At 66.2% G+C, this 54,949-nt stretch carries 46 protein-coding genes, 1 tRNA gene and 2 rRNA genes (2 of these 49 running past the window's edge); 36 read left to right on the top strand and 13 right to left on the bottom strand.

Translation table 11 applies throughout. The features are described from left to right. The 5 genes from U1738_RS15580 to U1738_RS15560 all read left to right on the top strand — a co-directional run. Positions 1–2,623 (top strand): 23S ribosomal RNA (locus tag U1738_RS15580) (it extends 169 nt beyond the left edge of the window). A 154-nt stretch (positions 2,624–2,777) separates the two neighbouring features. Then, positions 2,778–2,892: ribosomal RNA gene (gene rrf / locus U1738_RS15575) — 5S ribosomal RNA — on the top strand. 79 nt (positions 2,893–2,971) lie between these two features. After that, positions 2,972–3,048, top strand: a tRNA-Met gene (locus tag U1738_RS15570). A gap of 287 nt (positions 3,049–3,335) precedes the next feature. Further along, positions 3,336–4,493: an aminotransferase gene (locus U1738_RS15565; RefSeq protein WP_332789966.1), complete on the top strand. Its 1,158-nt coding sequence runs from the start codon at positions 3,336–3,338 to the stop codon at positions 4,491–4,493. Positions 4,494–4,655: 162 nt separating this feature from the next. After that, entirely contained in the window at positions 4,656–5,435 is a 780-nt protein-coding gene (locus U1738_RS15560) for a sulfite exporter TauE/SafE family protein (RefSeq protein WP_332789965.1), read from the top strand. 48 nt (positions 5,436–5,483) lie between these two features. On the opposite strand, the gene U1738_RS15555 is transcribed toward U1738_RS15560, so the two are convergent. Then, positions 5,484–8,492 carry a TonB-dependent receptor plug domain-containing protein gene (locus U1738_RS15555; protein WP_332789964.1) on the bottom strand — a complete coding sequence of 1,003 codons (3,009 nt, stop codon included), beginning with the start codon at positions 8,490–8,492 and terminating at the stop codon, positions 5,484–5,486. 327 nt (positions 8,493–8,819) lie between these two features. On the opposite strand from U1738_RS15555, the gene U1738_RS15550 reads away from it, so the two are divergent. From U1738_RS15550 to dacB, 7 genes are all read left to right on the top strand, one after another. Further along, positions 8,820–11,210 carry a penicillin acylase family protein gene (locus U1738_RS15550; protein WP_332789963.1) on the top strand — a complete coding sequence of 797 codons (2,391 nt, stop codon included), beginning with the start codon at positions 8,820–8,822 and terminating at the stop codon, positions 11,208–11,210. Beyond that, positions 11,207–12,811 carry an N-acyl-D-amino-acid deacylase family protein gene (locus tag U1738_RS15545; RefSeq protein ID WP_332789962.1) on the top strand — a complete coding sequence of 535 codons (1,605 nt, stop codon included), beginning with the start codon at positions 11,207–11,209 and terminating at the stop codon, positions 12,809–12,811. Before U1738_RS15550 ends, U1738_RS15545 begins: the two co-directional genes overlap by 4 nt. Positions 12,812–12,905: 94 nt before the next feature. Next, positions 12,906–13,943 carry an N-acetyltransferase DgcN gene (gene dgcN, locus U1738_RS15540; protein WP_332789961.1) on the top strand — a complete coding sequence of 346 codons (1,038 nt, stop codon included), beginning with the start codon at positions 12,906–12,908 and terminating at the stop codon, positions 13,941–13,943. Beyond that, complete coding sequence (gene dgcA / locus U1738_RS15535; RefSeq protein ID WP_332789960.1) at positions 13,901–14,893, top strand: N-acetyl-D-Glu racemase DgcA; 993 nt, start codon at positions 13,901–13,903, stop codon at positions 14,891–14,893. Before dgcN ends, dgcA begins: the two co-directional genes overlap by 43 nt. After that, positions 14,890–16,137, top strand: coding sequence for a dicarboxylate/amino acid:cation symporter (locus U1738_RS15530; protein ID WP_332789959.1), 1,248 nt, complete (start codon positions 14,890–14,892; stop codon positions 16,135–16,137). Before dgcA ends, U1738_RS15530 begins: the two co-directional genes overlap by 4 nt. Next, on the top strand, positions 16,134–17,018 hold the full coding sequence (locus U1738_RS15525) for a LysR family transcriptional regulator (protein WP_332789958.1): 885 nt from the start codon (positions 16,134–16,136) through the stop codon (positions 17,016–17,018). The genes U1738_RS15530 and U1738_RS15525 overlap by 4 nt, the downstream gene beginning before the upstream one ends. After that, positions 17,018–18,448 carry a D-alanyl-D-alanine carboxypeptidase/D-alanyl-D-alanine endopeptidase gene (dacB, locus tag U1738_RS15520; protein ID WP_332789957.1) on the top strand — a complete coding sequence of 477 codons (1,431 nt, stop codon included), beginning with the start codon at positions 17,018–17,020 and terminating at the stop codon, positions 18,446–18,448. The genes U1738_RS15525 and dacB overlap by 1 nt, the downstream gene beginning before the upstream one ends. A 24-nt stretch (positions 18,449–18,472) precedes the next feature. Here dacB and U1738_RS15515 read toward each other — a convergent pair whose 3' ends face one another. Further along, the gene (locus U1738_RS15515; RefSeq protein WP_332789956.1) at positions 18,473–19,498 is read right to left on the bottom strand and encodes a serine hydrolase domain-containing protein; all 1,026 of its coding nucleotides are present in this window, start codon (positions 19,496–19,498) and stop codon (positions 18,473–18,475) included. Then, positions 19,495–21,024, bottom strand: a complete 1,530-nt coding sequence (locus U1738_RS15510; protein WP_332789955.1) for an MFS transporter — start codon at positions 21,022–21,024, stop codon at positions 19,495–19,497. The genes U1738_RS15515 and U1738_RS15510 overlap by 4 nt, the downstream gene beginning before the upstream one ends. A gap of 172 nt (positions 21,025–21,196) precedes the next feature. Here U1738_RS15510 and U1738_RS15505 point away from each other — a divergent pair, with 172 nt between their 5' ends. From U1738_RS15505 to U1738_RS15495, 3 genes are read left to right on the top strand one after another with little or no spacing between them, the layout of a single operon-like run. After that, a complete protein-coding gene (locus U1738_RS15505; protein ID WP_332789954.1) occupies positions 21,197–22,060 on the top strand; it encodes a glucosamine kinase nucleotide-binding domain-containing protein in 864 nt (287 codons plus the stop codon). Between the two features lie 23 nt (positions 22,061–22,083). Beyond that, positions 22,084–22,878 carry a protein phosphatase 2C domain-containing protein gene (locus U1738_RS15500; protein WP_332789953.1) on the top strand — a complete coding sequence of 265 codons (795 nt, stop codon included), beginning with the start codon at positions 22,084–22,086 and terminating at the stop codon, positions 22,876–22,878. Positions 22,879–22,892: 14 nt separating this feature from the next. After that, on the top strand, positions 22,893–23,777 hold the full coding sequence (locus tag U1738_RS15495; protein WP_332789952.1) for an N-acetylmuramic acid 6-phosphate etherase: 885 nt from the start codon (positions 22,893–22,895) through the stop codon (positions 23,775–23,777). On the opposite strand, the gene mltA is transcribed toward U1738_RS15495, so the two are convergent. From mltA to U1738_RS15465, 6 genes are all read right to left on the bottom strand, one after another. Beyond that, positions 23,757–25,103: a murein transglycosylase A gene (gene mltA, locus U1738_RS15490; RefSeq protein ID WP_503643683.1), complete on the bottom strand. Its 1,347-nt coding sequence runs from the start codon at positions 25,101–25,103 to the stop codon at positions 23,757–23,759. The genes U1738_RS15495 and mltA overlap by 21 nt on opposite strands. A gap of 62 nt (positions 25,104–25,165) precedes the next feature. Then, positions 25,166–27,724, bottom strand: a complete 2,559-nt coding sequence (gene mprF, locus U1738_RS15485; protein ID WP_332789950.1) for a bifunctional lysylphosphatidylglycerol flippase/synthetase MprF — start codon at positions 27,722–27,724, stop codon at positions 25,166–25,168. A 4-nt stretch (positions 27,725–27,728) separates the two neighbouring features. Next, positions 27,729–28,145: a DUF2147 domain-containing protein gene (locus U1738_RS15480; RefSeq protein ID WP_332789949.1), complete on the bottom strand. Its 417-nt coding sequence runs from the start codon at positions 28,143–28,145 to the stop codon at positions 27,729–27,731. Continuing rightward, on the bottom strand, positions 28,142–28,912 hold the full coding sequence (locus tag U1738_RS15475) for an AcvB/VirJ family lysyl-phosphatidylglycerol hydrolase (protein WP_332789948.1): 771 nt from the start codon (positions 28,910–28,912) through the stop codon (positions 28,142–28,144). Before U1738_RS15475 ends, U1738_RS15480 begins: the two co-directional genes overlap by 4 nt. 75 nt (positions 28,913–28,987) lie before the next feature. Beyond that, positions 28,988–32,344: a trifunctional glycoside hydrolase family 18/polysaccharide deacetylase/glycosyltransferase family 2 protein gene (locus U1738_RS15470; RefSeq protein ID WP_332789947.1), complete on the bottom strand. Its 3,357-nt coding sequence runs from the start codon at positions 32,342–32,344 to the stop codon at positions 28,988–28,990. Positions 32,345–32,502: 158 nt separating this feature from the next. Beyond that, positions 32,503–33,765 (bottom strand): NupC/NupG family nucleoside CNT transporter, encoded by a 1,263-nt coding sequence (locus U1738_RS15465; protein WP_332789946.1) that lies wholly within the window; start codon positions 33,763–33,765, stop codon positions 32,503–32,505. 146 nt (positions 33,766–33,911) lie between these two features. On the opposite strand from U1738_RS15465, the gene U1738_RS15460 reads away from it, so the two are divergent. From U1738_RS15460 to U1738_RS15435, 6 genes are all read left to right on the top strand, one after another. Further along, entirely contained in the window at positions 33,912–34,586 is a 675-nt protein-coding gene (locus tag U1738_RS15460; RefSeq protein WP_332789945.1) for a queuosine precursor transporter, read from the top strand. A 251-nt stretch (positions 34,587–34,837) separates the two neighbouring features. Further along, positions 34,838–35,737, top strand: a complete 900-nt coding sequence (argB, locus tag U1738_RS15455) for an acetylglutamate kinase (protein WP_332789944.1) — start codon at positions 34,838–34,840, stop codon at positions 35,735–35,737. Positions 35,738–35,937: 200 nt separating this feature from the next. After that, positions 35,938–36,291 (top strand): energy transducer TonB family protein, encoded by a 354-nt coding sequence (locus tag U1738_RS15450; RefSeq protein WP_332789943.1) that lies wholly within the window; start codon positions 35,938–35,940, stop codon positions 36,289–36,291. A 118-nt stretch (positions 36,292–36,409) separates the two neighbouring features. Then, a complete protein-coding gene (locus U1738_RS15445; protein WP_332789942.1) occupies positions 36,410–36,715 on the top strand; it encodes a YggT family protein in 306 nt (101 codons plus the stop codon). A 39-nt stretch (positions 36,716–36,754) separates the two neighbouring features. Further along, the gene (gene folD / locus U1738_RS15440; RefSeq protein WP_332789941.1) at positions 36,755–37,630 is read left to right on the top strand and encodes a bifunctional methylenetetrahydrofolate dehydrogenase/methenyltetrahydrofolate cyclohydrolase FolD; all 876 of its coding nucleotides are present in this window, start codon (positions 36,755–36,757) and stop codon (positions 37,628–37,630) included. A 10-nt stretch (positions 37,631–37,640) separates the two neighbouring features. Next, positions 37,641–38,261 carry a MarC family protein gene (locus U1738_RS15435; RefSeq protein ID WP_332789940.1) on the top strand — a complete coding sequence of 207 codons (621 nt, stop codon included), beginning with the start codon at positions 37,641–37,643 and terminating at the stop codon, positions 38,259–38,261. Positions 38,262–38,422: 161 nt separating this feature from the next. Here the strand turns inward: U1738_RS15435 and U1738_RS15430 are convergent, their stop codons facing one another. Then, positions 38,423–40,174, bottom strand: a complete 1,752-nt coding sequence (locus tag U1738_RS15430; protein WP_332789985.1) for an AcrB/AcrD/AcrF family protein — start codon at positions 40,172–40,174, stop codon at positions 38,423–38,425. A 185-nt stretch (positions 40,175–40,359) separates the two neighbouring features. Between U1738_RS15430 and U1738_RS15425 the strand changes: the two genes are divergently transcribed. Both U1738_RS15425 and U1738_RS15420 read left to right on the top strand, forming a co-directional pair. After that, entirely contained in the window at positions 40,360–40,743 is a 384-nt protein-coding gene (locus U1738_RS15425) for a GtrA family protein (RefSeq protein WP_332789984.1), read from the top strand. Between the two features lies 1 nt (position 40,744). Then, on the top strand, positions 40,745–41,476 hold the full coding sequence (locus tag U1738_RS15420) for a class I SAM-dependent methyltransferase (protein WP_332789939.1): 732 nt from the start codon (positions 40,745–40,747) through the stop codon (positions 41,474–41,476). Between the two features lie 116 nt (positions 41,477–41,592). On the opposite strand, the gene U1738_RS15415 is transcribed toward U1738_RS15420, so the two are convergent. After that, positions 41,593–42,648 (bottom strand): glycosyltransferase family 2 protein, encoded by a 1,056-nt coding sequence (locus U1738_RS15415; protein WP_332789938.1) that lies wholly within the window; start codon positions 42,646–42,648, stop codon positions 41,593–41,595. Positions 42,649–42,742: 94 nt separating this feature from the next. Here U1738_RS15415 and U1738_RS15410 point away from each other — a divergent pair, with 94 nt between their 5' ends. Together U1738_RS15410 and U1738_RS15405 are read left to right on the top strand one after the other, a co-directional pair. Further along, complete coding sequence (locus tag U1738_RS15410; RefSeq protein ID WP_332789937.1) at positions 42,743–42,982, top strand: type II toxin-antitoxin system Phd/YefM family antitoxin; 240 nt, start codon at positions 42,743–42,745, stop codon at positions 42,980–42,982. Then, on the top strand, positions 42,979–43,368 hold the full coding sequence (locus tag U1738_RS15405) for a type II toxin-antitoxin system VapC family toxin (RefSeq protein WP_332789936.1): 390 nt from the start codon (positions 42,979–42,981) through the stop codon (positions 43,366–43,368). The genes U1738_RS15410 and U1738_RS15405 overlap by 4 nt, the downstream gene beginning before the upstream one ends. On the opposite strand, the gene U1738_RS15400 is transcribed toward U1738_RS15405, so the two are convergent. Continuing rightward, positions 43,330–44,595 carry a dicarboxylate/amino acid:cation symporter gene (locus U1738_RS15400; RefSeq protein WP_332789935.1) on the bottom strand — a complete coding sequence of 422 codons (1,266 nt, stop codon included), beginning with the start codon at positions 44,593–44,595 and terminating at the stop codon, positions 43,330–43,332. The genes U1738_RS15405 and U1738_RS15400 overlap by 39 nt on opposite strands. Positions 44,596–44,671: 76 nt before the next feature. On the opposite strand from U1738_RS15400, the gene glmM reads away from it, so the two are divergent. The 7 genes from glmM to U1738_RS15365 all read left to right on the top strand — a co-directional run bounded on the left by glmM (position 44,672) and on the right by U1738_RS15365 (position 51,368). Continuing rightward, entirely contained in the window at positions 44,672–46,012 is a 1,341-nt protein-coding gene (glmM, locus tag U1738_RS15395; RefSeq protein ID WP_332789934.1) for a phosphoglucosamine mutase, read from the top strand. A 146-nt stretch (positions 46,013–46,158) separates the two neighbouring features. Next, positions 46,159–46,383: a DUF1272 domain-containing protein gene (locus U1738_RS15390; RefSeq protein ID WP_332789933.1), complete on the top strand. Its 225-nt coding sequence runs from the start codon at positions 46,159–46,161 to the stop codon at positions 46,381–46,383. A 5-nt stretch (positions 46,384–46,388) separates the two neighbouring features. Beyond that, positions 46,389–47,243 carry a bifunctional hydroxymethylpyrimidine kinase/phosphomethylpyrimidine kinase gene (thiD, locus tag U1738_RS15385; RefSeq protein ID WP_332789932.1) on the top strand — a complete coding sequence of 285 codons (855 nt, stop codon included), beginning with the start codon at positions 46,389–46,391 and terminating at the stop codon, positions 47,241–47,243. Then, the gene (rnhB, locus tag U1738_RS15380; protein ID WP_332789931.1) at positions 47,240–47,887 is read left to right on the top strand and encodes a ribonuclease HII; all 648 of its coding nucleotides are present in this window, start codon (positions 47,240–47,242) and stop codon (positions 47,885–47,887) included. The genes thiD and rnhB overlap by 4 nt, the downstream gene beginning before the upstream one ends. Before the next feature lie 201 nt (positions 47,888–48,088). After that, complete coding sequence (locus tag U1738_RS15375; protein ID WP_332789930.1) at positions 48,089–49,231, top strand: site-specific DNA-methyltransferase; 1,143 nt, start codon at positions 48,089–48,091, stop codon at positions 49,229–49,231. A gap of 105 nt (positions 49,232–49,336) precedes the next feature. Beyond that, on the top strand, positions 49,337–50,407 hold the full coding sequence (folP, locus tag U1738_RS15370) for a dihydropteroate synthase (protein ID WP_332789929.1): 1,071 nt from the start codon (positions 49,337–49,339) through the stop codon (positions 50,405–50,407). A 76-nt stretch (positions 50,408–50,483) separates the two neighbouring features. Further along, positions 50,484–51,368 carry a bestrophin family protein gene (locus tag U1738_RS15365; RefSeq protein ID WP_332789928.1) on the top strand — a complete coding sequence of 295 codons (885 nt, stop codon included), beginning with the start codon at positions 50,484–50,486 and terminating at the stop codon, positions 51,366–51,368. 7 nt (positions 51,369–51,375) lie between these two features. On the opposite strand, the gene U1738_RS15360 is transcribed toward U1738_RS15365, so the two are convergent. Then, positions 51,376–52,797 (bottom strand): sigma-54-dependent transcriptional regulator, encoded by a 1,422-nt coding sequence (locus U1738_RS15360; protein WP_332789927.1) that lies wholly within the window; start codon positions 52,795–52,797, stop codon positions 51,376–51,378. 157 nt (positions 52,798–52,954) lie between these two features. Between U1738_RS15360 and U1738_RS15355 the strand changes: the two genes are divergently transcribed. From U1738_RS15355 to U1738_RS15340, 4 genes are all read left to right on the top strand, one after another. Continuing rightward, positions 52,955–53,080: an aa3-type cytochrome c oxidase subunit IV gene (locus U1738_RS15355; protein WP_332789926.1), complete on the top strand. Its 126-nt coding sequence runs from the start codon at positions 52,955–52,957 to the stop codon at positions 53,078–53,080. Between the two features lie 11 nt (positions 53,081–53,091). Then, the gene (locus tag U1738_RS15350; protein WP_332789925.1) at positions 53,092–54,213 is read left to right on the top strand and encodes an NAD(P) transhydrogenase subunit alpha; all 1,122 of its coding nucleotides are present in this window, start codon (positions 53,092–53,094) and stop codon (positions 54,211–54,213) included. A 2-nt stretch (positions 54,214–54,215) separates the two neighbouring features. Then, on the top strand, positions 54,216–54,575 hold the full coding sequence (locus U1738_RS15345; protein WP_332789924.1) for a PH domain-containing protein: 360 nt from the start codon (positions 54,216–54,218) through the stop codon (positions 54,573–54,575). Positions 54,576–54,703: 128 nt separating this feature from the next. Then, positions 54,704–54,949, top strand: the 5' portion of a protein-coding gene (locus U1738_RS15340; RefSeq protein WP_332789923.1) for a proton-translocating transhydrogenase family protein. Its footprint extends 60 nt past the window's final position; only the first 246 of its 306 coding nucleotides appear in the window; the start codon lies at positions 54,704–54,706; its stop codon lies off the right edge, out of view.

Genomic DNA, 54,949 nt, shown 5'->3' with positions numbered 1-54,949 from the left:
AAACTAATTGGGGCAAGGTATCACTTAGCTGAATACATAGGCTTCGTGAAGCGAACCCGGCGAACTGAAACATCTCAGTAGCTGGAGGAAAAGACATCAACCGAGATTCCGTTAGTAGTGGCGAGCGAACGCGGACCAGGCCAGTGCCTGGAGTTCAACTAGCAGAAGTGTTTGGAAAGACACGCCATAGCGGGTGACAGCCCCGTATGCGAAAGTGAGACTTCAGGACTCGAGTAGGGCGGAACACGTGTAATTCTGTCTGAACATAGGGGGACCACCCTCTAAGCCTAAATACTCGTATGCGACCGATAGTGAACTAGTACCGTGAGGGAAAGGTGAAAAGCACCCCGATGAGGGGAGTGAAACAGTACCTGAAACGGATTGCCTACAAGCAGTAGGAGGGCTCATGTGGCCTGACTGCGTACCTTTTGTATAATGGGTCTGTGACTTAATGTATCAAGCAAGCTTAAGCCGTTAGGTGTAGGCGCAGCGAAAGCGAGTCTGAATAGGGCGCCAGAGTTTGATGTATTAGACCCGAAACCCGGCGATCTAGGCATGACCAGGATGAAGGTGCAGTAACATGCACTGGAGGTCCGAACCGATTAACGTTGAAAAGTTACCGGATGAGTTGTGTTTAGGGGTGAAAGGCCAATCAAGCCGGGAAATAGCTGGTTCTCCGCGAAAACTATTTAGGTAGTGCCTCGGATGGACACCGCAGGGGGTAGAGCACTGGATGGATGCGGGGGTCGCGAGACCTACCAACTCTAACCAAACTCCGAATACCTGCGAGTGATATCCGGGAGACAGACGGCGGGTGCTAAGGTCCGTCGTCGAAAGGGAAACAGCCCTGACCTACAGCTAAGGTCCCCAAGTCATCACTAAGTGGGAAAGCATGTGGAACTTCCAAAACAACCAGGAGGTTGGCTTAGAAGCAGCCATCCTTTAAAGAAAGCGTAACAGCTCACTGGTCTAAACAAGAGGTTCTGCGGCGAAGATGTAACGGGGCTAAAGTGATGCACCGAAGCTTAGGGTGTGCAGCAATGCACGCGGTAGCGGAGCGTTCCGTAAGCCTGTGAAGCGATCTGGTAATGGGTCGTGGAGGTATCGGAAGTGCGAATGCAGACATGAGTAGCGATAAAGAGGGTGAGATGCCCTCTCGCCGAAAGACCAAGGGTTCCTGCGCAAGGCTAATCCGCGCAGGGTGAGCCGGCCCCTAAGACGAGCCCGAAGGGGGTAGTCGATGGGAACCACGTTAATATTCGTGGGCCTGGTGGTGTGTGACGGATCTCGTGTGTTGTTCTCCCTTATTGGATTGGGAGGGCTTCGAAGAGGTTCCAGGAAATAGCCCCACCGTATAGACCGTACCCGAAACCGACACAGGTGGTCAGGTAGAGTATACCAAGGCGCTTGAGAGAAGTGTCCTGAAGGAACTCGGCAAATTGCCTCCGTACCTTCGGAAGAAGGAGGCCCTCACTGAGCGCAAGCTTTTTGAGGGGGCACAGGCCAGGGGGTAGCGACTGTTTAGCAAAAACACAGGGCTCTGCTAAGTCGGCTTCAAGACGACGTATAGGGCCTGACGCCTGCCCGGTGCCTGAAGGTTAAGTGGAGTGGTGCAAGCTGCGAAATGAAGCCCAGGTAAACGGCGGCCGTAACTATAACGGTCCTAAGGTAGCGAAATTCCTTGTCGGGTAAGTTCCGACCTGCACGAATGGCGTAACGACTTCCCCACTGTCTCCAGGACATGCTCAGCGAAATTGAATTCTCCGTGAAGATGCGGAGTACCCGCGGTTAGACGGAAAGACCCCGTGCACCTTTACTGCAGCTTCAGAGTGGCATTAGGAAAGAACTGTGTAGCATAGGTGGGAGGCTTTGAAGCGTTGGCGCCAGCTGACGTGGAGCCATAGGTGAAATACCACCCTGTTGTTTTCTGATGTCTAACCCAGATCCATGAAACTGGATCGGGGACCCTCTGTGGCGGGTAGTTTGACTGGGGCGGTCGCCTCCTAAAGAGTAACGGAGGCGCGCGATGGTGGGCTCAGGACGGTTGGAAACCGTCTGTTAGAGTGCAATGGCATAAGCCCGCCTGACTGCGAGACTGACAAGTCGAGCAGAGACGAAAGTCGGTCATAGTGATCCGGTGGTCCCTCGTGGAAGGGCCATCGCTCAACGGATAAAAGGTACGCCGGGGATAACAGGCTGATAACCCCCAAGAGCTCATATCGACGGGGTTGTTTGGCACCTCGATGTCGGCTCATCACATCCTGGGGCTGGAGCAGGTCCCAAGGGTTTGGCTGTTCGCCAATTAAAGTGGTACGTGAGCTGGGTTCAGAACGTCGCGAGACAGTTTGGTCCCTATCTGCCGTGGGCGTCGAAATTTGAGAGGAGTTGACCCTAGTACGAGAGGACCGGGTTGAACATACCTCTGGTGTACCTGTCGTTCTGCCAAGAGCGCAGCAGGGTAGCTATGTATGGACGGGATAACCGCTGAAAGCATCTAAGCGGGAAGCCTCCCTCGAGATAAGATTTCATAGAGCCGTCGGAGACCACGACGTTGATAGATCGGATGTAGAAGTGCGGTAACGCATGGAGCTAACCGATACTAATTGCTCTATTTGCGCTTGAGAGTCCCACCATCAACGACAGCACTGGGTGACCAGCGTGCATCGGACGATGGCTGCGGATGATTAAGCTCACGCCTAATAAACAACTACCATGCCTTCACTGCATAAACGTGCATCGATTTTACAAGAACATCTTGCCGCTCACCGGCTTCATTGCTTGGTGGCTATAGCGTCAGTGCCCCACCCGATCCCATCCCGAACTCGGCCGTGAAACCTGACTGCGCCGATGGTACTATCGCTCAAGCGATGGAAGAGTAGGTCGTCGCCAGGCATTGTAGCCGGTGAGCAGCAAAGATCACTTCAAAGAACCCATTCACATGTCACCTACCCTCGTTCCAACTCGGAACCGTCGCGGGGTGGAGCAGCCCGGTAGCTCGTCAGGCTCATAACCTGAAGGTCACAGGTTCAAATCCTGTCCCCGCAACCAATAACCGATCATCCACACCACGCCCCGTAGCGAAAGCTCCGGGGCTGTTCGCGTTCCGGCACGCCGACGACGCGCTACAAGCCAAGGGCGCGGCATCGTCGAGGGCGACAGCAATCCCGAGACGTTCCTGCCCTGAACACCTCAGGCGCGGGCTGGACGCGGCCGTCTCCGGCATCGTATCGACGGGGACGCGCGGACCATTCCGTCGCGGATATGAGGGTGCAGACCTTGCGCGAACATCCCGGCCCGCCGCGCCTGGCCCGGCGCATCCTGCCCGAGGGGCGCGGATGAACCCGCTCTATGCGAATATGCCGACGAGCATCTTCGAGGAAATGTCGCTGCTCGCGCGCCGGCACGATGCGATCAATCTCGGCCAGGGGTTCCCCGACGACCCCGGCCCCGCCGACCTGCGGCAAGCCGCCGCCGAGGCGGTGTTGCACGGCCCCAACCAATATCCGCCGATGATGGGGCTGGACGTGCTGCGCCGGGCGGCGGCGGAGCATTACCGGCGTTTTCAGGCGCTCGATATCGACGCGGCGAACATATTGGTCACCTCCGGCGCGACCGAGGCGCTGGCGGCGGTCTTGCTTGCTTTGATCACGCCGGGCGACGAGGTGATCGTGATCCAGCCGGCCTATGACGCCTATGTGCCGCTCATCCTGCGCGCCGGCGGCGTGCCGCGATTCGTCTCCGTCGCGCCGCCGGACTGGCGGCTGCCGATCGCCGACATCGCGGCGGCGATCGGCCCGGCCACCCGCCTGATCCTGTTCAACAATCCGATGAACCCGGTGGCGCGCGTGTTCGACGCGGGCGAAGTGGATGCGCTGGCTCAACTCTGCGTGCGCCACGATCTGATCGCGATCTGCGACGAGGTGTGGGAGCATGTCCTGTTCGATGCCCGCACCCACCAGCCGTTGATCGCACGGCCGGGTATGGTGGGGCGTGCCGTGAAGATCGGCTCGGCCGGCAAGATCTTCTCACTGACCGGATGGAAGGTCGGGCTGGTCGTCGCCGATCCCGTCTTGCTGGGGCCGATCGCCCGCGCGCACCAGTTCCTGACCTTCGCGACGCCGCCCAATCTGCAGGTCGCGGTGGCTTACGGCCTGGGCAAGGACGATGCCTATTTCCAGCAGATGCGCGCAGGATACCAGCGTGCGCGGGACCGACTCGCGGCCTTGCTCTCAAGCGCCGGCTATGCCGTGCTGTCGAGCGAGGGCACATACTTCCTGTGCGTCGATCTCGCCGCCTCCGGCATCGCGTGGGACGATCGCCGCTTCTGCCGCGATCTCGTCGCCGCCGCCGGCGTCGCGGCGATCCCGCTCTCCGCGTTCCACGCCACCACCCCGGACGATCACGTCATCCGCCTGTGCTTCGCCAAGCAGGATGCGGTGATCGACGAGGCCGGCGCACGCCTCGCGGCCTATCGGCGGTCGCTCGTCGATTAGCTGGGCCTCGCCCGGTGGCAGAAAATCTACCTCGCGCCACGATCGCGCTTCCGTCACGCTCGGTGAACGATTCGACCGCGAGCGAGGAGGGCGTATGAACGACAAGGCTTCGATCCTCCGCACGCTGGTGAGTGCGACCTCCCCTGATGTACCTCCATCGGCATGATCGGCGTGGATCTGCTCTATTCGCTGGCCGGGCTCGCCGTCGGCATTCTGGTCGGGATGACCGGGGTGGGCGGCGGATCGCTGATGACGCCATTGCTCGTCTTGCTGTTCGGCTTCCACCCGGTGACCGCGGTCGGCACCGATCTGCTCTATGCTTCGGCGACCAAAAGCGTCGGCACCGTCGTTCATGGCCTCGGCGGCTCGATCGACTGGAAGATCGTGCGCCGCATGGCGCTGGGCAGCGTGCCGGCCACGCTCGTCACGTTGGTGTCGCTGCGTTTTGCCGGCACGCATTTCGAGGGCACCGAACGGCTGATCACGATCACGCTCGGCCTCGCGCTCATCGCTACCGCGATCGCGATGCTGTTCCGCAATCGCATCGTCGCCCGGTTCGGCCATTCGCTGGATATGGTTTCGGATCGCCGCATCGCGCGGCTGACCGTATTGCTCGGCGCGGCGCTCGGCGTGCTCGTGTCGCTGTCGTCGGTCGGTGCCGGCGCGCTCGGCATGACCGCATTGCTGATCCTCTATCCGCGCCTGCCGACCGTGCGTCTCGTCGGATCGGACATCGCGCATGCCGTGCCGCTGACGTTCATCGCCGGGGCCGGGCATTGGGCGATGGGCTCGGTCGATCCGGCGCTGCTCGTCTCGTTGTTGATCGGTTCGGTGCCGGGGATCATCCTCGGCAGTCTGGTGTCGACGCGGATCCCAGAGCGGATCCTGCGCACCGTGCTCGCCGCGACGCTCGCGGTAGTCGGCGGCAAGCTTATCGTCTGACCTGACCCGTTCGCTCGAAACGAACGGGTCAGCGCAGGTCATCGCGCCCTAGCGGGTCTGGAAGCGGACACCGATGCGGAACTGGCGGCCGAGCAGGTCCGAATAGGTCGAATTCGCGGCCAGACCGGTTTCGGGCACCAGCAATGGCCAGCGATCGAACAGGTTGGTCACGTTGAAGAACAGCTGCGCATCGGCCCCGCCGGTACGGATCTTCGTCGTCAGGTTGAGATCGGCGTAGAACAGGCCGGAGACGTGGTTGCTTTCATAGGTCGGGAACTGGGTGGTCGAAAGCGGGCAGCCGGTCTGGCATTCGATGCCGTTGGCGACATATTTGCCCGCACTGACGCCGCGACCGGTCGCCGTGATCGAGAAATGGTCCGTGTCGTAGGTGGCGTTGACGCGGTAGATCCACTTGGGCGTCGAACCCTGTCCACCATTCACGCCGACCGTGTTGAGCACCACCGTGTTCGGGATGCCGCTGTTGAACAAATTCTCGATATAGCGCGTGGCCACGCCGCGCAGCGTGAAATTGCCCCCGGCCTTCGCGAAGATCGCATCCAGCGGGAAGCGATAGGACGCATCGATATCCACGCCGCGCGTCAGCTGGCTGGCGGCGTTGAACGGCTGGTTGCGGAACAGCAGATAAGGCTGGCCTGGCGCGGAGCGGGCCGGATCCTGGGTGTAGGCGGCGCAATAGGTCTGGTCGCCCTGATAGCACAGATTGAGGATGGTCTGCGCATCGAGCGTGCTGATCCCGCTCTTCAAATTGATGCGGTAATAATCGACCGACAGGTTGAAGCCGCGCAGGAAGCGTGGCGACAGCACCGCGCCGATATTCCACTGATCCGCCTTTTCCGGCAGCAAATTCAGATTGCCGGTGACCGTGGCAGAATAGCCGAAGGTCGCCGGGCCGTTCAGGCCGTCGCTGGTATAAGCGGGGTTGCGCACCGAATCGCTGTTCGCCGATCCCGCCTGATACAGCTCGTTCAAATTGGGTGCCCGGATGTCACGCGATCGCGTCACGCGGAAGCGGATGTCGGGGATCGGCTGCCAGGTCGCACCGGCCTTCCAGGTCGTGACGTACCCTGCGGTCGAATACCAGGTTGCACGCCCCGCGCCGTTGAGCTCGATGCCGAGACCCAGCGGCACGACGGTCTCGAGATAGGCTTCCTTCACATTGTATTGCCCGTTGGTCGGCAGGTAATTGCCGACCGACCAGCGGTTCGTCGTCGCCGTCGTCGTCACGGTCGGCTGGAACTCGGTGGGCACGAAGCCGCGGATCTTTTCCTTGCGATACTCGCCCCCGAAGGCGACGCTGACATCGCCGGCCCAGGTGGAGAAGGGGGTGATCGAAAGGTTGGCGGCGGCGTTGTACTGCTCGGTCACTTCGTCGCGGTACGGATTGCCCAGCACATAGGCGATCGCCGCCGGATTGGCGACGCCGATGCCCAGGCGGTTGAGCGGCACGCAGGCGGCGTCATCGTTGGTCGTATTGGCGTCCACGTTGACGCGGCACTGGATCGTTCCGGCCGCAAAGCCACCCGGATTGCCGGCGGCGGCGAACACCGCATCGGTGGCGTTGTTCATGCGCGTGATGTTCATCACGTTGCGCAACTGCTCGCGCAGGTCCGCGCGGCCATATTGGCCGTAAATGTTCCAGGTCGCGCGCTTGCCGAACAGCTCGGTGCTCCCCTCCGCACCGATCGAGTAACGCTGCACCTTGCGCCGGTTATCGATCGCGCGGAACGGCAGGTCGGCGGCGGTCGTCGCCACCGTCACGGTGTTGATGCCGGTCAGCCGGCTCGCGCCCAGCGCGTTGATGAGAAAGGCGTTATCGCGCTGATAGACGATGCCGGTCGACAGATTGGGACCGGCATTGAAGAAGATCTTCTGCTGGTTGTACGCGCCCTCCGCGAAAATCTCGATGCCGTCGGCGATCTCGTAGCTCAGCCGGCCGAACACGCCGTAGCGATCGTCCTTCGGATCGAGGCCGATGCGCCGGCCGGAATCGTTTACCTGCCACGATCCGCCCTGCGTCAGCGTCGGGGCCGCCGTGCCGGTGGGCGAGGGGAAGGTCAGCGCGCCATATTGGAACTGGTTCAGCCCGCCATTCTGCCCGAAATAGATGCCGCGCAGATTGTTCGCCGTCAGGCCGCTGCCGGCGAGGACGCTGTTGCCCGTGATCAGGCCGCCCGGTGTCGAGTTCGCCGCGCCGACCTGACGACGGATCAGGAATTGCGGCGTGGTGCTGCTTGCCGTCCAGGTCGGATCCTGGATGCGGACATAGCCGGTCGCGTTCCAGTCGCGATCGACCTGGAAGATGCCGTCGCGGTGCGCGACTTCGCCGGACAGTAGGATATGCCCGCGATTCTCGCTGCCGAAGGAAAGGCCACCGGCCACGCTGACCGAGTAATTGCGGCCATCGCCCTTGTCGGTGATGCCGCTGTCGATCGCGCCCTTCAGCCCGGTATATTTCTTGTCGAGCACGAAATTGACGACGCCCGCCACCGCGTCCGATCCGTAGGCGGCGGAGGCACCGCCGGTGACGACCTCGATGCTCTTCACGAGCTGCTGGGGAATGGTATTGACGTCGACCAGCCCGGTGATCGTCGATCCGACCGAGCGGCGCCCGTCGAGCAGGATGAGCGTGCGGTTGTCGCCCAGATTGCGCAGGTTGATCGTGTTGATGCCGGCCTGCCCGCTCGACAGATTGAGGCGCGAGTTGGCGGGGCGGGTCGATCCGGCGACCGATGGCAGCTGATTGACGAAATCGGCGATGTTGTTCGATGGCGACGAGTTCAGGATCTCCTCGCGCGTCACCACGGTCAGCGGGGTCGGCGACTGGAACCCGTCGCGCACCACGCGCGTGCCGGTGACGGTTATGTCATCCGCGCTGAGCGGTTCCGTGGTTTCGGCGGCCGGTTTGTCCGCGGTCACCTTGTCTGCGGTCTGCGCGGTGACCGGGGCAGCGATGCCGGCCGCGACGATCAGCGTCGCCAGGCTCGAAAAGCTCGCGAGCATCGAACGGTGCCGCCGGAATTGACCTGATTTCGTCATATAAGCCCCCTAATATTCACTCATGCCCCCGCCGGCTTGTCGCCGGTCGAAGTCCCGATGCCTCCCGCGGCAGTCCGTCGATCCTGCCGCCCGGCCCCCGCATCGGGGCCGCGACGCAGATCGTGTCGGAACGGCGAACCTGCGCGTGAGCAGCGGCGAGCGTCAAGGCCCGATCGCCATTCCTCGCGTGATAGACCTATAGCGTTGGATTATGGGCACACCTTCCATAAACATCGCTTATGGTCTTCGCAGTGCTTGTCATACGTCGGAAGCGATGGCGTAAGACTAGCCTGCGACCTTAGACTTCACGATAGCGGAACCATGCCGATGATCGACCGTCGAGTGTTCCTGCACGGATCCGCCGCTACGCTGGCATTGACCTGGGGCTTCTCCGCCAGCGCCTGCGCGCCCGGCCCCGATAGCTCGCGGGATACACCGGCCATGCCCCAGAATGGATTGCACGGATTGCACGCCCCGATCGAGATCGTCGACGATGTCTACGGTGTGCCGCACATCCGCGCCGGCTCCATCCCCGATGCGTTCTTCGGCCAGGGCTATGTCGTCGCGCGCGATCGGCTGTTCCAGATCGATTTCGCCCATCGCCGTGAAATGGGGCTGATGTCGGATGCGTTCGGTGCCGATTTCGCGAAGTTCGATGCCACCGCGCGGCTGTTCCACTACCGCGGCGATCTCGCCGCCGAATTGCGTCGCGTTCCCGCCGACGTGCTGGCCTGCGCGCGCGCTTATGTCGCCGGCATCAATGCTCGCATTGACGAACTCGCCGCCGATCGCACGCTCCTGCCGCTCGAATATACCATCCTCGGCGTCTCACCGCTGAAATGGAATGTCCGCGATCTCGTCCTCGCGCGCGGCGGATCGATCGGCAATGTCGATGACGAGATTCGTCGGGCGCAACTCGCCGCGCTCGGCCTGCTCGATCTCGATGCGGTCGTGGCACCGCTCAGCCCACCTTGGCCGATGGCCGTCCCGCCCGGGCTGGATGCCGCCAAGGTCTCGGAAGCCGATTTCGGCGTGATGCGCCTGGGCGGCCTGCCGTTCGGCCCCGGCACCCCGACGGTCGATCCCGCCGACAGCGCCACCGAACGCGCCAATGCCGGCAGCAACGCCTGGACGATCGCGCCCGCGCGCAGCGCCACCGGTCGGCCGATCCTCGCCAACGATCCGCATCTCGGCATCGGCGGGTTCGGCCCGCGCCACGTCGCGCATCTCTCGGCCCCCGGCCTCGACGTGATCGGCGGCGGCGCGCCCGGCCTGCCCGGCATAATGCAGGGTCATACCGACCGTTTCGCCTTCGGCCGCACCAATTTCCATATCGATCAGGAGGATCTGTTCGTCCTCACGCTCCACCCCGACGATCCCGAACTTTATGCGCATGACGGCGGATGGAAGACGTTCAAAAGCGTGACGGTGGACATTCCGGTCAAGAATGCCCCGCCGCACCGCGCGACCTTGCGCTATTCGGTGCATGGCCCGGTCATCTCGCACGATCCGGCGGGGCGCCGCGCCACCGTGCTCGGTTCGGTCGCTATGCAGCCGGGCGGGGCGGGCGCGTTCGCGATGATCGCGATCAACCTTGCGCACGACTGGGCGTCGCTCCGCACCGCCTTCCGCCTGCATCCGTCGCCGACCAATTTTCATTACGCCGATGCGGACGGCAATACCGGCTGGCAGGTGATCGGCTTCGCGCCGGTGCGCAAGACGGGCGAGGGCCTGCTGCCGGTGCCGGGCGACGGCCGCTACGACTGGACCGGCATGCGCGATTTCGCCTCGCTGCCGAGCGAATACAACCCGGCCAAGGGCTGGTTCGCCTCCGCCAACCAGAACAATCTGCCGGCCGGCTGGCCGCGCGACCGCATCCCCGCTTTCTCGTTCCGCGATCCGTACCGCTACAACCGCATCGTCGATGTCCTGAAGACGCAGGACAAGCACACGCTGACCGACAGCGTAGCGTTGCAGCACGATACGCTCTCCACGCCCGCGCGCCAGTTGCTCGCGTTGCTGCCCAAAAGCCGCTCGAATGCCGCCGATCTGCTGCGCGATTGGGACGGGCGGATCGACGGCGACAGCGCGCCGGCCGCCTTGTTTGAGATCCTGTGGCGCGATCTCGGCAAGCGCCTGCTCGCCGCGATCGTGCCGGAACGCGCCAAGCCGCTCGTCACCGAGATCGCGCCGGCGGTGCTGCTCGGCCTGCTCGCGCGTCCCGATGCGCGCCTCGGCCCGGACCCGGTCGCCGCGCGAGATGCATTGTTCGATGCCGCTTTGGCCTCGGCCTGGGTCTCGGCGCGCGACCTGCTCGGCCCCGATCCCGCCGCCTGGCGCTGGAGCACGCTGCATCAGGTCCGCATCGTGCATCCGCTGGCCAGCATCCCCGCCATCGCCGCGGCCTTCCCGCCGATCCAGGGCGAGGGCACCGGCGGCGATTCCTACACTGTCATGGCGCGCTGGCTGAACAACGGGCCGGGCTGGCGCGCGGGCGGGGGTGCCAGCTACATCCAGGTGATCGATGTCGGCGAATGGGACAATTCGCTGATGCTCAACCTGCCCGGCCAGTCGAACGATCCGCGCTCGCCGCATTACCGCGATCTCTACGCGCCGTGGATCGCCGGCCGGATGCAGCCGATGCTGTTCGGCCGCGCCGCCGTCGATGCGCATGTCGCCGCACGCCGGACGCTGAAACCACGAAAGGCCCGCCGATGACCCCGCCGATCAAGCGTCTTACCCTTTCCGTCATGGTCGTCGCCTGTGCCGGCCCCGCACTCGCCGCGCCGCGCGTGGATACCGTCATTCGCGGCGGCACGATCTACATCGGCTCCGATACCGCGCCGATCACCGGAGATGTCGAGATTGCCGGCGACCGCATCGTCTATGTCGGCCCCGGCCGCCGCACCGCCGCCGCGCGGATCGTGGATGCGAAAGGCAAGATCGTCGCGCCCGGCTTCATCGACGCGCACACCCATCCCGACACCTATATCCGCTCGCCGGACGCGAAGCAGCGGCTCAACCTGCCCTGGCTGGCGCAGGGCGTGTCGACGATCGTCACCGGCGTGGACGGCGGCGGTACGCCGGACGTGGCGCAGGACGCCCGCAAGCTCACCGCCGCCGGCATCGGCACCAATCTCCTGCCGTTCGTAGGATTCGGCACGATCCGTGGCCGCGTGCTGGGGCAGGACGATCGCGCGCCCACTGCGGCCGAACTCGCGCGCGAACAGGCGCTGGCGGCGAAGGGAATGTGCGAGGGAGCTTACGGCCTGTCGACCGGCCTGTTCTACGCCCCGCAAAGCTTCGCCAAGACGGACGAGGTGATCGCCGTCGCGCGCGAGGCGGGTAGTCGCGGCGGGATCTACGATACGCATCAGCGCGACGAATCCAACTACACGATCGGCCTGATCGCCAGTACGAAGGAGGCGATCGAGATCGGGCGGCAGGCGAAGATGCCGGTCCATTTCGCGCATCTGAAGGCGCTGGGCGTCGATCTTCAGGGGCAGGCGCCCTTGCTGATCGCGACGATCGCCGCCGCCCGCGCCGCCGGGCAGGATGTCACCGCCGATCAATATCCCTGGCTCGCCTCGGGCTCCGGCGTCGATGCGGCGCTCGTTCCACGCTGGGCCAATGACGGTGGCTACAAGAAGCTGATCGCGCGCTTCGACGATCCCGCCACGCTGGCGAAACTCAAGATCGAGATGGCCGAGAATCTGCGCCGTCGCGGCGGCAAGGACTCGATCCTGCTCACCAGCGCCGGCCAGAACTGGACCGGCAAGACGCTCGGCCAGATGGCGACTTTGTGGAAGCTCGATCCCGTCGATGCCGCGATCCGCATCCTGCGCGTGCCCAACGCCGCCGGCACCGAACCGGCCGGCGTCGGCATCGCCAGCTTCAACATGGCCGATCGCGACGTCGATCTGCTGATGAAGCAGCCATGGATCGTCACCAGTTCGGATGGGTCGGACGGCCATCCGCGCCAATACGCCACCTTCCCGCGCAAATATCAGGTCTATGTGCGCCAGCGGAAGGTGATCACATTGCGCGATTTCATCCGCCGCTCCACCGGGGCGACCGCCGATATCTACAAGCTCGATCGGCGCGGTTATCTCCGCGCGGGCTATTTCGCCGATATCGTCGTGTTCGATCCCGTCCGCTACGCGCCGCGCGCCGATTACGTGCACCCCCGCGTGCCGAGTGCCGGCGTGACGGCGCTGTTCGTCAACGGCAAACTCGCGCTCGCGAATGGCACGACCACCGGCGCCGCGCCGGGCCGCGTGCTGCTGCGCCCCAAACCGACGAGCTGCCCCGCGTCATAGCCACCGGTTATAGGCCGCAGCCCGAGCATGATTGGCGCGCCACCAACCCCGCATCCTATCCCCGGATCCTCCTTTCCCTAGACGCAGGTATGCGATGATCCCTGGCCCCTTCCTGCTCTATCTCGGCCATTCCGCCGATGAGGTCGGCATCAAGACCTCGCGCGGGCTCGCCGTGTTCCGGCCCGGGGATTGCGTCGGCGAATGGCGGCACGACGATAGCCCGCTGACGCTCGGCCTGCCGCGCATGGGCGTCGCCGAAGCGCGCGCGGCGGGCGCGCGCACGTTGGTCTTGGGCATCGCCAATGCCGGCGGTCAGATGGAACCGGCCTTGGTCGAGGATGCGCTGGCGGCGATCGCGGCGGGCATGAACGTCGCTTCGGGCCTGCACCACCGCCTGCGCGACGTGCCCGCTCTGGTCCGCGCCGCCGCCGATGCCGGCGTTACCCTGTTCGATGTGCGCGATCCGCCTGCGCATTTGCCGGTCGGAACCGGCAAGCACCGCGCCGGCAACCGCCTGTTGACGGTCGGCACCGATTGTTCGGTCGGCAAGATGTACGCCACGCTCGCGCTGCGCGATGCGATGCATCTGCGCGGCATAGCCGCCGATTTCCGCGCGACCGGGCAGACCGGCATCCTGATCGCGGGCGACGGCGTGCCACTGGACGCGGTGGTGGCCGATTTCATCTCCGGCGCGATCGAAGCGATCACCCCGGCGCGTGACGACGACGGCTGGGATCTGATCGAGGGGCAGGGGTCGCTGTTCCACCCCTCCTTCGCTGGCGTCTCCACCGGCCTGCTGCACGGCGCGCAGCCCAAGGCGATCGTATTGTGCCACGATCCGTCGCGCCCGCACATGCGCGGCCTGCCGCACTACCAATTGCCCGATCTCGCCACCTGCCTCGCCGCCAATCTGTCGGTCGCGCGGCTGACCAGCCCGGACGTGCAGGCGGTCGGCGTCGCGCTCAACACGATCAAGCTCGGCGAGGACGAAGCACTCCGGCTCTGCGCGGAAACGGCGGATCTGCTCGATCTGCCGTGCACCGATCCCTATCGCTTCGGGGCCGATCCGATCATCGACAGGATGCAGACATGCTTCGACATCTCGACGCCCGCCATGACCGTTTCGGCCTGAACGCGCCGTTCCGCATTTCGCGCGGGGTCAAGACCGAAGCCGATGTCGTCACCGTGACGATCCGGCAGGGCGACGCGATCGGGCGGGGGGAAGGCGTGCCCTATCCCCGCTACGGCGAGACGATCAAGGACGCGATCGACGCGATCGGCGGGATCGCGTCGCTGGTCGAGGCGGGCCTGTCGCGCGACGATCTCGCGCGCCGCATGCCGCCCGGCGCGGCGCGCAATGCGATCGACAATGCGCTGTGGGATCTGGAGGCGAAACTGACCGGCATCAGCGTCGCCGCGCTGGCGGGTTTGCCGGACCCCGCGCCGGTGGAGTCGGCGATCACGATCGCGATCGACGCCCCCGATGCCATGGCAAAGGTCGCCGCCCGCGTCGCGACCGTGCCGCTGCTCAAGGTCAAGGTGAACCGCGACGATGCCGCGGCGCAGATCGCCGCCGTCCGTGCCGCCGCGCCCGATCCGCGCATGATCGTCGATCCCAACGAAAGCTGGTCGATCGATCAGGTCGCCGGGTTGCAGGACTTCCTCGTCGCGCACCGTGTCGATCTGCTCGAACAGCCGCTGCCGGCGGGCGAGGACGGCGCGCTGGCCGGATTCGCCTCGCATGTGCCGATCTGCGCCGATGAATCGCTCCACACCGCCGCCGATCTCGATACGCTCGCCGGCCGCTACGCCTTCGTCAACGTGAAGCTCGACAAGACCGGCGGCTTGACCGAAGCCCTTGCGCTGGTCGATGCAGCACGGGGCAAGGGGTTCGGGCTGATGATAGGGTGCATGGTCTGTTCGTCGCTCGGGATCGCACCCGCGATGCTGCTCGCGGGCCAGGCCACGTTCGTGGATCTCGATGGCCCGCTGTGGCTGTCCCAAGACCGGCCCGGTGGCGTGATCGACCATAGCGGCATGCTCTCGCCGCCCGCGCCCGGCTTCTGGGGCACGCCGGCTTGACGGTGCTGCGGGCCTGGTTCGCGATCCCGTTATGGAAGCGGGTCGTCGGCGGGCTCGTCATCGGTGCATTGCTCGGCGCGCTGTGGCCGGAGGGTGCGCTGTCGATCAAGCTGATCGGCGATCTGTTCGTCCGGCTGATCAAGATGCTCGTCGTGCCCGTCGTGCTCGTCACGATCGCCGCCGGCATCGCCTCGCTCGGCGACCCGCGCCGGCTTGGCTCGATCGGCGGCCGCACCGTCGCCCTGTTCGCGCTGACCACGTTGATCGCGGTGTCGATCGGCATGGCGTTCGGCCTGCTGATCCGCCCCGGCGAAGGCATCGCGCTCGCCGGCATCGGCCCGCATGCGCTCGGCCCTGCGATATCGCCGGCGGATCAGCTGCTCGGCATCGTCCCCGCCAACATCTTCGAGGCGCTGGCCAAGGGCGACATGCTCGCGATCATCTTCGTCGCGATCCTGCTCGGCATCGGCAGCGTCGTCTCGGGCGAGGCGGGCAAGCCAGTCGTCGCTATGCTCCAGTCCGGCGCGGCGGTGCTGCTCCAGATCGTGCGCATCGTGATGGAGGCGACGCCCTTCGGCGTCCTCGCGTTGATCGCCGGTGCCGTGGCGAGCAATGGCATGGCGGTGTTCGTCAATGTCGGCTGGCTCGCTCTGTGCGTCGTGCTCGCCTCCCTGGTGCAGATGCTGGTCCATGCCGGGCTGATCGCGTTCGTCGCGCGCCTGCCGGTCGCGCGCTTCTTTCGCGGCATCGTCGATGCGCTCGCGGTCGCCTTCTCCACCGCCTCCTCGTCCGCGACGCTGCCGGTCGCCCTGCGTGTCGCGCAGGACGATCTCGGCATCGCGCGTCCGATCGCCTCCACCGTCCTTCCGCTGGGCGCGAGCATCGGGAAGGACGGCACGGCGATGTATGTCGGCCTGCTCGGCCAGTTCGCGCTGCAGGCGCTCGGCATTGTGCCCGATGCGTGGATGCTCGGCGTGATGCTGCTGACCGGCGCGCTCGCCGCATTCGGCACCGCGCCGGTCCCCTCCGCCTCCCTGTTCATGCTCGCCGCGATGCTCTCCGCGGTCGGCGTGGGCGCGGAACAGACCGCACTTGTCGTCGGTCTCGTCCTGCCGTTCGATCGCCTGCTCGACATGACGCGCACCGTCCCTTCCGCCTCCGCCAACCTCACCGTCGCCACGCTCGTCGCCCGCGCCGAAGGCGGCCTGGATGAAGCGCGCTTCCGTGGGGGCACCCTCAGATGAACCTGCGTCACATCGAGATTTTCCACGCCGTCTACGTCAACGGCTCGGTCAGCGCCGCCGCCCGCGCGCTGAACATCTCGCAGCCCTCGGTTTCCAAGACGTTGCGCCATGCCGAGACGATGCTCGGCTTCGAACTGTTCCGGCGCACCAACGGCCGGCTCGTCCCGACCGAGGACGCGCATGCCCTGTTCGGCGACGTCGCCGACATCCAGGAACGCGTGCGCGCGCTGCGCGAGGCGGGGCGCAATCTGCGCGCCGGGGCCGGCGCCACATTGCGCATCTCAGCATTGCCCAGCCTCGCGCTCGGCGCGCTGCCGGTCGCCGTGTCGCGCTTCCTGAAGACGCATCCGGACGTCCGGTTCGATCTGCAGACGGTCCATCACGACGATCTGCTTCGCAAGCTCTACGAACGCGAGACCGATATCGCGATCGCCGCCGAGGTGCCGCGCGGCGCACCGCTCGGCCAGATCTGGCTCGGCGAGGGCGAACTGGTCGTGCTCTATCGCGAGGAGGACATGGCGGACGCCCCGCCGCGCGTCGAACTCACGCAGCTTGCCGGCCATCCCTTCATCACGCTCGCCGCCAGCGGCCCGATCGGGCAATTATTTTCGACCGAACTCGAACGCCTGGCGCTCGATCTGAATGAGGTCGTCTCGGCGCGCACCTTCTACATCGCCGCCGCTCTGGTCCGTGCCGGTGTCGGCCTGACGGTGGTCGACAGCTTCACCGCCGAGGCGTGGCGGTCGCCGGGGCTGGCGATGCGCTCGCTGAAACCCCCTTTGGCGTTCGACGTGCACGCGATCCACCTGCTGGATCGCCCGCCGAGCGCGCTCGCCAGCGAATTCCTTGCTGTGCTCGGCGACGTGATCGAGGCCCCGTGATGCGCATCCTGCTCGCTCCCCTATTCGCTGTCGTCCTCGCCGCCGCCGGCCCGGCCGACCCGGCGGTCGAGGCCGCATTGGCCACCGCCGGTCCCGGCACGCGGATCGGGCTGGTCGTGGCCGACGATCAGGGCAAGGAGATCGTAGCGATCCGGCCCGACGACCGCTTCGTGCCCGCATCGAACACCAAGATGTTCACCACCGCCGCCGCCTTCGCCTCGCTCGATGCCGCCGCACCTGATGGCGGCGGCGGCGCGACCGTGCGGCTGGAGGGGCGCGACGTCGTGCTGGCCGGACACGGCGACGCCCGCCTGTCGAGTGCCGCCGATTGCGCCACCGATTGCTTGTCAGACCTCGCCCGCGCGGTCGCGGCGCGGACCCGCTCAATCCATGACGTGGTCGGGGACGACAGCGCCTTTCCCGACGAACGCTGGCCTGCCGGCATGAGCTGGAACAACATGGCCGGGCGCTACGGTACCGCGATCTCGGCGCTGACGATCGACGACAATGTCGCGACCGTCACGGTAACGCCGGGCGCGCCCGGCGCGGCACCCACGATGACAGGCGACGGCTATTACCGCATCGACAATCGCGCCACGACCGGTGGAATGAAGGTGGCACTGAGCCTGACGCGCGAACCCGGCAGCGATTTGTTGCGCGTGTCCGGCACGATCCCGCCGGGGAAGGCCGTGACGCTGCTGCCCGGCGTGGACGATCCCGCCTACCGTGCCGCCTGGCGGCTGGCCGCGCAACTCCGTGGCTTGGGCGTGCGCGTCACCGGCCGAATCCTTGTCCGCCATCGCCCCGTCTCGCCCTCGGACGATCCGGCCCAACGCGGCACCACCCCCGCGCCCCGCCCGCCCGAGCAGACGGTTCTTGCTCGCCTCGCACCGCCGCCGCTCGCCGACGATCTGCGCCTCACCAACAAGGTCAGCCAGAATCTGCACGCCGAACTGTTGCTCCGCCGCGTCGGCGCGGTCGCCGTGTCGGGCTCGGGCTCGGGCTCGGGCTCGGTCGCGGACGGGCAGGCGGTCGTGCGCGCGATACTCGATCGCGCCGGGGTCGATCGCTGGAGCTACGATTTCGCCGATGGATCGGGCATGTCCAACTACAACCGCCTCACCCCGCGCGCTGCGGTGCGTTTCCTGCGCTGGACGCAGGTTCAGCCCTGGGGTGCGGCATGGCGCGCGACGCTGCCGGTCGGCGGCGTGGACGGTACGCTGGCGGGTCGCTTCCGCGGCACCGCGCTCGATGGCAAGCTGTTCGCCAAGACCGGTACGCTCAACGCCAGCAACGCAGTCTCCGGCTTCCTGATCGCCGCCAGCGGCCGCACGCTCACCTTCTCCGCGCTCGCCAACGACATGCCGGAGGATGCCTCGGCGACGGCTGCGGTGGACAAGGCGTTGCTCGCGATCGCGGCGGCGAATTGATTTAACGCGAAGGCGCGAGAACCTTCAACCCGCAGAAGACACATCCCAAGCCCCGATCAGCGCATCCCCAGTCGCCGGCCGCATATCGAAGATCCCGCTGTCGAAATGCCGCGTCGGATGCACCCGATTGGTCAGCAACGTCCACGCCAATCCGCGATCGAAATCGACCCACAGCCCGGTGCCGGTGAACCCGGTATGCCCGATCGTGCCGGGCGAACACGCCTGCCCGCCCGACCAGCCGGGAAAGCGGATCTCCCATCCCGCCGTGCGATGTCCCTCCACCGGCGTGCGGATCGCCTCCAGCATCGCCGCCGACGCGCCGCTCCCGTCGAGCAATCCCCGCGCGAAGCCCAGCACGCCGTCCACCGTGCCGAACAGCCCGGCATGGCCGGTCCGCCCGCCCATCGCCGCGCAATTCTCGTCATGCACTTCGCCCTTCAGCACGCGCCCGCGCCACTGGCAGAATTCGGTCGCCACCGCCGGCCCCGGCGGCGGGCCGAAGCTCAGGCCCGGTCCCAGCGGCAGCGCATCGAGTCCGGCCCCGGTCAGCCGCTCCACCGCAATCCCCAGCAGGATGAAGTTGATGTCGGAATAGACCGCCGGCCCGTGCGTCCAGGCGCGTTGCAGCACGAAGGCGCGCAGCCGCGCGGGATCGTCGCCATAGGTGTAGATCGGCTCGACCGCCGGCAGGAAGGTGCGATGCACCAGGCAATCGCGGAACGTCAGCCGCCGCTCCGGCGCGCCCGCCACGTCATACTGGCGCAGATCGGGGATCGCATCGGTCAACGGCCGGTCGAGATCGATCCGTCCCTCTTCGGCCAGCCGCAGCACGAAGCTGGTCGTCGCGATCACCTTGCTGACCGAGGCGAGGTCGAACCAATGTTCCGTCGTCAGCGCCTCGGGCTCCGGCACCGTCTGCGCCAGCCCCGCGACGCGCAGCGCCTGCGTGCCATCGGCGGTGACGATGCCCAGCACGGCGCCCGGAATGCGCCCCTGCGCGACATAACCGGCGGCCGGCCGAAAGGCGGCGTCTGCGATGCGTTCGATCATGCCCCGTCCTTCAGCTCACCGTCCGTCCGCGCGCGCACCCGCGACAAGGCCGGCACGAACGGGATCGCCGCCAGGCTTGCCACCCCGGAGATCAGGAAGAAATTGTCGTAACCGATCACCCCGACGATCGCGCCGCCCGCCCCCGCCAGCAGGCGCGGCAACAGGAACGCGAACCCGGTCAGAAAGGCAAATTGCGCCCCGGCATAGCGCGGATTCACCAGCAGCGAGAGGTAGACGACAAACACCGCGGCCGCAAAGCCGTTGCCGAACTGGTCGCAGGCGGTGGCGACATACAGCATGGATTCGGCGACCGGCTGATGCGCCAGCCAGACGAAGCCGAAATTGCCGATTCCCGCCACCACTGCGCCGATCACCAGCATCCAGCGCATCGGCCAGCGCGTGACCAGCCAGCCGCCCAGCCCGACCCCGACGATGCTGGACACCAAAGCGACGATGCCGTCAGCGCGCCCGATCTGGCTCAGCGAATAACCCAGAGCCTTGATCATCGGCTTCGACAGGTTGAGCGCCAGCACGTCGCCCATGCGATAGATCGAGACGAACGCCATCAGCAGGATCGCGGCGAACCCGTAGCGCCAGAAGAAATCGACGTACGGCCCGAGTGCGGCGGAGGTGCGGATCGGCGCGTCGGCGGGCGCGCGGCGGATGCGCGGCAAGGCGGCGGCCATCGCCACGAACGGCAGCATGCACAGCCCCAGCACCCAGGGGGTCACGTTGCTCTTCGCATCGATTCCCGCATGCGCCGCCAGGCTCAGCGCGACCCAGCCGATTGCCGCGGTCGCCACCGCCACGATGCCGAGGATCACGAGGCTTGCGATCACGCCGGTCGTCAGCGCCACGCCGCGCCCGCCGCCTCGCTGGCCGTCACCGGAGCGGTCCGGGCGCATCGCCACCAGGATCGGGAAGGGCAGGAACGCCGCCACGGCGATGCCCAGATAGGCGAAGGCCCATCCGCCGCTATCCGCGATCAGCAATGCGCCGCTGCCCGCCGCGACCATCGCGCTGCGATAGCCCCACAGGTTCGCGGCGACGATCGGCCCCTGTTCGTCCTGCGTCGGATACAGCTCGATCCGCCAGGCGTCGGCGGCGATCTCCAGCGTCGTGGTCCAGAATGCCAGCAGCACCGCGAACAAGGCCGTTACGCCCAGGCTCGCGTCGCTCGACGTCCACGCCATCATTACCATCGCGCTGAAGATGCCGAGCTGCGCCAGCATGATCCACCCGCGCCTTTTGCCCCAGAAGCGCCCGAACCCCGGAATATCGTAGCGATCGAGCAACGGTGCCCACAGGAATTTCAGCGTCGGCAGCAACTGCACCCAGGCGAAGAATCCGAGCACCGTCAGCGCTACGCCATGCGCCTGCAGCCGCAGCACCAGCACGGTCGAGAACATATAGAAGGGCAGGCCGGCGGCGAAACCGAGCAACCCGTACAACAACATGCCCCGGCGATCGGTGGCATGCGGCACGTCCGGCAAGGGCGGAACCGCGATGGCGGCGTCGTCTGGCATAGTCTCTCCCTGAACGGACGAAGCGTCCGTCGATCGCGTCCGCCAGTCAACCATTCGATCACCCCCGGTTATGGCTGGCGGTCGATTCGGTATGGCATACTGTCATCACGCGGTGGCTTGAATCCGCTAGGCTATGCCGGTGCGGGCCATGGTCCCGCGCAGGAGGCACCGGATGGATTATTATCTCGGCATCGATGCGGGCGGCAGCCATTGTCGCGCCCGCCTCGTCGATGCGGCGGGCCGGGTGATCGGCACCGGTGCGACCGGCCCCGCCAATGCCCGGATCGGCGTCGATGCGTTGCGCGCGGTGCTCGATGTCGCGATCGGCGCGGCGGTCGATGCCGCCGGGCTGGACGAATCCGCGCTGGGGCAGGTGCATGTCGGTATCGGTATCGCCGGCATATCGCGGCCCGGCGTGCGCGATGCGCTGGCCGATCTCTCGTTTCCGTTCGCCTCGGTCGCCTGGGCCACCGATGCCGAGATCGCCAATCTCGGAGCGCATCGCGGGGCCGATGGCGCCATCCTGATCCTCGGCACCGGCAGCATCGCGCAACTGCGCGTCGGCGGCGCGAATTTCGCGATCGGCGGGTATGGCTTTCCGATCTCGGACGAGGGCAGCGGCGCGGCTTTGGGCCTGTCGGCGATGCGGCATGCCCTGCGTGGGCTCGATGGCCGGTCGGAGCGCACCCCGCTCAGCATCGCGATCGCCGACCGGTTCGAACACGCGATTCCGCGCGCGATCGCGTGGATGGATGCCACCACCCCGCGCGATTATGCCGCGCTCGCCCCGATCGTGATGGACCACGCCGAAGCCGGCGACACGCTCGCACGCTCGATCGTCGAAGACGCCGCCCAACACGTCGAACGCTTCATCGAAACTATCTTCGAACGTGGCGCCCCCGCCTGCGCCCTGACCGGCGGCCTCGCGCCCCGGCTCAGCCCGTGGTTGCGCCAGCGCACCACCGCGCGTCTGGTCGCGCCGCAGGGCGATGCGCTGGATGGCGCGTTGCAACTCGCCGGCCTGCGCCCGGCCTGACCCGCGAACGAGAAAGGGAGCCGATGCATTTCGATCTGATCCAGACGCTGAGCGTGGCGGGCGACCCAGCCACGCCGAACGACGATCGGTGCGGGTCCACCGCCCGGCTCGCCTGGATGATCGACGGCGCGACCGATCTGGGCGAGGCCGGCCTGATGGGCGCGCAGGGCGGTGCGGCGTGGCTGTCCGATGCCGCCGCACGCGCCTTCGCCTCGGCCGATGCCGCACCGCTTGGTACGATCGTCGCAGAGGTGTTCGCCCGGCTGGCATCGCTCTATCGGGCGGAGCGGGCGCGCGAGCCGCTGGGCGCGTGGGAGCATCCCAGCGCCGCCTTTCTGGCGGTGGCGATCGAAGGCGCGGCGCTGCATCTCGCCTGGCTAGCGGACTGTGCGTGCCTGCTGATTCGCGACGGCGATGTCATCCGGCTCGGCCCGCAGCCGACCATGGCCGAAACCGAACAGGTCCGCGCGCTGGCCGGGCCGCGCGATGCGGTGGCGGCGGGATTGCGCCACCACCGCGCACGTCCCGAGCGCCGCGTTCTCGGTATCGATCCCGCGCATGCCGATGATGTCCATCATGCCAGCGCGACGATCGGTGCCGGCGACGAGATCGTGTTGATGACGGACGGCATGGCCGCCTTGTTCGACGATTACGACATGCCGTTGGCGGCTTTCGTTTCGCATCTGCGCGACGACGGCCTCCCCGAACTGGCCGTCCGCCTGCGCGCGATCGAGCGGGACGACGCGGTGTGCTTGCGATACCCGCGCTTCAAGCGCAGCGACGACGCGACGGCGTTGTGGCTGCGGGTCGCTGGCTGAGCCCAGAGGAAAAGATGTCCACGGAAACCACCGACCCCCGCTTCGTCGATATCGCCGCCTGGCCCACCACCGCCGCCGTGGAGGCCATGCTGGAAGGTCAGCTTTCCGCCATCGCGGCGCTGCGATCGCAGGTCGCTGCCATCGCTGCGGCGAGTGATGCGGCGGCGGCCCGGCTGAAGGGGGGTGGGCGGCTCAGCTATGCCGGGGCGGGAACCTCGGGCCGCATCGCCGTGCAGGACGGCGTCGAATTGCGGCCGACGTTCAACTGGCCGATGGACCGGCTCGTCTTCCTGCTCGCGGGCGGCACGAATGCGCTGACCGAAAGCGCCGAAGGTGCGGAAGACGATGGCGATGCTGCCCGGAACCAGGTCGCGACAGAGGCGATCGGCGCGAAAGACGTGCTGATCGGCGTCGCGGCGAGCGGCACGACGCCCTTTACGCTCGCCGCGATCACGGCAGCGCGGACGGCGGGCGCGTTGACCATCGCCGTGGCGAACAATCCCGGCGCGCCGCTGCTCGCCGCGGCCGACCACGCGATCCTCGCCGAGACGGGGAGCGAGATCGTCGCCGGCTCCACCCGCATGAAGGCCGGTACCGCGCAGAAGGCGGCGCTCAACATGATCTCCACCGCGATCATGCTCCGCCTGGGCTTCGTGCATCGCGGGTTGATGGTGAACATGCGGATGTCCAACGCGAAACTGCGCCGGCGCGGGGCGGCGATCGTTGCCGAGATCGCCGGCGTCCCGATCACTGAGGCGGACGCGGCGATCGAAGCCGCCCAGCGCGACCTCCCCCGTGCCATCCTGATCGCGCTTGGGGAAACGCCGGATCGGGCACGGCACCTGCTCGACCGCTACGGCGGCAATCTCGCCCAGGCCTTAGCTGCCCGGCAGGGCTGACCGCGCCGCATCCAGCCGCGCCAGCGTGCCGACCGGCAGCAGCACGAACGCTGTGCCGCGTCCGGACATGCCGCCCGCGGTCGATTCCGCCGCCGCGCCCGCGCCCCAATAGGTGTCGATGCGGTTGCTGCCCTTGATCGCGCCGCCGATATCCTGCGCGATCCACAGCCCGGACGCGTCCTGCCGGTCGAGCGACAGGAACACCGGTGCGCCGAGCGGCACGAACTTGGCATCCGCCGCCGCGCTCACCTGCCCCGTCACCGGATAGCCCATCGCCCCAGTCGGCGCGCCGATCTCGCGGAAGAACACGAAGCTCTTGTTCTCGCGCATGATCGCCTGCCCCTCGGCCGGGTTGGCGTGCAGCCACGCAACGATCCCCTGCATCGACGTCTGCCCGGGTTTCAACAGCCCGCGCGCCTTCATCAGCGCACCGATGCCGGTATAATCGCGCCCGTTCTGCGTGTCGTAGCCGATCCGCAATATCTCGCCGTCGGGCAGGCGCAGCCGCCCCGATCCCTGAATTTGCAGGAAGAACAGTTCGACCGGATCCCTCGCCCAGGCGAGGATCGGCGCGGTGCGGGTCAGCGCGCCCTGCTCGATCGCGGTGCGGTCGTAATAGGGCACCAGCCGGCGGCCATCGACCCGCCCGCGGATCGTCTTGCCCTTCAGATCGGCCGAAAACGCGCCGAGATCGACATCGACGAGATCGCTCGGCCGGCCGTAAACCGGCGCATATCCGGCGCGCTGATCGAGCGAACCATCGATTTCCGGCTCGTAATAGCCGGTCGCCAGCGCCTTGCCGTCGCCGATCTGCACCGCCTCGAACCATTGCGCGAAGAAGGCACGCGCGCCGCCCGGCGGGGTCGCCGCCGCCGCCGCGCAGGCCGGCTGCCAGTCCGCACCGCGCGTCAGGCCGGACGTATCGGCGCGGCGTTGCAGGCCCGGACAACTGGTCAGGAACACGACCCGCGCCGCCTCGGCTTCCGCATCGGTGATCGGCAGGGACGCGATCGCCGGCCCCGGCAGTACGCCGGCCGCCACCGCATTGGCGGGCTGCGTCACCGGAGTTACCGGCGTCACGGCCAGCGGAACCGCGCCGACGATCCGCGCGGGAAACTGGATATTCCGGAAATTCGGCGCCGCGCCCGGATCGCGCAGCGGATGCACGCGGGGCGGCGTGCGCGGCGGCGCGGACTGTTCGCCGACCGACACCGGCTTGCTCGGCGGTGCCACGCCACCGACGCAGGCGCTGAGCAGCAGGCTCAACGCAATTCCCCCCGATACGCGCATCATATCCAGCCTGTGTCCGCCGTTTCCAATACGCATGCTACTCTTCGAGTTCGTCGCGATATGCAAACGAACATGCTCGACCGCCTGGCCTCGGCGGCTCAATTCCCGACGATGCGGACCAGATCGACCAAAGCACGGACCATGCCGCCGCCACCCGGCGTGGCGATGTAGCGCGGCGTCCAGTCCGGCGCATATTTCGCCTTGAACGCGCGCAGGCCGATGAAGCCGTAGATCCGCTCGCCATTCTCGAACAACGTCCGCGCCAGTTTCGCCCATAGCGGGGCGAGGCGGTTGCCCTGGATCCCGGCCAGTGGCGCGACGCCGAGGTTGAAGCGAACATAGCCTTCCGCCCGGCCCCATTCGAGCAGGCGCACGAACAGCAGGTCCATCGTGCCGTAGGGCGCGTCGCTGCCGTGACGCATCAGATCGACCGACAATTCGCGCCCGTCCGCCGTCGTCCAGATATTGGCGAAGGCGTGGATCCGCCCGCCCTCTCGCACCACCGCCAGCGGGAACCGGGCGAGATAATCGGCATCGAACGCGCCGAGGCTGAACTGCTTGTCCTTGCCACCCTTCTCGTCGAGCCACGCATCGGAAATCGCGCGCAGTTCGGGGATCAATGCCGGCACCTCGGCGGCGGGCAGCACCGCGAAGCTCAGCCCGGCGGCCTCGGCGCGGCGCGTGGTGTGGCGCAGATTCTTCGCCTGCGGCCCGGCCAATGTGAAATCGGCGAGCGGGATGGTCGCCTCCTCGCCGTACTTGATCGTGGTCAGGCCGAGATCGACGAACAAAGGCAGCATCGCGTCGCTCGCCTGGAAGAAGCACAACCGACCACGTGCCCCATCACAGGCACGCCGCACCGCCCACACCAGTTCGCTCCACGCCGCGCGCGGGCCGACCGGATCGCCCATCACCACCCAGGTGCGGCCATGGATGCGGTACATCAGGAAAGCGTCGCCGGCGCGGCTGACGATGAAGCTCTTGTCGCCGGTGAAGGCGAGATTGGCGTCGGTGCGCTCGGTGAACGCAAAGGCCTGCGCGGCGACGTTGTCGGGCAATATGTCCGGCACGGCGCGGGGGCGGCGGCCCGACAATAGGTGCCAGAAGGCGGTGCCGGCGAGCAGGATGCCCGCGCCGAAACTGGCGCGCAGGAAGCGGGGTGCGTTGCCGTTCAGCGCGAAATGCCACCACAGATCGTCCGAATAGGGCGTGCGTTTGTACGCGAAGAACCCGGCCCACAGGCTGAGAGCTACCGCTATGGCCGCGCCGCCGAGCCACGCCCAGTCGGTCGGTTCGGTCAGCAGGCCGCCCTTGCGATAGAAGCCGCGGTGGCAATATTGCAGCAGCCCGGCGATCGCGAGCATGATCCCCGCTTCCTCGTAATCCAGGCCTTTCATCAGCGAGAAGATCGCACCGCCTATCAGCAGCAGCCGCGCCATCTGGAAGCCGCTGCGCAGGCGCGCGTTGAGCGCCGGTGCGACGAGCAGCAATGCCGTGCCGATCAGGCTGCCGCCGAGATGCGACCCCTCGATGAACGGCAGGGGCACCACATCGTCGAGGCTGGTGAGCCGGGCCTTCACGCCGGGCAATGCGCCCGATACGAGCAGAATGAACCCTGCGACGAACACCAGCAACGTCACCGCTCCCGGCGCCATCGCCCGGCCCGCGCGATCGAGCAGCGACAGGCCGGTGCCGATCGGCTGGCGCAGGCGCTTGCCCTCGGCCACCGCGATCAGCGTGCCGGCGACGAGCAGCGGCAGCAGGTAATAGAGGATGCGGTACAGCAGCAGTCCGGCGAAGACCGCCGGATGATCGTCGGGCAGCATCGCCAGAATCACCGCCTCGAACACGCCGAGGCCGCCGGGCACGTGAGTGACCAGAGCGGCGAGCAAGGCGAGGATGTAGGCGAGGACGAAGATCGGGAACGAGCCGATCCCGAGGCCGGGCAGCAGCACGAACAAGGCGGCGGATGCGGTGAACACGTCGATCAGCGTGACGCCGCCGAGCGCCAGCAACTGGCGATTGTTCGGCAGTGGCAGGGATGCGCCGCCGACGCGCAGGATGCGGTCGCCGCGCGTGCGCAGCAGGGTGATGGCGAGGACGATCGCCGCGACCACGGCGATGCCCATCGCGCGGCACTCCCAGGCGGTCAGCGCAATCGGGCCAAGTGCGAAGCCGTGCGTCGCGGTGAGCAGCGCCAGCCCGCCGGTGGTGACGATCCCGCCCCAGAAGGTAAGGCTGGCAATGGCCGAGACCCGCGCGACATCGCCGAGATCGAGCCCGACCGAGGTGTAGACGCGGTACCGTGCCGATCCGCCGGTGAGCAAGGACAGGCCAAGATTGTGGCTGATCGTATAACTGGTGAACGACGCCGTCGCCGCGACCAGCCAGCGTTGCGGGCGGCCGATCACCTGCAGCGCGATCGCATCGTAGAAGGTGAGCGCGAGGTAGCTGGCAACGGTCAGCGCCAGCGCGATGGCGATGCGCTCGCGCGGCACCGCGCCGATCGCCGCGCGCACGTCGCTCAGATGTACCTCGTGCAGGATCAGGCGCAGCGCCTCGAACCCGATCCCCGCCACGAGCGCGACCACCGCCACCGTGATCGCACGGCGATATTTCATGGCCGTATCGACGAGGGCGGCGATCATGTCGGGCATGACATCACTTCAGGCGGCGCCACACCTGCGACTTGCAGAGAAAGCCGCCGACCAGGCAACCGGAAATCTTCAGCGCATCGGGCGAGACCTGTTCGATGCGCGAGGAAAAGCTGCGACCCATGTCGGGCACATATACGCGGCCAGACCACACACCGCCATGCGCCGGGTGATAATCCTGCAGCAATTGCAGGCCGATCAGCTGTGGAACGCCGGCATCGCGCGCATCGGCCAGCGCCTGTTCGTTGGCGCGGACGATCGCGCCGCACAGGCCGCCAGCCTCGCAGGCGGCGGTTTCCACCGCAAGCGTGTGCTTCGGGTTTACCCATGTGCCGAGCACCGGATTTGGCGCGGCGACGGCCGGGGCGGTGCCGGCGATCAGCATGCCGATCGTGGCGGTCAGAGTGGCGAAAATGCGCATCATGGTCGGTCCTTGGAGGGTGCGGGTGCGGTGGCGGAAGCGATCGCGCGGAGCACATGGGCGATCAGCCCCGTGCCGTCATGATCGAGGAAATGGCCGCCGGGCATCGCGACGACATGGATGTTCGGCAGGACGAGCTGTGGGCAAAGGCTGTCGGTTTCGGCCGTGCCGTAGATGCAGGTGAACGGCAGCCAGGTCAGCCGGCGCGCCGTCTCCGCCGCGACGCTGTCGGGTGTGCCGCGATAGACGATGCCCGAAGGGTCGGCGCGGAAATATACCGTCTCGCCCGGCACGACCAGCACCAGCCCGGCGACCTTGGCGCGCAGATCGGCAGGCAAGGCGGCCAGGCCGGTCTGCAGGATATCGGCACCATAGGATTGGCCGATCAGCACCAAGCGGTCGGACCCGGTCTTTTCGAGGCCGCGGCGCACCGCATCGGCGACGATGCGCTCGACCTCGGCGCGGGTGCGGCGCTTGGCGAACAGCGTCGGGCTGTTGATCGCATAGACCGGATAGCCATTGGCGGCGAGCGCGGGGATCGTGTCCGCGCTCATTCCGAAGCGCACGCCCATGTCGCCGGTGAAATAGACCGCGCCGATCGGTTTGCGGGGGCCGGCCGGCGCGACGATGTGCACGGCATCGGCATCGAAAAAGCCAGCGCTGGCGAACAACGCGAAAATGGCGAGCATGATCGCGGCGGCGATTCCGCTGACGATCCGCAGGCGACGCCGGGTGCGCGGGACGACGGAAGGATGGCGGCGGCCGATCATGCTGCTCCCGCTAAGCCCATAAGGGTGTCCCACCCGTGACGCCGACATGACATCGGCGTCATGCGGCGCACGCGCCTATGCCCGCCCCTCGGCCTCGACGCTGCCGGTGCGTTCCAGCTTACCCCAGCCGACGCCCAGGCCGCTGATCGCCGCGCCGATCGCTTTCAGCACCACCCAATACATCACCTGACGGTAGATGAAGCGCTGCGCGACCAGCAGGTGCGCCGGATAGCGCTGTTCGCGCGGCTCCAGGCGATAGGCGATCCAGCCGCACAGCACGTCGATCGCGGTGAAGGCGGTCCAGTAGATCGCCATCATGAACACGTCGCTCTGCGTCTGCGCCCAGCCATGCTGCGATACCCGCACCCACGTGCCGAAGATCGAGACGATCAGCGCCAGATCAATCACCGGCGATACGGCGGCGAAGAAGATCTGGAACATCCAGGCCTGCGGCATGCCGACAAAGGCGAGGCCCTTGGGCTTGCCCGTCCGCATCACGCGGCGATGCTTCCACAGGCATTGCAGCGTGCCGAACGCCCAGCGGAAGCGCTGTTTGGCGAGCGCGGTGAAGCTTTCCGGCGATTCGGTCCAGGCGACCGCATCCACGTCATAGGCGATGCGCCAGCCGGCGCGCTGGATCGCGATCGTCAGATCCTGATCCTCGGCCAGCGTATCGACCGGATAGCCGCCGACCGCGTCCAGCGCCGCGCGCCGCCACGCGCCGACCGCGCCGGGCACGACCATCATCGCATCGAACTGCGCCAGCGCGCGGCGTTCGACATTCTGCGCCGTCACATATTCCACTGCTTGCCAGCGGGTGACGAGGTTGACGCGGTTGCCGACCTTGGCGTTGCCCGCCACCGCGCCGATCAGCGGATCGTCGAACCAGCGCACCAGCCGCGCGACGGTTTCCTTCTCGAACTGCGTATCGGCGTCGAGCGCGACGACGATCTCGCCTTTGGCATAGGTCAGCGCGCGGTTGAGTGCCTCGGCCTTGCCGCCGTTGACGAGCGTTAGCAACTGCACGCGCGGATCGTTGCCGAACGCCGCCGCGACCACCGCGCTGGTGCCGTCGGTCGACCCGTCATCGGCGACGATCACCTCGATTCGCGCCTCGGTGCTGGCCAGCACCCGCTCGATCGAGGAGACGATCACGCGTTCCTCGTTCCAGGCCGGGATGATCACCGAAACCAGGCGGTCGGTGTCGAACGGCGGCGGGACCACTCCGTTCTCGCGCCGTTTGTTCCACATGGCGAGGCCGGCCATCAGCATGGCGCGGGCGATGCCGAGCGCGATGGCGAGGAAGAAGACCCATTTCAGCAGCCAGCCGATCAACGCCAGGAATGCGAAGATGCCGACATCGACGCGCACCGCGAGCAGGTCGTTCCCCTCGATCCGCGGCATCACCTGTTCGCGCGACAGGCCGGCGAGTTGCGAGACGGGGACGAAGCGATACCCCTTCGCGCGCAACTGGTCGATGATCTGCGGCAGCGCGGCCACCGTTTGCGCACGATCCCCGCCGCCGTCGTGGAGCAGGATGATGTTGCCGGAGCGTTCGTCGTCGCCGGCGAGCACCTGATTCACCGTCTGGGTGATGATCGCCTCGACGCCCGGCCGCTGCCAGTCGTTCGGATCGACGTGCAGCCCGACCGAGGTGTAGCCGCGTTGCTGCGCCTCCAGCACGGGGAACAGTTCGTCCTCGGTGGTCGGTTCGGCATCGCCGAAATAGGGCGCGCGGAACAACCGCGTGGCGCGCCCGGTATAGGCCTGGATCAGGCGCTGCGTGGCGTTCAGCTCCACCGCGATGCCGCGTTGCGAGGCGAGCGCCATGTTGGGATGCGTGTAGCTGTGGTTGCCGATCTCGCTGCCTTCGTTGACGATGCGGCGTAGCAGCAGCGGGTGGGCGAGGCCGTTTTCCCCGACGATGAAGAACGTGCCGACCGCCTTTTTCGCCTTCAGGATGTCGAGGATTTGCGGCGTCCACGTCCCGTCCGGGCCATCGTCGAAGGTGAGCGCGAGTTCCTTCGGCCGATCGCCGACGCGCTGCACGATATAGGGCGTCGGCAAATCGGCATATTGCACGTCGCGGATCAGGCGGTTGGCGTCAGCGCGGATCGTGCGGCTGCCATCGCTCGGCGTGGCGGCGATGCGCAGGATCTCGCCATTGCCTTCGACATCCACGTTGGTCAGCGGGCTGATCTTCGCGAGATCGGGCAGGCCCTTGCCCTGCCAGCTCGAAAGATCGGCCCACACGCCGGGATCTTCGCTGCCCAACCGCCACAGCGCGACGGAATTGACGCCCATCGCGTGCGTCACGCGCAGCTGGTTCCACGTCGCCGTGGCATCCAGCATCCAGACGTGATGATCGGTCGTACCGTCGTTATAGGCGAAGCTGGTATTGCCGCTCGCGGGATCGAAGCTGATCTTGGCGCCGCTATCGTGCGCGGCGAGCCATGCTTCCTCGATCGTCAGGGCATCGACATGCGCGTCCTTGCCCTCGCCATGCCAGTCATAGCCATAGCTGCCGAACGCGACGATCAGCTTGTCGCGCCCGATCCGCTCCACCGCGTCGCGCAACTGATGCAGAAACCAGGGCTGCGAGGCGATCGGCCCGGCGGTGCCGCCCTGCCAATGCTCGTCATAGTTCATCAGGAACACCCGGTCCGCCACCTTGGCGAAAGCGCGCAGATCCCAATCCTCGTCGCCGGCCGGCACGGTCAGCGTCACCAGCAGCTTGCGCGGGGTGAAGATCGTGCGGGCATCGCGCAGGAAGGCGCGATAATCGGCCAGCGAGGATGCGGGCAGGCTTTCCAGGTCGAACACCGCGCCGGCCGCGCGGCGCTTGTCCAGCGCATCGGCGAACTGCGTGAGCAGCGCGCGGCGCGCCGGTACGTTGCGCATCAGCGCCGCCATCCCGGCACCATCCCAATTGCCGTCGGCGATGTTCTGGATCATCGGCAGCACTGCCGGGCGGCGCGGCGATGTCGCCATGATGATGTCGAATCGCTGATCGGGTGTCTGGACCAGTTGGTGCTTCGGCCCCGCGACGGTGAACAAGGCGGGCACGACCCAGTTGAGCTGATCCATATGCGCACTCAGCGATACGCGGCTGGCATCGTCCCACGGCACGTAGAAACCGACCGACAGCGGTTTCCCGCCGGGTTTGCCACGCGCGGTATGGTGCGGCAGCCAGCCGAGCGACCGCAGGCGGCGCGAAATGTCGTGGCGGATCGCGGCGACCTGTTCGCCCAGCACCGGCGTGGAATGCACGCGTTCGTAGCGGATCGGCAGGGGATCGCCCGTCGGCACGTTGATGATCGTCAGCGCGAAGACACCGGCGGCGATCAGAACCACCGCGATCGCGGCGAACAGGCTGCGGAACGACCAGCGCCGCCGCGTACCGCGGGAATCGAAGAAGATCGGCTTGGACATATATGCGCGGCCCCTAATGCCGCCCCGCGCGCATGAGGGTGTCGGCAAGATGAAATTTCCGTCACGTCGGCGCTACGGATGAGCGACTATGGGACGGGCTCGACTTACGCCGCCACCGTGGCACAGTCGAGAGGTGAAGATCCGGGGCTGGCGATCGCCTACCCGATCAGCAACCCCGCCAGCGCCGCCGACATCAGGTTCGCAAGGCTGCCCGCCGCCAGCGCGCGCAGGCCGAGCCGCGCGATCATCGGCCGCTGGTTCGGGGCGAGGCTGCCGGTAACCGCCATCTGGATCGCGATCGAGCTGAAATTGGCGAAACCACAAAGCGAGAACGTCACCACCGCGATCGTCCGTGGGCTCAATCCCTGCTGCGTACCCAGGCTGATATAGGCGACGAATTCGTTGAGCACGATCTTCTGCCCGAACAATCCGCCGGCGATCCCCGCCTCGCTCCACGGCACGTTAAGCAGAAACATGATCGGCGCGAAGACATAGCCGAGCAGCCCCTGGAAGCTGAGGCCCGGCAGGCCGACCATGTTGCCCAGGCCGCCGAGCAGCCCGTTGGCGAGTGCGACCAGCGCCACGAACGCCAGCACCATCGCGCCGACCGCCACGGCCAGCTTCACGCCGGTCTGCGCCCCTTGCGCCGCCGCCATGATGATGTTGGCCGGCTTTTCCTCGTCATGCGTCGCTTGCGGCAGCGGTTCCCCGGCAACGCTTTCGGGCACGTCGCCCAAAGGCAATTCGCCGTCGGGGGTGGCGCGGCTGTCGGGCATGATGATCTTGGCCATCAGGATGCCGCCCGGTGCCGCCATGAAGCTGGCGGCGAGCAGATAATCGATCCGGATGCCCATCGAGGCATAGGCCGCCAGGATCGTTCCCGCCACGCCGGCCATGCCGCTGGTCATCACCGTGAACAATTGCGCCGGCGTCAGCCCCGCCAGATACGGCCGGATCACGAGCGGCGATTCGCTCTGCCCGACGAAGATGTTCGCCGCCGCGCACAAGGATTCCACCTTCGATACGCCGATCACCCACTCGATCGCCCCGCCGACCCAGCGCACGATCAACTGCATCAGCCCGAGATAATAGAGGATCGACACCAGGCTGGCGAAGAAGATGATCACCGGAAGCGCCGCGATGGCGAAGCTCTGGCCGCCGATTTCCGGCGTGGCCATCTTGCCGAACAGGAATTCGGTGCCCTTTTGCGAATAGCCGAGCAAATTGGCGACGCCGCCGGACATCTCGCCGAGGATCATCTTGCCGGCGCTGGAATAGAGCACCAGCACGGCGATGCCGGCCTGCAGCGCGAACGCAGCGCCGACGACGCGCAGGCGGATCGCGCGCCGGTCGCTCGACAGCAACACCGCGATGCCGAGGATCACGGCAATGCCTGCCAGACCGATCAAGAACCTGTTCATCGTACCCAATATTCCCCGCTTTGACCGAAGCTTCGCAGCTTTGGCAGGCATTCCGCAACCGATTTGTGCGCCGCACGCTATCCGTTCGGGCGCTCGCACCACCCAAGCGGATTGACGCACGCGCCCGAACGGGTAGCGTCGGCGCGATGGAAACCGCTACCTTCAAGATGCCGCGCTCGCTCTTCGTCTTCTCGATCTTCTACGGCGGCATGGTCTGTATCGCCGGCGTACTTGGTAACAAGCAGGTGACGCTAGGGCCGTTGTCGGCGATCGGCCCGGTACTTGGTCTGCCGCCGCTCGCGATCGAGGCGGGCATTTTTGCGTTCCTATTGCTCGTCGTCACGTCCAGCGCGATCGCCGAACTGCATGGTCGCACCGCTGCCAACATGCTGGTTCTGATCGGCTTCCTGCCGCTCATCACGTCGATCTTGTTGACGCTACTCGTGCTCGAATTGCCGAGCGCACCCGAAATGGCGCCCGACCGGCTTGCCGCATTCAACACGATGATGTCGGCCACGCCGTGGATATGGTTGGGCGGAATCGTGGCGTACGGCGTGTCGCAGATGCTCAACGTCACCATCTTTTCGTGGCTCAAGGGGCGCGAGGGTAATACGTTGCTGTGGTTCCGGGCCGCGGTGGCAAGCGTTTTGAGCCAGATCGTTGATACATTGCTGTTCATCACTATCGCTTTCGGTACGGGCGCAATCGGCTGGCTGATGGCGGGGCAGATGCTGACCAAGGTCGTGCTGTCGATCGTGCTCGTACCGTTCCTGATCACCGCCGCTGTGGCGATCGGGCGGCGGCTGGACCGGGCGGCCTGACCCAAACATCGTCATCCCAGCGAAGGCTGGGATCTCCCGGAGGCGCGCAACCCGCCCGCCCCACAGAGACCCCAGCCGTCGCTGGGGTGACGGTAGGGGAGGGCGGCCCAGTCTAATTCCCGTCTGTGCTGAGCTTGTCGAAGCACTGTCCTTCTTTTCCGCCGCCGAGAAGAAAGGCAGTCCTTCGACAAGCTCAGGACGGACGGCACTTAGGGTTGGGGTTCGCGCCAGTATCGCATAATAGGCACCTCATGACCGATCACACTCCCGCGCCGGCGCTCCTCGCCAAGGCCGAAACGCTCGTCGAGGCGCTGCCGTATCTGCAGCGTTATGCCGGGCAGACCTTCGTCGTGAAATATGGCGGCCACGCGATGGGCAGCCCGGAATTGCAGCGCGATTTCGCCGAGGATGTCGTGCTGCTGAAGGCGGTCGGCATCAACCCGGTCGTCGTGCATGGCGGCGGCCCGCAGATCGGCGCGATGCTCAAGCGGCTGGGCGTCGAATCGCGCTTCGTGGACGGCCTGCGCGTGACGGACGCGGAAACCGCGCAGATCGCCGAGATGGTGCTGGCGGGCAGCATCAATAAGGAAATCGTCGGCTGGATCGGCCAGGCCGGTGGCCGCGCGGTCGGGCTTTCGGGCAAGGATGCCGGCTTCGTCACCGCCGAGAAGGTCGGGCGCAGCACGCCCGACAAATTGCAGGGCATCGAACGGCATGTCGATCTCGGCTTCGTCGGCGAACCCGTCGGTGTCGACCGGCGGATCATCGATACCTTGTCCGCCGCCGGGATCATCCCGGTCATCGCCCCGATCGCGATCGGCGCGGACGGGCACACCTACAACATCAACGCCGATACGATGGCCGGGGCGATCGCGGCCGCGTTGGGCGCGTCGCGCTTCTTCCTGCTCACAGACGTGGTCGGCGTGCTCGACAAGCAGGGTGAATTGCTCACCGATCTCGATCCTGCGCGAATCGCCGAATTGCGCGCCGACGGCACCGTCACCGGCGGCATGATCCCCAAGCTGGAAACCTGCGTCACCGCGGTCGAGGCCGGGGTGGACGCTGCGGTGATCATCGACGGCCGCGTGCCGCACGGCATGCTGCTGGAAATCTTCACGCGCGAGGGCGCAGGCACGCTCGTGCATCGGTGAGAGTCGATTTCGAAGGCTGATTCTTATCCCCGTTCGTCCTGAGCCTGTCGAAGGGCGTGTTTGTGGCACGCCCTTCGACAGGCTCAGGACGAACGGATGTAAGCCTGGCGTAGGCGCTGTCGCCAAACAGTAACCCTGCGGTAGCGTAAGCATCATATCGTTGGCCTATCCTGGACATCCCCGAAGCAGGAGTGCCCCTCATGCCCGCCGATGATCTCAACCGCTGGATTGCCGATCTCGCCAATGCCATCGCCCGCGCCACCGCGCAGGATCCGATGAGCCCCGAATATCTGTACCACACCGGTGTCGTGATGCTCGCCTTCACCGTCTATCCCGATGGCGGCGTCGGCGACATTCGCGTCGTCGGGTCGTCGGGCGACGACAGTCTCGATCGCCGCGCCGTCGCCAAGCTGCGCCGCGCCGATCCGCTGCCGGCCGGCCCGGAAGAAGCGCGCCCGCGTGGGCATGTCGCGGTGGTGAGCGTCGCCGAACGCATCCTGACGCCCGCTAACCGCGCGATGCCGGCCGACATCCGGACGTTCGCCACCGCGTAACGGATCGAACGACGCGGCAGATGACGCGCCAAATGACGTGCCAAATGACGTGAAGGTGTTGTTCCCCGGTGGCCGCATGCGCTATCGGGGAACGACAAGGCCTATCCGGAGACCGTCATTGCTCGTCATCCTGCGAATCGTCATGGTGCTTCTGAACGTCGTTTGGTGGATCATCATCATTCAGGCGATCCTCTCCTGGCTGATCGCCTTCAACGTGATCAACACGTCCAACGATATGGTGCGCACGGCATGGGAGGCGCTGCGGCGCATGACGGAGCCGCTATACCGTCCGATCCGGCGCATCCTGCCCGATTTCGGCGCGCTCGATCTTTCGCCTTTGGTCGTGCTGCTGATCCTCTACATCCTGATGAACATCGTCATCCCGTCGCTGGCGGTGCAATTCTATCCCGTCCCCACCGCCTGAGGTAGCGGAGACGCGCCCGCCGCTCTATGAGGCGGCGCCATGAGCGCAGATATCATCGATGGAAAAGCCTTTGCCGCCGCCTTGCGTGGTCGGATCGGCGAACAGGTCGCGGCCTTTCATGAGGCGAGCGGCCGCGTGCCCGGCCTCGCCGTCGTGCTGGTCGGCGAGGACGCGGCGAGCGCGGTCTATGTCCGCTCCAAGGGCAAGGCGACGCGCGAGGCGGGGATGCAGAGCTTCGAGCATCGCCTGCCCGCCGATGTCGATCAGGATGATCTGCTCAGCTTGATCGACACGCTGAACGGCGACCCCGCGATCGATGGCATCCTCGTCCAGCTCCCGTTGCCGGCGCATATCGACGAGCGGCTGGTGACGATCCGAATCGATCCGGACAAGGACGTGGACGGCTTCCACCCGGTCAATGCCGGGCGGTTGGCGACCGGGCTGGACGGCTTCGTGCCGTGCACGCCTTATGGCTGCGTGATGCTGCTCAAGGACACGCTGGGCGATCTTTCCGGGCTGGACGCGGTGGTGATCGGGCGGTCGAACATCGTCGGCAAGCCGATGGCGCAATTGCTGATCGCCGAAAGCTGCACCGTCACGGTCGCGCATTCGCGCACCCGCGATCTCGCGAGCGTGGTCGCGCGCGCCGACATCGTCGTCGCGGCGGTCGGGCGGCCGGAAATGATCAAGGTCGACTGGCTCAAGCCCGGTGCGACCGTGATCGACGTCGGCATCAACCGCACCGAGTCCGGGCTGGTCGGCGATGTCGATTTCGCCGGCGCGATGAGCGTGGCGCGTGCGGTGACGCCGGTGCCGGGAGGCGTCGGTCCGATGACGATCGCCTGCCTGCTGCGCAATACGCTGATCTCGGCACACCGCCGCGACGGCGTGCCGTTCGACCCGTCTGGCCTATAATTCTCAGATCATGATCGAACTCTACATCTCCTCGCTGATCACCTTTTTCGTGGTGATCGATCCGCCCGGCTGCGCGCCGATCTATGCCGGGCTGACGACCGGGGCCGACGCGCATCAGCGGCGCGCGATGGCGGTGCGCGCGGTGCTGGTGGCGAGCGCGATCCTGCTGGTGTTCGCCTTGTTCGGCGAGGCGTTGCTCAAGGGGCTCGGCATCAATCTCGCCTCGTTCCGCATCGCGGGCGGCATCATGCTATTCCTGATCGCGCTGGAAATGGTGTTCGAAAAGCGCACCGAACGTCGCGAGGACCGCGCTGCAAAGGTCGCCGCGACACCAGAAGTGGAGGACGTCTCGATCTTCCCGATGGCGATGCCGATGATCGCCGGACCCGGCTCGATCGCCTCGGTGATGCTGCTGATGGGGCGCACGCAGGGGCTGGAGGCGTCACTGGTCGTGCTGGGTTCGCTGGCGACGATCCTGCTGCTGACGCTGCTGGCACTGCTTGCGGCCGGGCCGATCATGCGTGTGCTGGGCGCGAAGATCGAGGCGGTGATCACGCGTCTGCTAGGCGTGCTGCTCGCGGCGCTTGCGGTGCAGTTCGTGATCGATGGGGTGCGGATCAGCCTGACCTGATCGGTTATTTCGCGCCATCCCGAAGGTCGTCATCCCGGACTTGATCCGGAATTCAACGTGCCGCACGGGCGCTCCTCACGATTCTATACTTGCGCTTGCTGCCCGTTGGATCCCGGATCGAGTCTGGGATGACGGCAGCATTGGTGGAAAGCGTTCGAGCCTTACCTGATCCGCCACAACCGGAATGGCGACTTGGCCGGCAACGGCAACTGCTCCAGCCAATCCGGCGTCTTCCCATGCGCCAGCTGGTCGTAGAAGCCACCCGGATTGCGCGCACGATAGACCGTCGATTCGGCCATATTCGGGCACACCAGCAGCATCGTCGCACCATATTTCCGTGCGATCGCGCGGAAGTTCTCCGGCGTGCGCGAGAAGGCGTGCTGCACGTCGAGAATCTGTTCGCCGTTGCGATGATACGGCCCTGCCACCGCATTGTGATGCGTCAGCACGATCAGGCGCGGGCCGAGATCGACGAAGGTCATGATCGTCTGTTTCGGATAGCGGTTCAGCGGCTGCATCGCCGGCAGCGTCATGCACAGGCCGGTCGAGCGGTTGACCGTGTTGGTCCTCTTGCTCGCCGGCGCGACCTGATAGGCGAAGCGGTGTCCGAACAGCGTGAAATCGATCGGCTTCAAAACGTATCCGACGAACATGCCCGACACGACCATGAAGGCGATCACGGTGCCGAACACGCGGATCAGCATGGATTTCGAATTCAGACACCACGGCAGGATGATCCAGGCCAGAGCCACCGCGCCCGGCACCGCGAGCATTTGCGCCGCCGGCCCTGCACGCGTCTGCCACAGCAGCATCAGCCCGGCGAACGTGACGAACATCAATACCGGCACCCAGCCGGTGATATTGGGCGCGCGCCGCGCGCGCCACGTCGCGAGGGCCGCGCCGATGATCCCGATCACCGGCAGCGCGACGATCGTGAAGGCCATGCGGAACGGGTGCTGGTACACCGGCTTCGCTTCCTTGACGTTGTCCAGCCAGGTGCGCGCCAGTTCCGGCGAAACCTGTTCGGGCCGCCCGAGGCATTGCGGGAACAACCACGCAAACCCGCCACCGACGATTCCGGCGGCGATCAGCGCCAGCACCAGCCGCTGCCACCGCGCCACCGGGTTCAACTGCCCCATCGCGAACAGCAACGCCCCCCCGACCACCATCACGCTCAGCCACACGGGCGTCAGCGCATCGCAACGCAGCACCAGATTGGCGTTGGAGGCGAACAGGACGAAGCCGATCGCGCTCCCGGCGGCGAGCGTCAGCGCATAGATCATCAGCCGCTGCGCCTCGGCTCGGTCCCATACCCAGCGCAAGCCGATGATCGCGCCGGCCATCGCGGCATAAGGCAGCATTTCCAGCCCGATGTTGAGCGAGAAGGCGCTGGCGCAACCGACGATCGCCCCACCCCGCGCCTGTTTCGGATCGCACAGGCCGGCGACCGTCAGGCTGAGCATCGCGAGTTGCCAGCCGTGATGATCGACCCGGTCGGGCATGAACATCAGCATCGTTGCGGTGGCACCGATTAGGAACACGATCGCCAGCGGCCAAGCGACCGGGCTGACGAGCCGCCGGACCGTGGCGGCGAGGCCGAGCATCGCGATCGACAAGGGCTGCAACGGCGCGATCCCGCATGCCAGCCGCTCCGCCTCGCCCGTGCCGACGAACGGGCGCAGCAGCAGGATCATCGCCGCGATCGGCAGGTCGACGATGCGGCTCCAATGGATATCGAAGCCCCGGGGCGGGCTTAGGCGGTATTGGCGCAGATCGTACCAGCCCTGCCCGTCGAGCAGCGCACGCACCTGCGCCAGGCGCATATTGTCGTCGGTATCGCCCAGCGACAGCCAGTGGATCGAATTCCAGCGATCGAACAGATACCACAGGACGAGCAGGCCCCATGCGATCATCGTCAGGCGCAGCCAGTGGTGATCGAGTTCGTCTCGCAACTGCACGCCGGATTTTACGGTGTCGTTCAAAATGCTTTCCTCGCCCTCGTCCGCGCTCTAGTGCGGCCCGCGTAAAGGGCAAGACACGCGTGACCGGGATCATCAGACAGTTCGAAACGATATTGGAGCGGGGGCGGGCGAGCGGAATGCTCGGCCAGTTGATCCGTTTTGCCATCGCCGGGGTGATCTCGACCGCGATCTACACCGCAGTGTACCTGCCGCTTTCGGCGCATGTCTTCGCCCCCAATCATGCGGTGTTCGCCGTCCCGATCGCCTTTGCCGTGGCGGTGATCGCGGGCTTCTTCCTGCACAGCGCGTGGAGCTTCAAGGGGCACGGTACGCGTGACACTAGCGGCAAGCAGCATGCGAAGTTCATCGCGGTACAGGGCTTCGGGCTGGTGCTGAACGCGGCCTTCACCTGGGTGCTGACGGCGCATTTCCATCAGCCGAACTGGGTGCCGCTGATCCCGGTCGTGCTGGTCACGCCGATCGCGACGTTCGCGCTCAACCGGCAATGGGTGTTCGGCTGACATGGACCGTATTGTCTACGATCGCATGGCCGCACACGATTCCACCCATTGGTGGTATCGCGCCCGCCGCGACATCCTCGCCGATTATCTGACGCGCGAGGGCAATCTGCCCGAACAGGCGCGTATCCTCGAGATCGGCTGCGGCACCGGGCACAATCTGCCGATGCTGGCAAGCTTCGGCGCGGTCGATGCGATCGAGATCGATCCGGCCGCGCGCGACATCGCGTCGTTGCGTCTCGGTCGCGAAGTGAGCGCCGCGCCGCTGCCGATCCTGCCGGGGGTGGAGCGGGGCACCTACGATCTGATCGCGGTGCTGGACGTGGTCGAGCATATCGAAGACGACGTGGCGGCGCTGAAGGCGATGGCGAGCTGCCTGAAGCCCGGCGGCAAGATCCTGATCACCGTGCCCGCGCACCAATGGCTGTGGAGCGCGCACGACGTGGTCAATCACCACCACCGGCGTTATTCCAAGAAGACGCTGATCGCGGCGATCGGCAAGGCCGGGCTGGAGCCGAGGAAACTCGGCTATTTCAATTCCCTGCTCTTCCCGCTCGCCGCCACCGCGCGCCTGCTCGGCCGGATGACCGGGCGCGACGACAGCGACGATTCGCCTCCGCCCAAGGTAGTGAATAGCCTGTTCGAGACGATCTTCCGCATGGAACGGCATCTGGTCGGCCGCGTGCCGATGTCGCCGGGGGTGTCGATCATCACGCTGGCGATGCCGAAGGGGTGATGTCCCCCACGCGCTACCGTCATCCTGACAAAGGTCAGGACCCATTTCTCCATTCGGACGATCGCTAGTGAGGCGCGATAGATCCTGACCTTCGTCAGGATGACGGCAGGACGGGTTTATTCAGAACGAACGGACGCCCCCGTTTCGGATCGCGAAACCAGGGCCTCCACCGGCCCCGGCGGCACGCTAGTCACCACCCGCGCCTCCGCGCGATACCCAAGCGTCGCCGTTCCCTGCACCGGCCCGGCAATGTCCGATACCAGATAGAGCGGCCGCCGCTTCGATTCCACATACAGCCGCCCGAGATACTCCCCGATCATCCCCAGCACGAACATCTGCACTGCGCCGATCGCAACGACGATCAGCATCGTCGAGGTCCAGCCCTGCACCGCGCTGCCGCTGAAGAACCCGATCGCGATATAGACGAACAGCAAGGCCGACAGGCCGGTCAGCGCGAGGCCGACATGGCTGGCGAAGCGCAGCGGCGCGGTCGAAAATCCCGTCACCGCGTCGAACGCCAGCCGGATCATCTTGCCAAGCGGATAATTGGTCTCGCCGGCATGCCGCTCGGCGCGGTCGTAGAGGAACGGCACCTGGCGGAAGCCGATCCACGCCACCATACCGCGAATGAAGCGCGCCTGTTCCGGCAGGCTGAGGAAGGCATCCAGCGCGCGGCGGCTCATCAGGCGGAAATCGCCGGTGTCGAGCGGGATCGGCGTATCGGTCAGCCGGTCCAGCATGCGGTAGAAGATCGCGGCGGTCAGCTTCTTGAACACCGTTTCGCCTTCGCGCTTGCGGCGCACGGCATAGACGACGTCGGCATCCTGCGCCGCCATCGTCGCGCGCATTTCGGCGAGCAGTTCGGGCGGATCCTGCAAATCGGCGTCGATGATCAGGATCTGCTGCCCGGCGCACAGGTCTAGCCCCGCCGTCAGAGCCAGTTGGTGGCCGTGATTGCGCGACAAATTGATCGCAACGAGCCGGGGGTCGGCGGCGGCCAGGCGCTGCATCGCCGGCCAGCTGTCGTCCTTCGATCCGTCGTTGATAAAGACGATCTCGTAATCCTCGCCCACCGCAGCGCGCGCCGCGCCGGAAATCCGCGCGTGAAGGAGGTCGAGGCAGGCGGCCTCGTTGTAGCAGGGGACGACGATGGACAGCTCGGGACGGTTCATGCCACCTGCAATAGCGCGCTCGTCACGCGGCGTCACTTGCGAGATTGTGTTTGGCGATCAGCTTAGCTATGTAATTTAGCTAAGGAGATGTCCGATGGCGACCGTGAAGATGCACGAGGCGAAGACCCACCTCTCCAGCTTGGTCGCGCGCGCGCTGGCCGGCGAGGACATCGTTATCGCGCGCGGCGACAAGCCACAGGTGAAGCTGGTGCCGGTGGAGAACGGATCGAAGAAGCCGCGCGTACCGGGTGCGCTGAAGGGCAAGATTTCGATTCCCGACAGCTTCTTCAATCCGATGTCGGAGGAAGAGCTGAAACTGTGGGAAGGTGAATGAGACTCCTGCTCGATACGCACGCGCTGGCTTGGTGGTTCGAAGATAGTCCGAGATTGGGTGAGGCGGCCCGGCGAGCGATCGGCGATCCCGAAGCGATCGTGCTGGTCAGTACGGTGTCGGCATTCGAAATGGCGACCAAATATCATCTCGGAAAATGGCCCGAGGCCGGCACGTTGCTCGCTGATCTTTCAGGCTATCTCGATACCCAGCGCTTCGAAACGCTGCCGGTATCGCTCCGCCACGCGCAAATCGCCGGCACGCTGCCGATCCCGCATCGCGACCCATTCGATCGCCTGCTGATCGCGCAGGCGCAGATCGAGCAGGCGCAACTGGTATCCAACGAAGTCTTATTCGATCGCTTCGGCGTCCGTCGCCTCTGGGATTGAGGCGGCACCTCCGCGCCGCGCCAGCGTGACGGTGGTGGCCAAGTCCATCATCACGTTGCCCAAAGTACGCACGATATCGGGGATCGTCTCGACCGCCACCAGCAACCCGAGCGGCGCGACCGGCGCACCGATCGCCGAGGCGACCGGCGCGATCGCGCTGACATAGCTGACCGTGCCGGGCAGGCTGACCGAGCCGAGCGACGTCAGCGTGGCCACGATTGCGCCCACCGCCAGCGTCGCGGGCGACAGCGGCACCTGAAACCAGATCGCGATATAGATCGCCACCGCGAAGTTCATCGCCGGGCCGGTCGCGCGGAAGATCGCGACGGCCAGCGGCAGCGTCACGCCAGAGGTCGTCACCGGCACGCCCATCTCGCTCGCGCCTTCGACCATTGCCGGCAGCGAGGCGAGCGAGCTTTGCGTGCTGACCGCCACCGCCTGGGCCGGCAGCGCGGCCTTGATATAGCGTGAAAGCCCGATCCGCCCGCCGAACACCGCCAGCGGATAGGCGCAGAGCGAGATGGTGAGGCCGACCGCCGCGATCGTCAGGATGTAATGGATCAATGCGCCGAACGCGCCGGTCCCGGCCTTCGCGCCGACCACCAGAGCCAGCGCGAACACGCCCACGGGCCCGATCCACAGGATCCAGTCGATCACCACCAGCATCGTGTCGCGCACCGCGGTGAAGAAGGCGACGAGCAGGGTGCGCGATGCGGCGGCCACCCGGCTCATCGCGAAAGCGAAGATCAGCGAGAAGATGATCAGCGACAGAAACGCATTCTCCGCCGCCGCCTTGACCACGTTGGAGGGGATGACGGCGGCGATGAATTCGCCCAGCGGCGGAATCGGCCCGATCTTCTCCGCGCCGATCATCGCCGCGCGCAGCGCCGCGGCCGAATCGACCGGCAGCGGCACGATCTCCAGGAACAACGGGGTCAGGATCGCCGCCGATACGGCCGACAGGAACAGGATCACGACATACATCGCGATCGCCCGGCCAGCGAGCCGCCCGGCCTGCGCCGCTTCCGCCGTCGCCGCAACGCCGGTGATCAGCAGCGCCACGACCAAAGGCACGATCGTCATCTGTAAGGCGTTGAGCCAGGCGGTACCGATCGGTTGCGCGACGAGCACCACGCCATCAACATTGTCATGCGCGAACGCGGCCAGCGCGATGCCGGCGATCAGCCCGACGATCAGCGCGAGCAGGATACGGGTGGCTTGCGACATGCAGATCCTTCGATATGGCGGTATGACAATGATACGGCGTCAGAACACGCCGATATAGCGGACGGGAAGCCGGGCAATGGCAAGAAAATATTTCGGGACCGACGGCATTCGTGGCGTCACCAACGGCGCGAATATGACTGCGGCGATGGCAATGAAGGTCGGCATGGCGGCCGGCGCACACTTCCGGCGTGGCGATCATCGTCATCGCGTTGTGATCGGCAAGGATACGCGCCTGTCGGGCTATATGCTCGAAAACGCGATGGTCGCCGGGTTTACGTCGGTCGGCATGGACGTCGTGTTGCTCGGGCCGATGCCTACTCCGGCGGTGGCGATGCTGACGCAATCGATGCGCGCCGACATGGGCGTGATGATCTCGGCCAGCCACAATCCGTATGGCGACAACGGGATCAAATTGTTCGGCCCCGACGGCTACAAGCTCAGCGACGAGGACGAACTGGCGATCGAGGCGCTGATCGACGGCGATATCGCGCTGGCCCAGCCCTCCGCCATCGGGCGGGCGCGGCGGGTGGACGATGCGCAGGGCCGCTACATCCACTTCGCCAAATCGACTTTCCCGGAGGATCTGACGCTCGACGGGTTCAAGATCGTCGTCGATTGCGCCAATGGCGCGGGCTATCAGGTCGCGCCCTCCGCCTTGTGGGAATTGGGCGCGGAGGTGATCACGCTCGGCGTCTCGCCCAACGGCAAGAACATCAACGACGGCGTCGGATCGACCGCGCCGGATCTGCTGTGCGAGACGGTGGTGGCGAGCGGCGCGCAACTCGGCATCGCGCTGGACGGCGATGCAGACCGGCTGATCGTGGTCGACGAACAGGGGCATGTCGTGGACGGCGATCAGCTTATGGCGACGATCGCCAGCGGCTATGCCCGCGCCGGGCGGCTCAAGAATGGCGGTATCGTCGCCACGGTGATGTCGAACCTGGGGCTGGAGCGGCACCTCGCCGCGCAGGGCATCGGCCTGATCCGCACCGCGGTCGGCGATCGGCACGTGCTGGAGGCGATGCGCGCCAAGGGCTATAATGTCGGCGGCGAACAGAGCGGCCACATCATCCTGTCGGATTATGCGACCACCGGCGACGGGCTGGTCGCCGCACTTCAGGTGCTGGCCGAACTCGCCTGGGCGCAGGCCCCGGCGAGCGAATTGCTCCACCGCTTCGAACCGCTGCCGCAATTGCTCAAGAACGTGCGCTTCAAGGGCGGCAAGCCGCTCGAGGCGGACGCCGTCAAGGCGGTGATCGCCGAAGCCGAGGCGGAACTGGCCGGACGCGGGCGGCTGGTGATCCGCCCCTCGGGCACCGAGCCGGTGATCCGCGTGATGGCCGAGGGCGACGATTCGGCGCAGGTGACACGGCTGGTGGATCGCATCTGCGACGCGGTGCGGGTGGCGGCGGAATAAGTCGTCCGCCCCCCAATCGTCATCCCAGCGCAGGCTGGGATCTCAACGAGGCGCGCGGAGCACCAGCCCCACAAAGATCCCAGCCTGCGCTGGGATGACGATTGGGGCGGGATGACGAACGGGGCGGGAGCGGCTAGAGCAACCCGATGCTCGAAATGCGCCCCGATTGCGAACGCTGCGGCACGGACTTGCCCGCCCAGGCCCCCGGCGCGTTCATCTGTTCGTTCGAATGCACCTTCTGCGCGGACTGCGCCGATGCGCTGGACGAACGCTGCCCCAATTGCGGCGGCGAATTGATGGACCGCCCGGCGCGCACCGGCAAGGCGCTGGCCGGCAACCCGGCCTCGACCGTCCGCACCTTCAAGGGCTGATCCGCGTGACCCCGCGCATCCTGATCATCGCCGGTTCGGATTCGGGCGGCGGAGCCGGCATTCAGGCGGATATCAAGACCGTCACGATGCTCGGCGGCCACGCCATGACCGCGATCACCGCGATCACCGCGCAGAATACGCTCGGCGTACAGGCGGTGCATATGGTGCCGACCGATATCGTCCTCGCGCAGATCGAATCGTGCGTGTCGGATATCGGCGTGGATGCGGTGAAGATCGGTATGATCGGATCGGCGGAGACGGCGCATGCCGTGGCGGATCGGCTGACGGCGCTCGATGTGCCGATCGTGTTCGATCCGGTGATGGTCGCGACGAGCGGCTCGGTGCTGGCCGATGCGGCGACGATCGCGGCGTTCGAGCGGCTGATGCGGATCGCTACGCTGGTTACGCCGAACCTGCTGGAACTGGCGGCTCTACACACCACCCTTTCCCCCGTTCGCCCTGAGCCTGTCGAAGGGCAGCGCGCCACAGGCACGACCAGTATTGAGGAGGGCGGTGCTTCGACAGGCTCAGCACGAACGGGTTGGGATTTGGCGCGGCATTACCACACGATGGTGCTGGTAAAAGGCGGCCACGGTGACGCCGCCGACATCACCGACATCCTCTACGCCCCCAACGGCGAGATCGCCCGCTGGAGCGCGCCCCGCATCCATACCACCAGCACCCACGGCACCGGCTGCACGCTCGCCAGTGCAATCGCGACCGGGCTCGGACAGGGCATGGCGCTGCCCGAAGCGATCGAACGCGCGATCCGCTTCGTCCGCCGCGCGCTGGAAGCTGCTCCCGGTTTCGGCGGGGGGCACGGCCCGATGGGTCAGCAGCAGGTGACGAACTTCAAATGACGCGCGCCAGCTCCAAACCCAGCCCCAAACCCGGCCCCCGCCCCAGCCTGCGCCACGAAAAGCTCTGCCTCGCCCCGGTCGCCGGAGTGGACGAGGCGGGGCGCGGGCCGCTGGCCGGGCCGGTCGTGGCGGCGGCGGTGATCCTGCCGGCCAAGGGTATCCCGCGCGGGATCGACGATTCGAAGAAGCTCGGCCACGCGGAACGCAGCCGCCTGCACGATCGGCTGCGCGGCTGCGCCCGGATCGGCGTCGGCATCGTCGAGGCGGACGAGATCGACACGCTCAACATCTATTGGGCGACGATGAAGGCGATGACGCTCGCCGTCGATGCGCTGATTCGCGACGGCTGTACGCCCGGCCATGTGCTGGTCGACGGCAACCGTCTGCCGCGCTGGAGCTATGCCGCGACGCCGATCGTATCGGGCGACGCGATCAGCCTGTCGATCGCCGCCGCGTCCATCATCGCCAAGCATACGCGCGACACGATCATGATCGCGCATGCCGAGACCTATCCGCTCTACAATTGGCATTCGAACAAGGGTTATGGCTGCCGCCATCACCTCGCCGCGCTGCGCGAACATGGGCCGACACCGCTCCATCGGCGCAGTTTTGCTCCCGTCGCACAGGCCTATCTCGATTTTTGACGCCAATCCCGGGGCGTGAGTCTTTTACGCCACACCCCACCGCTTGGGGCCTGTGGATAACTCAGGACTCAACATCTGCCTTCACCCCGCAAATGTTCCGCATGCTTAACGATTTGGTGAGCATTTTCGTTAACCAATGTTCGCTTGACCGGGAGTCCGCCCTCCGCCGACATGGGGGCGATGCAGACGGGGATTGGGTTAATGGGGGTTATCGAAAAGGTCCGTGAGGGCGTAGCCGTGCCGGTGGCGGAAGCGCCGGTGGTCGCGTTCGACACGCTGCCATTGGATCAGATCCTGATGGGCGAATGTATCGCGACGATGCGCGCGCTGCCGGCCAAGTCGGTCGATCTTATCTTCGCCGATCCACCCTACAATCTGCAATTGGGCGGCGATCTGTCGCGTCCGGACGGCAGCCATGTCGATGCCGTGACCGACGATTGGGACAAGTTCGATTCCCTGAGCGCCTATGATCGCTTCACGCGCGAATGGCTGTTCGAGGCGAAGCGCATCCTGAAGGATAACGGCGCGATCTGGGTGATCGGCAGCTATCACAACATCTACAAGGTCGGCGCGGCGATCCAGGATCTGGGATACTGGATCCTCAACGACATCGTCTGGCGCAAGGCCAATCCGATGCCCAATTTCAAGGGCACGCGCTTCACCAACGCGCACGAGACTTTGATCTGGGCATCGATGGGCGAGAAGGCGCGCTACACCTTCAACTATCGCAGCATGAAGACGCTGAACGACGAATTGCAGATGCGCAGCGATTGGGAATTCCCGATTTGCGGCGGGCAGGAGCGGTTGAAGAAGGATGGCGTGAAGGTCCACCCGACGCAGAAGCCCGAGGCGTTGATCTACCGCATTCTTCTCGCCTGCACGAAGCCCGGCGATGTGGTGCTCGATCCGTTCTTCGGCACCGGCACGACCGGCGCGGTGGCCAAGCGGCTCGGCCGGCGCTGGATCGGGATCGAGCGCGAGACCGCTTATGTCGAGGCCGCGCAGGAGCGGATCGACGCCGCGCTGCCGCTGGACGAAAGCGCCTTGGTCACGATGCAAAGCCCCAAGGCTGCGCCGCGCGTCGCGTTCGGCACGATCGTGGAGAACGGCATGCTCAAGGCAGGCGCAGTGCTGGTCGATGCCAAGCGCCGCTACAGCGTCACGGTGCGCGCGGACGGATCGGTGCTGTCGGGCGACGTGACGGGGTCGATCCACAAATTGGGCTCGGTGTTGCAGAACGCGCCGGCGTGCAACGGCTGGACCTTCTGGCATTACGAGACGCCCGATGGGCTGAAGCCGATCGATGCGCTGCGGCAGAACTATCTGCTCGCGACGCAGCCGTAATGCCGTCGCCCCGGCACAGGCCGGGGCCGCCATGTTTGACGCGGGACGCCTGTTGCGCGCAACACCCAGCGGCCCCGGCCTGCGCCGGGGCGACGGAAGATCATCATGACGAATAATATCCACCTCCGCCCGATCCAGTTCGTAGATACCCCGATCGGCCTGCCCGAAGGCTCGGTCGCGCGGCTGGCCGGGGGGATGCAATGGTTCGCCGCCTATGAGGTGATCGACGGCCGCGCACGGCGCACCGTGCCGATCGCGGACTTCGACAACGCGCTCGGCGGCAACGAACGCGCCGCGAAACTCCACGCCGCGATCACCGAACCCCGCCCGGCACTGACTCTGGGGAATCGCGTGCTGCGCTTCGACCAGCCGAGCATCGCCGGCATCCTCAACGTCACGCCGGACAGCTTTTCCGACGGCAGCGCGCACAGCGAAGATCCGGCCGCGGCCGCGACCGCCGGCTTCGACATGACCGTGGCTGGCGCGACGCTGATCGATATCGGCGGCGAATCGACCCGGCCGGGCGCGCCGCTCGTCTGGGAAGGCGACGAGATCAAGCGCGTCGTGCCTGTCATCGAGCGCCTTGCGAACGGCGGCGCGCTCATCTCGATCGATACGCGCAAGGGTGCGGTGATGGAGGCGGCACTCGCGGCGGGCGCGCAGATCGTCAACGATGTCGCGGCCCTGCTGTGGGACGATCGCGCATTGGACATCGTGGCGCGCGCCGGGTGCCCGGTGATCCTGATGCACTCGCCCGATCCTGCGAAGGGGCCGCATGGGGACGGGCAGTACGGCAACGTGCTGACCGACGTGTTCGACTGGCTCGAGGCGCGCGTCGCGGCGGCAGTGGCGGGCGGAGTGGATGCTAAAAAGATCATCGTCGATCCCGGCATCGGCTTCGGCAAATCGCTCGCCGACAATCTCGCTTTGCTCAACGGGCTGGCGATCTTCCACGGCCTCGGCTGCCCGATCATGCTCGGGGCCAGCCGCAAACGGATGATCGGCGCGCTGTCGAACGAGGCACCGGCGGACCAGCGGCTCGGCGGGTCGGTCGCGCTGGCGCTGAAGGGCGTCGAGGCCGGCGTGCAGATCCTGCGCGTCCACGACGTCGCGGAAACGGCGCAGGCGGTGCGCGTGTGGCGCGGCCTGAAGGATCAGGCGCTGGTCGGCGGATGACTCGCGCCATGCATCTTTAACGCTATTTCTGCGTTCGGGCCGCGCAAACGCCGCTTAAACTAAGGGGGGAAAGAGCGTGATCGTAGATTCCGTGCCACGGGTGAAGCATATGGTGGCGGAGGTGTGGAAGCCGCTGATCGCGCTCTTCGTGTGGGATGTCGCGGTGACGATCGTCTATTACGTGCTGCCCTTCAAGGCGCCGTCGCTGCCGCTGACGATCTTCGGTTCGGCGCTCGCTCTGTTCCTCGGGTTTCGCGATACATCGGCCTATCAGCGCTGGTGGGAAGGGCGGGTGTTGTGGGGCGCGATGATCAACGCCTCGCGCAACCTGGCCCGCGCCGCGCGCAGCTATCTGCCCGACGAAGAGGGGCGCGATCTGCAACGCGCGATCATCCTGCGCCAGATCACCTATGTGCAGGTGTTGCGCTGCCAGCTTAGGCGGCAGGATGCGACCGCCGAGGTCAACCGCTTCCTCTCGCCCGACGAAGCGGCACCGTCACTGGCGCGCACCAATATCGCCAACGGCATCCTCGACGGCACCGGGCGGCGGGTCGATCAGGCGCGCGCGAACGGCTGGATCGATACCATTCAGCAGGCCTCGATCGAGCGTATTCTGGTCGATATCGCCAATGCGCAGGGCGGGATGGAGCGGCTGAAGAATACGCCGCTGCCCAATCAATATCGCTTCTTCCCCAGCTTCTTCACGCGCCTGTTCTGCGTGCTGCTGCCGATCGGCCTGGTCGAGACTTTGGGCTTCGCGACGCCGGTCGGCTCGACGATCGCCGGGCTGATGTTCCTCGCGGTGCTGCAGATCGGCGAGGATCTGGTCGATCCGTTCGCCGGCCGCATCCACGACGTGCCGCTGACCGCGATGACTCGCACGATCGAGATCGACCTGCTTCAGGCGATCGGCGATCCCGCGCCTGAGCCGATTGCGGTGGTGAAGGGTGTATTGTGGTGAGGCGGGCTTAGGCCGCGTTGTCGATGCCGAGTTCGCCCAGTTTGCGATAGAGCGTCGAGCGCCCGATCCCCAGCCGCCGCGCGACCTCGGTCATGCGCCCGCGATAATGGCCGATGGCGAGGCGGATCACGTCGGCCTCGATATCCTCCAGCGCGCGCATGTTGCCGTCGGCGTTGAACAAAGTCACGCCGCCCGACGTCGCCATCGGCGTCGGCGCAGGTGCCACGTGCCGCGCGGCGCCCAAAGCGGCGATCTGCGGGAAATCGGCGCGGGTCAGCGCCGCGCCGTCGCACAAGACGGCGGCGCGGAAGAGCGCGTTCTGCAACTGGCGGACATTGCCAGGCCAGTCGTAGCTGCCGAGCAGGTCCAGCGCATCGTCGGTGATGCCGAGCGGACGCAAGCCAGGCTGCTGGGCGACGCGCGCGAGCAGGTGGCGGGCCAGCGCCGGGATATCGCCGGTGCGTTCGCGTAAGGGAGGAATCGTCACCTGCACCACGTTTAGCCGGTAATAGAGATCCTCGCGGAACCGCCCGGCCTCGACTTCCTCGATCAGCCGTTTGTTGGTCGCTGCGATCACGCGCACGTCGACCTCGCGGGCATGTCGCGCGCCGACCGGCTGGATATCGCCGTTCTGCAACACGCGCAGCAATTTGACCTGCGCCTCGAGCGGCATCTCGCCCACTTCGTCGAGGAAGATCGTGCCGCCATCCGCTTCCTGGAAACGCCCGATCTTGCGTTCGAACGCCCCGGTGAACGCGCCCTTTTCGTGCCCGAACAGTTCGGACTCGACCAGATTGGCGGGGATCGCGCCGCAATTCACCGTGACCATCGGCTTCTTGGCGCGCGGCGATGCGGCATGCACCGCCTCCGCCACCACTTCCTTGCCGACGCCGCTTTCGCCTTCCAGCAGCACGGCGACGCGTGCGCGGGCGGCCTTGGCGGCGATGGCGAGCGCGGCGCGGAAATCGGGTGCCGAACCGACGATCTCGTCGAACGCCAGCAAGGCTGGAATCTTCTCGGACAACGGACGCAATTCGCCCGCCGTCTTGCCGCCGACCGCGGCATCCAGCGCGGAGAGCAGGCGTTCCGGGGCAATCGGCTTGACCAGAAAGTCTGTCGCGCCGGAGCGCATCGCCGCGACGGCCTGCGCGACCGATCCGTTGGCGGTGAGCATCAGCAGCGGCAAGGCAGGCCGGCGTTCGCGGATCTCGGCGATCAGCGTCGCCGCATCGGCCTCCGGCCCCCAGGAATCGAGCAGGATCGCATCCAACTGCATCCCGTCCTGCGTGCCGAGCATCGCGATCGCCATCTCGCCGTCATTGGCGAACACGGCGCGCCACCCGCGCCGCGCGGCGATCGCCGCGACCAGCCGGCGCTGCGCCGGCTCGTCGTCGATCAGCATCAACAGGCGCTGTCCGTTGCGCGTCATCCGTTCGTCCTGTTCCAAGTTCTAGGGGACGACCTTAATCGTGCCGGGTAAAGACCAGCTTAAGCCGGCCCAAAGCGGGACATGCGGGACGGGGCTTGAGAGCGCGGCAGGCTCGGGCTAAGCGGGATGCGACAAAAGCTTTATGGGGAATGAGGCCATGGCCGGTAACGGTGATCTGAAAGCGCACGAACAGACCTATGGTCAGGTGATCGGCCTGCTGAAATGGGGCGCCGTTGCCTGTGCCGTGATCGCCGCCGCGGTGATCTGGCTGATCGCGCGCTAAGCTCCGCGCGGGTGAAGATCGCAGTCCTGAAGGAACAGGCGGCCGGTGAACACCGCGTTGCCGCCACCCCCGAGACGGTCAAGAAGTTCATCGCCTTGGGCGCCGAAATGGCGGTCGAGGCGGGGGCTGGCGTCGCCGCATCCTATGCCGATGCGGATTACGCCGCGGCCGGCGCGACCGTGGGGCCACGCGCGGAAACGCTTGGCGGTGCGGAGATCATCCTCGCGGTGGTCGGTCCCGATCCGGCGTCTATCGGCGGCGCGGCACCGGGCGCGTGGCTGGCCGCCAGCCTCAATCCGTTCGGGGAGCGCGCGCGTGTAGATGCCTATGCCTCGGCTGGTATCGAGGCGCTGGCGATGGAGTTCATGCCGCGCATCACCCGCGCGCAATCGATGGACATCCTGTCTTCGCAATCGAACCTCGCCGGATACAAATCGGTGCTTGATGCGGCGGCGGAATATGGTCGCGCCTTCCCGATGATGATGACGGCGGCTGGCACGGTCAGCGCCGCGCGCGTGTTCGTGATGGGCGTCGGTGTGGCCGGGCTTCAGGCGATCGCCACCGCTCGCCGGCTGGGCGCGCAGGTCTCGGCGACGGACGTGCGCAGCGCGACCAAGGAACAGATCCTGTCGCTGGGCGCGAAACCGATCTTCGTCGAGAATGTCGCCGGGATCGAGGGCGAGGGCGCAGGCGGCTATGCCGGTGAGATGTCGCCCGAATATCAGGCCGCGCAGGCGGAACTGGTCTCCGGCCATATCGCCAAGCAGGATATCGTCATCACCACCGCACTGATCCCCGGTCGCCCTGCGCCGCGCCTGATCTCTGCGGCGCAGGTCGCCAGCATGCGCCCCGGCAGCGTGATCATCGATCTCGCGGTCGAGGCCGGCGGCAATGTCGAGGGCTCGGTGGCGGGCGAAGTCGTGACGGTGAACGGCGTGAAGATCGTCGGCCACAGGAACGTCGCCGGCCGCCTCGCGGCGGATGCTAGCGCATTGTTCAGCCGCAACCTGTTCAACTTCCTCAGCGCCTTCTGGGACAAGGACGCGGGCAAACCGGTGCTGGACGAAGAAATCGGCGACGCGATCCGGCTGACCAAGGGTGGTGCCGTGGTGAATGCGCGGTTGCTCGGATAGGCATGGGTCTCCTCCATGCCACCGCCGCCGATCCGCGTGAGTTGATCGAGAAGCATCGCGCGGCGCTGACCGATGGCGAGACGGTCTATTATTGCTACAAGACGGTGCGCGATTACATCGCCTTCACCAACTGGCGCGTGCTGTATATCAACGTGCAGGGGCTGACGGGCAGCAAGCGCGAGTATCTGACCGTGCCTTACCGCTCGATCACCGCCTTCTCGATCGAAAGCGCGGGCACGTTCGATCTCGATGCCGAACTCAGCATCTATCTGTCGGGTCACGATCCGATCGAATTCAAGGTCGGGCGCAACACCGATATCCTCGGTTTGCAGGGTTTTCTCGCGCAGAAGCTCGATCGATGATCGCATCGCTGTCCTACATGCGCGCTTTCTGCGACATTGGCCTCGATCGGTCGTCGTCGCTCGGGCCAGCGTCACGCTGGGGCGCATTTCGTATGAACTTGTGTGAACTTCGCCTGCGGAGAGACTGAATGGACTTTATCAGCATCCTGTCGATCTTCGTCATGGCCTGCTTCGTCGGCTATTACGTCGTGTGGTCGGTCACGCCCGCATTGCACACGCCGTTGATGGCGGTGACGAACGCGATCTCCTCCGTCATCATCGTCGGCGCGCTGATCGCCAGCGCGGCGGCCGGCATCGGCGGCACGGGCGCTACGTCGAAGTGGCTCGGGTTGCTGGCGGTGGTGCTGGCCAGCGTAAACATCTTCGGCGGCTTC

It is taken from the genome of Parasphingomonas caseinilytica (assembly GCF_036663755.1).
Classification (GTDB): Bacteria; Pseudomonadota; Alphaproteobacteria; order Sphingomonadales; family Sphingomonadaceae; genus Sphingomonas.
The sequence above is the reverse complement of the archived record's forward strand: the minus strand, read 5'-3'. Positions and strand labels throughout refer to the sequence as shown.

Bases quoted from the DNA above. Each gene is read 5' to 3' on its own strand.
- U1738_RS15560 (WP_332789965.1), top strand. From the start codon at position 4,656: ATGATCGGCGTGGATCTGCTCTATTCGCTGGCCGGGCTCGCCGTCGGC.
- rnhB (WP_332789931.1), top strand. From the start codon at position 47,240: ATGACGCGCGCCAGCTCCAAACCCAGCCCCAAACCCGGCCCCCGCCCC.
- U1738_RS15510 (WP_332789955.1), bottom strand. From the start codon at position 21,024: ATGCCAGACGACGCCGCCATCGCGGTTCCGCCCTTGCCGGACGTGCCG.
- folD (WP_332789941.1), top strand. From the start codon at position 36,755: ATGAGCGCAGATATCATCGATGGAAAAGCCTTTGCCGCCGCCTTGCGT.
- folP (WP_332789929.1), top strand. From the start codon at position 49,337: ATGACGAATAATATCCACCTCCGCCCGATCCAGTTCGTAGATACCCCG.
- U1738_RS15550 (WP_332789963.1), top strand. From the start codon at position 8,820: ATGATCGACCGTCGAGTGTTCCTGCACGGATCCGCCGCTACGCTGGCA.
- U1738_RS15355 (WP_332789926.1), top strand. From the start codon at position 52,955: ATGGCCGGTAACGGTGATCTGAAAGCGCACGAACAGACCTATGGTCAG.
- U1738_RS15375 (WP_332789930.1), top strand. From the start codon at position 48,089: ATGGGGGTTATCGAAAAGGTCCGTGAGGGCGTAGCCGTGCCGGTGGCG.
- U1738_RS15515 (WP_332789956.1), bottom strand. From the start codon at position 19,498: ATGATCGAACGCATCGCAGACGCCGCCTTTCGGCCGGCCGCCGGTTAT.
- U1738_RS15435 (WP_332789940.1), top strand. From the start codon at position 37,641: ATGATCGAACTCTACATCTCCTCGCTGATCACCTTTTTCGTGGTGATC.
- U1738_RS15500 (WP_332789953.1), top strand. From the start codon at position 22,084: ATGCATTTCGATCTGATCCAGACGCTGAGCGTGGCGGGCGACCCAGCC.
- mltA (WP_503643683.1), bottom strand. From the start codon at position 25,103: ATGCGTATTGGAAACGGCGGACACAGGCTGGATATGATGCGCGTATCG.
- U1738_RS15420 (WP_332789939.1), top strand. From the start codon at position 40,745: ATGGACCGTATTGTCTACGATCGCATGGCCGCACACGATTCCACCCAT.
- glmM (WP_332789934.1), top strand. From the start codon at position 44,672: ATGGCAAGAAAATATTTCGGGACCGACGGCATTCGTGGCGTCACCAAC.
- U1738_RS15555 (WP_332789964.1), bottom strand. From the start codon at position 8,492: ATGACGAAATCAGGTCAATTCCGGCGGCACCGTTCGATGCTCGCGAGC.
- U1738_RS15390 (WP_332789933.1), top strand. From the start codon at position 46,159: ATGCTCGAAATGCGCCCCGATTGCGAACGCTGCGGCACGGACTTGCCC.
- mprF (WP_332789950.1), bottom strand. From the start codon at position 27,724: ATGCCCGACATGATCGCCGCCCTCGTCGATACGGCCATGAAATATCGC.
- U1738_RS15400 (WP_332789935.1), bottom strand. From the start codon at position 44,595: ATGTCGCAAGCCACCCGTATCCTGCTCGCGCTGATCGTCGGGCTGATC.
- U1738_RS15565 (WP_332789966.1), top strand. From the start codon at position 3,336: ATGAACCCGCTCTATGCGAATATGCCGACGAGCATCTTCGAGGAAATG.
- argB (WP_332789944.1), top strand. From the start codon at position 34,838: ATGACCGATCACACTCCCGCGCCGGCGCTCCTCGCCAAGGCCGAAACG.
- U1738_RS15545 (WP_332789962.1), top strand. From the start codon at position 11,207: ATGACCCCGCCGATCAAGCGTCTTACCCTTTCCGTCATGGTCGTCGCC.
- U1738_RS15360 (WP_332789927.1), bottom strand. From the start codon at position 52,797: ATGACGCGCAACGGACAGCGCCTGTTGATGCTGATCGACGACGAGCCG.
- U1738_RS15460 (WP_332789945.1), top strand. From the start codon at position 33,912: ATGGAAACCGCTACCTTCAAGATGCCGCGCTCGCTCTTCGTCTTCTCG.
- U1738_RS15475 (WP_332789948.1), bottom strand. From the start codon at position 28,912: ATGATCGGCCGCCGCCATCCTTCCGTCGTCCCGCGCACCCGGCGTCGC.
- U1738_RS15425 (WP_332789984.1), top strand. From the start codon at position 40,360: ATGCTCGGCCAGTTGATCCGTTTTGCCATCGCCGGGGTGATCTCGACC.
- U1738_RS15525 (WP_332789958.1), top strand. From the start codon at position 16,134: ATGAACCTGCGTCACATCGAGATTTTCCACGCCGTCTACGTCAACGGC.
- U1738_RS15415 (WP_332789938.1), bottom strand. From the start codon at position 42,648: ATGAACCGTCCCGAGCTGTCCATCGTCGTCCCCTGCTACAACGAGGCC.
- U1738_RS15345 (WP_332789924.1), top strand. From the start codon at position 54,216: ATGGGTCTCCTCCATGCCACCGCCGCCGATCCGCGTGAGTTGATCGAG.
- U1738_RS15410 (WP_332789937.1), top strand. From the start codon at position 42,743: ATGGCGACCGTGAAGATGCACGAGGCGAAGACCCACCTCTCCAGCTTG.
- U1738_RS15450 (WP_332789943.1), top strand. From the start codon at position 35,938: ATGCCCGCCGATGATCTCAACCGCTGGATTGCCGATCTCGCCAATGCC.
- dgcN (WP_332789961.1), top strand. From the start codon at position 12,906: ATGATCCCTGGCCCCTTCCTGCTCTATCTCGGCCATTCCGCCGATGAG.
- dacB (WP_332789957.1), top strand. From the start codon at position 17,018: ATGCGCATCCTGCTCGCTCCCCTATTCGCTGTCGTCCTCGCCGCCGCC.
- U1738_RS15480 (WP_332789949.1), bottom strand. From the start codon at position 28,145: ATGATGCGCATTTTCGCCACTCTGACCGCCACGATCGGCATGCTGATC.
- U1738_RS15495 (WP_332789952.1), top strand. From the start codon at position 22,893: ATGTCCACGGAAACCACCGACCCCCGCTTCGTCGATATCGCCGCCTGG.
- U1738_RS15465 (WP_332789946.1), bottom strand. From the start codon at position 33,765: ATGAACAGGTTCTTGATCGGTCTGGCAGGCATTGCCGTGATCCTCGGC.
- U1738_RS15405 (WP_332789936.1), top strand. From the start codon at position 42,979: ATGAGACTCCTGCTCGATACGCACGCGCTGGCTTGGTGGTTCGAAGAT.
- U1738_RS15430 (WP_332789985.1), bottom strand. From the start codon at position 40,174: ATGATCGCATGGGGCCTGCTCGTCCTGTGGTATCTGTTCGATCGCTGG.
- U1738_RS15505 (WP_332789954.1), top strand. From the start codon at position 21,197: ATGGATTATTATCTCGGCATCGATGCGGGCGGCAGCCATTGTCGCGCC.
- dgcA (WP_332789960.1), top strand. From the start codon at position 13,901: ATGCTTCGACATCTCGACGCCCGCCATGACCGTTTCGGCCTGAACGCG.
- U1738_RS15470 (WP_332789947.1), bottom strand. From the start codon at position 32,344: ATGTCCAAGCCGATCTTCTTCGATTCCCGCGGTACGCGGCGGCGCTGG.